The organism is Apilactobacillus micheneri, assembly GCF_002993975.1.
Classification (GTDB): domain Bacteria; phylum Bacillota; class Bacilli; order Lactobacillales; family Lactobacillaceae; genus Apilactobacillus; species Apilactobacillus micheneri.
Genome location: NZ_POSO01000004.1, coordinates 1 through 57,671, shown reverse-complemented (window position 1 = coordinate 57,671; position 57,671 = coordinate 1). Strand labels below are relative to the sequence as shown.

The following is a 57,671-nucleotide window of genomic DNA, read 5'->3' as shown; positions in this document are numbered from 1 at the left end:
TCGATATAGAAACAATAATGAAGAAGTTAATGCTGCTTGTGTTGAAGCAAAAAATCATTTTGATAATGACTTCGACTATGAAAAAAGCTTAAAAATTATTTCTTCTGCAATAGAAAATGTTGATTCAGGGGCTTTCAATCGCATAAAGAAAGAATACTATCAAAATAAGCAAAATGAATCGAAAAAAAATTAAATTGATAAAGAAGTGATGTCTATAAACTAACATTACTTCTTTTTTTCTGTTATAATTATAAGATTGTTTATTTTATTACTTTGAGTAAGTATTATGAAAAGAGGGTCGAATAATAATGATTTATTTTGATAATAGTGCTACAACTAAGCCTGATTTGAGTGTTGTTGATACTTATTCTAAAGTCAGCAAAAATATTTGGGGTAATCCATCTAGTCTTCATCAATTTGGAGAGCAATCTTTTAATCTTTTAGAACAATCTCGTCAGCAGATAGCTAAGATATTAAACGTCTTTCCAGATGAAATCTTTTTCACTGGTGGAGGTACCGAAGGCGATAATTGGGCTATTAAGGGTACAGCAATGGCCAAAAGAAAATATGGTAATCATATTATTACTTCTTCGGTTGAACATCCCGCAGTAATAAATTCTATGAAACAACTAGAAAAGTTAGGCTTTGAAGTGACATATCTACCTGTAGATCAAAATGGAAAAGTAAGCGTTGAAGATGTTAAAGCATCAATCAAGCATTCTACGATTTTAATTTCCATTATGGCTGTTAATAATGAAGTTGGTTCAATTCAACCAATTGAACAAATTGGTGAATTATTAACAAAATATCCTACAATTCAATATCATATTGATGCAGTTCAGGGAATAGGGAAAGGCTTGCATGATATCATATTTAATGATCGTGCCGACTTGATAACTTTTTCTGGCCATAAATTTCATGCACCTCGTGGTGTAGGCTTTATGTATAAGCGTCGTGGTAAAAAAGTTGAGCCACTACTAGCAGGTGGGGGACAAGAAAAGAACTTAAGAAGTAGTACAGAAAATCTTCCTGCAATAGTAGCAATGGCTAGAGCTTTGAGGTTACTAACTGATAATGAAAAAGAAAAAGTTGCAAAGCAAGCAGAAATCAAAAACTTTATTTTCAATTATATTTCTAAATTTGATAATGTTATAACTTTTTCTAAAGATAATGCTGAGTTTGCTCCTCATATCTTGTGTTTTGCAATTAAAGGAGTAAGGGGAGAAACAATTGTTCATGCATTTGAAAGCTATGGTATATTTATATCTACTACTAGTGCGTGCTCATCTAAAAAGCATTTAACTTCTAGCACTTTAACAGCAATGAAGATTCCCGAAGAAGATGCTACTAGTGCGGTTAGAATTTCATTGGATGAAAATAATACAATGGATGAAGCTAAGAAATTTATTCAAATTTTTGATATACTTTATGAAAAGTTTAAGAAAATTAATGCTTAGAAAGGAATGAATCGATGCAATATACTGAGATAATGGTTCGATACGGTGAATTATCTACTAAGGGTAAGAACCGTAAAGATTTTATTAAGCAACTTGGTAAGAATGTTAAACGAGTTTTGCATAATTTTGATCATCTTAAAATTAATGCTAGAAGAGATCGCTTGCATGTAACTTTAAATGGTGAAAATTCTGATAAAGTTATTGATCGTTTAAAAGATGTTTTCGGGATTGAAACTTTTTCTCCTGCTATGAAGGTAGAAAAAGATATAGATGCTGTAAAAAAAGTGGCTTTAGAAATGGTTAAAGACCAATATAAACCCGGTATGACATTTAAAATTGACACTAGACGTCAAGATAAGAATTTCCCATTAGATACTCATGAAATCAATGAAGCACTGGGAAGTGCAATTGTTGATAATATTGATGGAATAAAAGCTAAAATGAATAAACCCGACATTACTATTCGTGCAGAATTTAGAATGAATGGGGTTTTCTTGTCTAGCTTAACAATTCTTGGATCTGGAGGTTTGCCAGTTGGTACTGGTGGACGTGCAACTATGATGTTATCTGGTGGAATTGATTCTCCAGTTGCATCATATTTAGGGATGAAACGTGGTGTTAAACTAGATATGGTTCATTTTTATAGTCCTCCATATACTAGTGAACAAGCTTTAGCCAAAGCCAAACAATTAACTGAAAAATTAACTCGTTTTGGTGGTAATATTCAATTCCTTCAAGTACCATTTACTGAAATCCAAGAAGAGATTAAGGAAAAAGTTCCTGAAGGATATTTAATGACTGTTCAACGTAGAATGATGTTAAGACTAACTGCTGCGTTAACAATTAGTAGACATTGTAAAGGTATTTTTACTGGTGAATCATTAGGCCAAGTAGCTTCTCAGACATTAGAAAGTATGATGGCAATTAATGATGTAACTAATATGCCAGTTTTAAGGCCATTAACTTCATTGGACAAAACTGAAATTATTAGAATTGCTGAAAACATTGATACTTATGAACTATCTATCATGCCATTTGAGGACTGTTGTACTGTATTTACACCACCAGCACCAAGAACTAAACCTAATTTATATCGCACAAGAGAATGTGAGAACATGATTGATGTAAAAGGTCTAATGGAACGTGCTCTAGATAATGTCAAAATTGTTGATATTAAACCAGGAGAAGAATTCTTAAATGCTAATGAAGATGTTTTCTCTGAATTACTATAAATTTATTTTATAATTATTAAATGAATAGGAATGATTTAAAATGGAATTAACATTTTTAGGTAAAAAAGTTAATACTGATGGTGAACCAATTAATGTTGGTAATACATTACCAGACTTTAAAGTTTTAAATTCTAATAATGAAACCGAAACTAATAAAGACGTTTTAGGTAAAATTACTGTAATTAGTTCGGTTCCAGATATTACATCCGATGTATGTAGTTTAGAAACGAAGAAGTTTAATCGTAAGGCTGATGACTTTTCAAATGTAAACTTTTTAACTATTTCTAAAAATACAGTCGATGAACAAAAAGACTGGTGTTCTGCTAAAGGTGTAAAAAATATAGAATTATTATCAGATAAAGATTTATCTTTCGGTAAAGCTACTCATACTTATGTTCCAGATATTGATGCTTTAGCTAGAATGATTTTTGTTCTGGATAAAGATGGTAAGGTAGTTTATCGCCAAGTAGTTCCAGAAATTGGAACACTACCAGACTTCAATGAAGTTTTGAAATCTATTGAAAAATTAAGTAACAATGTTGACGACTAGTCAAAAATTGTCTAATATATAGTTATTGATAAAGAAAGTGTTGAACAAGAGAGTATTTTTAAAATAATGTGAACAGAAAGAAAATTAATTGATGAAAAATTTTCCTTTATTTTAAATTGAAGGTAGCTTGGGAGCTTTCATATTGAACTTAGAATAGATATGAACGGGACCATCGTTAAATGGAATTAAGTGAGAATATTAATTGTTTTAGTATTCTAAATTAGGTGGTACCACGAGCACTTCGTCCTATTGGATGAGGTGCTCTTTTTTTATAATTTGGAGGGAAATTATGTCTAGAGAAACAGAAATGTCAACAAAGTATGATCATAATGCTGTTGAACAAGGTCGTTATAAAACTTGGCTAGACGAAGATGTCTTTAAACCAAGTGGTGATAAAAAAGCAAAACCATATTCAATTGTTTTACCCCCACCAAATGTTACTGGTAAGTTACATTTAGGCCATGCCTGGGATACAACTTTACAAGATATGTTAATCAGACAAAAAAGAATGCTTGGTTATGACACTGTATGGGTTCCAGGAATGGATCATGCTGGAATTGCTACTCAAGCTAAGGTTGAAGCTAAGCTAAGAGAACAGGGTATTACTAGATATGATTTAGGCCGTGAAAAATTTGTCGATAAAGTTTGGGAATGGAAAGATGAATATGCTGCTACTATTAAAGAACAATGGGCAAAAATGGGCCTTTCTTTAGATTACAGTAGAGAACGTTTTACTTTAGATGATGGATTATCCGATGCTGTCAAAAAAGTTTTCGTTGACTTATACAATAAAGGGCTAATTTATCGTGGACAATATATTATTAACTGGGATCCACAAGCACAAACAGCCTTATCAGATATTGAAGTTGTTCATAAAGACGATAAAGGTGCATTTTACCATGTTAAATATCCATTTGCTGATGGAGTAACCTTTGATGGTAAAGATTATATTGAAATTGCTACTACTCGTCCCGAAACTATGTTTGGGGATGTTGCTGTAGCAGTTCATCCTGATGATGAAAGATATAAAGAATTAGTTGGTAAAAAGATTGTAGTCCCATTAGTTAATCGTGAAATTCCAATTATTGCTGATAAATATGTAGATCCTGAATTTGGAACTGGAATGGTTAAGATAACTCCTGCTCATGATCCTAATGACTTTAAAGTTGGTAACCGTCATGATTTAGAACGCATCAATACTATGAATGGTGATGCTACTATGAACGAAAATGCCGGTAAATATAATGGCATGGATCGTTTTGAAGCTAGAAAAGCAATGGTTAATGATCTTGAAGATCAAGGTTATATGATAAATATTGATCCTATCGTCCATGCAGTTGGTCATTCAGAAAGAACTGGTGTGCAAGTTGAATCAAGACTTTCTACTCAATGGTTCGTAAAGATGAAACCATTAGCAGATCGTGCTGTTGAAAATCAATCAACTGATGATAAAGTAAACTTTATTCCAAAACGTTTTGAACATACATTCACTCAATGGATGGATAACATTCATGATTGGGTTATTTCACGTCAACTATGGTGGGGCCATAGAATTCCTGCTTGGTATAACAAACAAAGTGGAGAAATGTATGTTGGAATGGAAGCACCTAAAGATGCCGAAAAATGGGAACAAGATCCTGACGTGCTAGATACTTGGTTCTCATCTGCATTATGGCCATTTTCAACTTTGGGCTGGCCTAATGAAAATTCAGAAGATTTCAAACGTTATTTCCCTACTAATACTTTAGTTACTGGATATGACATTATTTTCTTCTGGGTTTCACGTATGATTTTCCAAAGCTTAACATTCACTAATGAACGTCCATTTAAAGATGTTTTACTTCATGGTTTAATGCGTGATGCACAAGGCCGTAAAATGAGTAAATCATTGGGCAATGGAATTGATCCAATGGAAGTTATTGACAAATATGGTGTTGATGCACTTAGATGGTTCTTAGCTACTGGTAATACTGCTGGACAAGACGTTCGTTTTAGTTATGAAAAAATTGAATCAGCATGGAATTTCATTAATAAAATTTGGAATGCTAGTCGTTATGTAATTATGAATCTTGGTGATATGGATAAGCCTGTATTACCTAATAAAGATCAATGGAATTTAGCTGATCGCTGGATTTTAAGTCGTTTGAATAATGTTGTAACTCAAGTTACAGATTTATTTGAAAAATATAATTTTGGTGAAGCTGGTCGTTCTTTATATGACTTCATTTGGAATGACTTTTGTGATTGGTATATTGAAATGAGTAAGGAAACTCTTAATGGTGAGGATGCGAAAGCTAAAGAAAATACAAGAAATATTTTAGCCTATGTATTAGATAAGATTCTAAAATTAATGCACCCAATGATGCCATTTGTTACTGAAAAGATTTGGTTAACTATGCCTCATGAAGGAAAATCTATTGTGGTTGCACCATACCCAGTTGAACACAAAGAATTTAATGATGCTCAAGCTGAAAAGAATATGTCTGCATTAATTGAACTAATTAAGGTTGTAAGAAATATTCGTGCCAAAGCTAATGCTCCAATGTCATCATCCATTGATTTGTTGATTAAAACTGATAATGATGATTTGAAGGATATCTTTAACACTAACAGACACTATATTGATCGTTTCTGTCATCCAAAGGAATTTAGTGTAGGTTCTGATGTTGATGCACCTAAACTTTCAATGACTGGAATTATTACCGATGCTGAAATTAGTATTCCTCTAGCTGAACTCGTTGATTTAGACGAAGAAATTAAACGTATTCAAAAAGATATTGATAATTATACTTTTGAAGTTCAACGTGCTGAGAAAAAACTAGCTAATAAACGCTTTGTTGATAATGCACCAACGCAGGTTGTTGATGCTGAAAAAGGTAAAAAATCAGATAATGAATCTAAATTAGAAGCTGCTAAACAAAGACTAGAAGATATTAAAAATCAAAAATAGTTAAACAATAAAAAGCCGAGCTTAAGCTCGGCTTTTTTAGGAGAAATAATAAAATGAATTATGAAGAATCTTTAAATTTCATTCACGGTAGACAAAAATTTAAAAAACATCCCAATTTAAATACTATAAAACTATTACTGAAAAAATTAAATAATCCACAAGATAAAATTAATGGTATTCATATTGCTGGTACTAATGGTAAAGGATCAACCCTGGCATTCTTGCGCAATATTTTTCAAGCAGAAGGATTAAAAGTTGGATCATTTACATCACCATTTTTAATTCGTTTTAATGAAAGAATTAGTGTGAATGGTGTGGCGATTAGTGATCAAGAAATTATTGAATTAGTTTCAAAGATTAAACCAATTGTTGACGATATGGACAAAAATCTTAAAGATCTTGGACCAACTGAGTTCGAAATTGTAACTGCAATGATGTTTTTATATTTTGCTAATAATCCAGTGGATATTGTATTAGTAGAAGTAGGTCTAGGAGGCTTACTTGATTCTACTAATGTTTTTACTCCTAAAGTATCTGTAATTACTACCATTGGTTATGATCATATGAAGATATTAGGTAATACTATAGGTGAAATTGCTAATCAAAAAGCTGGTATTATTAAAGATAAGGTTGACTGTGTTGTAGGTAAACTACCTAATGATGCTTTCAATGTAATTAATCAAGTTTGTCAAAAACATAAAAGTAAATTATTTGTTCCGGAAAAAGATTATTTCATTTCAAATTGTAAGGAAACATCATGGAAGGAAGATTTTTCTTTTTCCAATGACTTAGTTTCATTGAATAACTTAACGATTAAAATGTTAGGTCAATATCAAATTGATAATGCTGCTTGTGCTATTGAAACTTATATTAGATATAAATCTATTAATAACCAATCAATAGAATATAAGATATTAAAAAAGGGATTAATGGAAACTTTTTGGGCAGGTCGTTTTGAAAAATTAGATGAGAATCCAATAGTAGTAATAGATGGAGCTCATAATGAACCTGCTATTTTAGAGCTATCTAAGTTATTAAAAAATCATTTTTCGAATAATGAGATTTATATTGTGCTTGCAATTTTGTCAGATAAACAGTATCTAAAAATGATTAATACACTGGCTGGCATTAGTAATGTTCATTTAATACTAACTGAATTTTCAGGCCCTGAGAATCGTAAAGCTGCGGATATGAATGATATTTTAAAAGCTGTAAATGCTAAACATCCAGTAAGGTTTGTGCCAAAATGGAAATTGGCAATAATGAAAAGTGTTAATGAGATGTCTAGTAATGACTTACTATTAATTACCGGATCATTATATTTTATATCAGATGTTAGAAAACTTTTTTATTAAATTTTTAAAACATTAATGATAAATAATTTAAAATCGTTTACACTAGGGTATGTTATTATAATTTTAGAAGAGATAATTATGATATAATAATAAGGTGAAAAAAATAATAAGCCAACCAAATGAATTATGAAGGGATGAAAAATTGTGTTTGGATTTGGAACTAAAAACATTGGAATTGATTTAGGAACTGCAAACACAATTGTTTATGTTGATGGTAAACAAATTGTGTTAAGAGAACCTTCAGTTGTCGCTAAAAATACTAAAACTGGAGAAATTGTTGCGGTAGGGCAAGAAGCAAGAGATATGATTGGACGTACTCCAGCTAGTATTTCTGCTATTCGTCCAATGAAAGACGGAGTAATTGCTGATTATGATACTACTGTAACCATGTTAAAATATTATATTAATAAGACTATTGGTCATTCAGCTGGTAAACCATACGTAATGGTTTGTGTACCAAGTGGGATTACTGCTGTTGAAAAACGTGCAGTTATTGATGCTACTAGGGTAGCTGGAGCTAGGGATGCTTATGTAATTGAAGAACCTTTCGCTGCTGCTATTGGTGCTGGACTACCAATTATGGATCCTACTGGTAGTATGGTAGTTGATATTGGTGGTGGAACAACTGATGTTGCTACAATTTCACTTGGTGGAATTGTTTCCAGTCGTTCATTACGAGTAGCTGGAGATCGTTTAAACGATGCAATTGCTACATATATTCGTAAACATTACAATTTGTTAATTGGTGAAAGAACTGCTGAAAAATTGAAATGGGATATTGGTTCGGCTTCACTTGAAGCAGCTAAAGATATTGAAAATGTTACTATTCGTGGCCGTTATTTATTAACTGGTTTACCAAAGAGCATTGAAATTTCAGCTGAAGATGTGGCTAAATCAATCGAAGAACCTATTCAAGAAATTATTAGTACTGTAAAAGAAACCTTGGAAGAAACATCTCCTGAAATTTCAGCTGATGTTATTGATCATGGAATTGTTTTAACTGGTGGTGGAGCTTTACTTAAAAACTTACCACAAGTTATTTCTGAAGCAACTAAAGTACCTGTTTCTATCGCTAAGACCCCGCTTGATTGTGTTGCAATCGGAACTGGTGAATCATTAAAGAATATTGATGTTATGAAGAGAAAATAAATTAATTTAAGTGGGGAGATTTAAAATCTTCCCACTTATTTATTAAGTCCGGAGGAATTAAAGATGCATAAGTTTTTCTCCAATCGTAAATGGGTAATTATAATTGTTTGTATTGTTTTAGCGCTTGGATTTATGACTTTATCGGTTAGCACTAGAAACAATCGTTCAATGCCTCCCTTTATTCAACGATTTGGGAACGATATTGTTGGTATTACAAGTACAGTTGTTGCTTTTCCAGTTAATACTGTGCGTCATGGATCAGAAAATATTAACAACTTAATTAATACTTATAAAGAAAATCAACAATTAAAATCTCAAGTATCAACTGTAGTTTCAACTAAAGTTAAAGATCAAGCATTACAACAAGAAAATGCACAGTTAAAAAGACAACTAAAAATGAACGCTAGTTTAACTGATTATCAAGCAATTACTTCAAATGTATTATCTAGAACACCTTCTGCTTGGCAGAGCCAATTTATTATTAACAAAGGTAGTAGTGCTGGCGTACAAAAAAACATGCCAGTATTAGGCGGTAATGGATTAATTGGAAGAGTTTCAGAAGTTAACACTACTAATAGTAAAGTTGAATTAATTTCAGATAATTCTGATTCTAGTAATAAGTTCTCAGTAGCAATTACCAATAAAGATGGTAAAACTGTTAATGGTTTAATCAATGGTTTTGATAGAAATACTGGCGAACTAATAATGGGACACTTGAATACTGAAATTAAACTTAAAAAGGGTGATAAAGTTTCGACTAATGGTCTTGGAGGCATTACACCTAAGGGACTTTATGTCGGATCAGTAGCTAAGAATACTACTGATGATTATGGAACTTCATCTAAAGTTTATATTAAAACTCCAGCTAGTATGAATGACTTAGAAGTTGTCACCGTAGCTGCTAAGAAAGAATAGGGAGGATATAAATATGCTAAGTCACTCTCCTTTAAAATATATTCTACCAATTGGAATATTTATTGCATTATTTTTTGATGGATCAATTTCCTTAGTATTCAGTCATTTATTATTTAGTAATTACTACTTTATTCCTCAACTAACATTCTTATGGTTATTTTTTGCTATGTTTTTCATACAAAGAATTAATATTAGAATTGAATTGTGGGCGGCACTAGCTGGATTGATATTTGATATGTATTATACTGGTATTATAGGTGTATATTTATTTATATTTCCGCTAGCAATATATATAGGTAAAAAATTATATAAATTACTTTCTGTCGATATTTTTAGTGCAATTTTGATTTATTTTATTGATTTATCAATAATCTATTTGTTATCTTTTTTTGCAAATAAATTACAAAATTTAACTAGTATGTCAGACAGCTTTTTCTTAGTTCATGTCTTGGGACCTACGCTAATAATTAATATTATATTTTTAATTATTTTATACATCCCATGTCAAATTTTATTTGAACGTTTAGATTAAAAATATTGAAAGAGGAGCAATTGATTAATGCAATCGGCTGTGTTAAAGGGAACTCAATCTGGTTATGAAGTAATTTTAGATGAATCTTCAAGCTTAGAACAAATTAATATAGATTTAAAAAATCTTTTAAATAGGTTGAGTGAAAACAATTTAAAAAAATCAGAAAATATTAAATTAAATATTCGTATTGGTAATCGTTTATTTTCTCAAGAGCAAAAAATATTATAATAGATAATATAAATAGTTATCATGGTTTATCAGTTGGACATTTTATTTCCAATGTTTTAACTAAAGAAGATGCAAAAGCTAAATTTAAACAAAAGTATATTGAACCAATGAGCAAAACTATCCGAAATGGGCAAGAGGTAAATGTCGATGGAGATGTATTATTTTTTGGAACTGTTCATGAAGGTGGTAAACTATTTGCATCAGGTAACATTTATAATATGGGTAATGTTAAGGGAATTATTCAGGCAGGATATCCTGATAATGAAGATAAATTAATTATTGGTAATTTACATAACGCTCAACAAGTTAGAGTTGGTGAGCAATATGATATTGTTTCAGATAACCCAATTGATGATGAAGAAAATACGGTTGTTTATGTTAATGATTTACATCTATTGAGTTATGGTAAAATTAATGATTTAAAAGAAATTAATCCAAAGTTTTTTAATCGGATTGGAGGTATTATTTAATGGGAAAAGCCATTGTAATTACATCAGGAAAAGGTGGAGTTGGTAAAACTACCTCTAGTGCTAATATTGGAATTGCTTTAGCAATGATGGGTAAAAGAGTTTGTTTAATTGATTTAGATATTGGTTTAAGAAACTTAGATGTTGTTTTAGGTCTAGACAATCGAGTTATGTACGATATTGTTGATGTTGCTGATGGAAGAGCTAAATTAGTTCAAGCATTAGTAAAAGACAAAAGATTTGATGATTTGTTATATCTTTTACCGGCTGCACAAAATACTGATAAAAATGCTGTCAATCAAGAACAAGTTAAAGATATTGTTGATGAGTTGAAGCCTGACTTTGATTACGTGTTCATCGATTGCCCTGCAGGAATTGAACAAGGATTTATTAATGCTGTTTCTGGAGCTGATGGAGCAATTGTGGTAACAACTCCTGAAATATCTGCCGTTAGAGATGCTGATCGTGTTATTGGTTTGTTAGAACAACATCCATTAAAAGAATCACCTAAATTAATTATAAACAGAATTAGAACCTCTTTGATGCAAGATGATAGTTATATGGATATTGATGAAATAACTACTCATTTAGGCATCGATTTATTGGGTGTGATTCTTGATGATGATAAAGTTATCAGTACTTCTAATATTGGTAAATCCATTGTTATGGATCCAGAAAATCCAACTGCACAGGGCTATCGCAATGTTGCAAGAAGATTAGAAGGAGAAACAGTTCCTCTTATGAACATTCATAATTCAGCTAAAAAAGAGGGCTTTTGGAGCAAACTGACCCATCTATTTAGTCATAAAAAATAAATTAAATTTGATTTAATCATTAAATTAAGTTATTCTTATTTTTATAAATTAAAAAAATTATGATCAGAAGCACGTTAAATGATAATTTATAGAGAGTCTATTTGTGGTGAAATTAGACAATTATTATTAACGTTTCACGTCTGTAAATTGTTATTCTGAAGTTATTAAGAATAGACCGGTTTTAATCCGTTATCTTTTGAGTTTTATACTCAACAAGCTACTTTATGCGAGTAAAGTAGAAAATTAGGTGGAACCGCGTTTGAACGTCCTTTTAGTGAATTAACTAAGAGGACGTTTTTTTATTTAAGGAGGTCGATATTAAATGCATTATATATTTGAAATACTACCATCATTATTTTCTGGAGTATTAACAACTTTAGAAATATTTGGGTTAACTTTATTAATTTCAATTCCATTGGGAATTTTAGTTTCATTAGCTTTAACAGGTAAAAGTTTTATAAAATCTATTTTCGAATTTTATGTATGGATAATGAGGGGGACACCTCTATTATTGCAATTGATTTTTATCTTTTATGGTTTACCCATCATAGGAATTGTTTTTCCACGTTTTGAAGCAGCATTAATTGCATTTTCTCTAAATTATGCCGCATATTTTGCTGAAATATTTCGTGGTGGTTTTCAATCAATCCCTCAAAATCAATTTGAGAGTGCCAAAATGTTACGTTTATCTAACTGGCAAACACTACGAAAAATTATTATTCCACAAGTTTTTAAAATCGTTTTACCATCAATTGGAAATGAAGTTATTAATTTAGTTAAGGATTCTTCCTTAGTATATGTAATTGGAATTGGTGATTTATTGCAAGCCGGTAATATCGCTACTGCGAGAGATGTCACTTTATTACCATTGATTTTAGTAGCAGTGTTTTATTTGATTTTAACGGCATTATTAACTTTAATTTTACGAAAATTAGAAAAACGTTTTAATTACTGGAAATAGGAGGCGATTTTAATGTTTCAAATAGAAAATCTAAATAAAAGTTTTCAAAATAAACAAATAATTAAAAACATGAATTTGTCTGTAGATAGCAACGAAATTCTTGGAATAGTGGGACCTTCAGGAGCAGGTAAAACTACACTATTAAGATGTATCACGGGATTAGAATCATTTGATTCAGGTGATTTTTACATTGATGGTAAGAAGTTTGATCCTAGTGATAGTTCTGAATCTTTGATAGGAGTTGTTTTCCAAGACTATGGATTATTTCCTAATTTAACGGTTATTGATAATATAACTTTAGCTCCTCAATTAGTTTTAAAGAAATCAAAAGAAGAAGCAGAAAATGAAGCTCAAAAATTAATTGATCAATTAAATTTAAGTGGTAAGGAAGAATTATATCCATATCAATTATCTGGAGGGCAAAAGCAACGTGTAGCAATTGTTAGGACTTTAGCTATGCATCCTAAAATTATTTGTTACGACGAACCGACTTCTGCCTTGGATCCCAAATTAAGTGAGGAAGTTGGAAATATTATTTTGAACTTAAAAAATAAAAACATTACACAGTTAGTTGTAACTCATGATATCCAATTTGCTAATCAAATTTCTGACAAAATAAAAGAAGTAAAACCAATTTAAGAGGTGAATGACTTATGAACAAGAAAGTTTATAGCATTCTAATATTGCTGTTATCTTTTTTATGTGTGATGACTCTAACTGGATGTCAGTCTTTAACGCAAAGAGCCAATACGCAAGATAATTGGAGTAAAATAAAAAAAGATAAGAAAGTTACAATTGGACTTGATGTGACCTTTGTACCAATGGGATATGAAAATAAAAATGGTCAAATTACAGGATTTGACGTTGATTTAGCTAAAGCAGTTTTCAAAAAATATGATATTAAACCAATCTTTCAACAAATTGATTGGTCAATGAATGTTACTGAATTGCGCAATGGAACTATTGATTTAATTTGGAATGGATTTTCTGCAACTCCAGAAAGAAAGAAAAATGTTGCATTTACTAAACCATACTTATCCAATGAGCAAGAACTAGTTACTTTAAAGTCTTCACATATTAATAATTTCAATGATATGCATAATAAAATATTAGGTGCTCAAAGTGGATCTTCTGGATTAAATGATATAAATAATAATCCTAAAGTTTTAAAAGATAAAATTAAAAATAATTATCCAATTTTATATAACTCATTTACTAATGCTTTTATTGATCTAACTCATGGTAGAATTGATGGTTTATTAATAGATAGTAACTATGCTAATTACTATATTGCTCATCAATCTGATCCATCAATGTATAAAGTATCAACGGGTAAATTCCCCAATGAAGAATTTTCTGTTGGATTGCGTAAGGGCGATAAAACAATGAAGAATAAAATCAATGCTGGTCTTAGTGAACTAGCCAAGACTGGTGAATTGAAAAAAATTTGTCATAAATGGTTTGGTGAGAAATATAAATCCCCATTATTAAACTTAGAAAAACAATCACAACAAAAGGAAGGTTAAATATTGCAAAAATATATTTCAAATGGAGTTAGTTTGAATACTATTCATGATGATAAATTTAAAACAATCACAATTACTTGTGATTTAATCGAACCTTTGAATATCAATAATTTTGAAAAAAGGGCATTATTGGCAGAACTTTTTGAAACTAACAATGCAGATTATCCAACACAAACAAAACTTGCTCGTCAATTATCTAAAATGTATGGGGCTAGTTTTGGTACTAATTTATTGAGATATGGAAACTTATCGGTTATTAGAATAAATTTAAGCATCCCTAATCCTGAATTTATTCCGGGGAATTCTTCATCATTGTTAAAAGATGCTATTCAATTTTTAAATTCAATTTTGATGCACCCATTAATATCTAATAATGCTTTTGATAATGATACCTTTAATTTACAAAAATCAAATATGCAAAAATATATTTCTTCAGTTGCTGATGATAAACAATATTATGCATCAATTAAGCTTAAGAAATCTTATTATCAAGATGATATTAATCGAGGTAAATTTTTATTTGGGGATGTTGATCAATACGATAAAATTAATTCTTCTGACGAATATAAATACTACCAAGATGTTATAAAAGATAATAACATTAGAATTTCTGCGCTAGGTAAATTTGATGATGATAAGTTAATTTCATATATTAATGAAATTAATTTATCTGATCGTGATGAAATTTATAAAATAGATTGTTTTAAGCATAATGATAATGCAATTGAATACATTACTGAAAATACAAATGCTACACAAAGTAATCTTAATATGGCATATAATTTGCCTATTTATTATGATTCTAATGATTTTTTTGCAGCATTGCTGTTTAATGCTATTTTTGGTGGTAGTGCTCAATCCAAATTATTTAAAAATGTTAGAGAAAAATATAGTATGGCATATTATGCAAATAGTATGTTTAATTCTTTGAATGGAGTCATTATGGTGAACTCCGGAATTGATGCCAATAATGCTGAAAAAGTGCAGTCCATTATCAATGAACAATTGGTTTCTATTCAAAACAAAGAGATCAATCTTGATATTTTAAACAGTATTAAATCTGAGATGATCACTGCTAAAAGATCTATTTTGGATAATCCTAGACAAAGTTTAGAACAATCATTTGTTAATTCGTTATTAAATAAAAAATGGAATTTTGAAAAATGGCGTAAAAATATTGAATCAATTAATGTTGATCAAATTGCGAATGTTGCTAAAAAAGTTCAGTTACAAACTGTTTTTTTATTGAAGGGAGATAATAAATAAAAATGATAGAACTTAAATATCCTCAATATAATGAAACTGTTTATAAAGAACAATTAGAAAATGGGCTAACAGTGGTTATTGAACCGAAAAAAGGTTTTCAGAAAACCTATGCTTCTTTAACTATAAAATATGGTTCAATTGATAATACTTTTATTAGTTATGATAATGAAAAAAAAGAGATGCCGGCTGGAATTGCACATTTTTTAGAACATAAAATGTTTGATAAAGACGGCTATGATGCAATGGATGTTTTTTCCAAGTATGGGGCTAGTTCTAATGCATTTACTAGCTTTAATCGTACTAGTTATTTATTTTCTTGTACTAACTATGTTAATGAAAATTTGAATACTTTACTTGATTTTGTTCAAATTCCTTATTTTAATGAAAAAAAAGTTAATAAAGAAAAAGAAATTATCGCTCAAGAAATCAAGATGTATAACAATGATCCTAATGCTGCATTATATTTCAATACAATTCAAAATATGTATCCTGATAGTCATCTTAATGTTGACATTGCTGGAACTGTAGAGTCTATTAATAAAATCACTGCTGATGATTTATATACTGCTCACAAGACTTTTTATCAGCCAGCTAATATGCAATTAAACATTGTTGGAAATGTTGATCCTGATGAAGTAATTAAAATCATTAAAGAAAATCAAGATAACAAGACTTTTTTACCTGCGAAAGATATTGAAAGAATTCAAGTTCCTTCTAAAAAAATTAATAACTCGAATCGAAGACAAATGGATGTTTTTAACCCTAAAGTTGCTGTTGGAATTAAGGGAGATTCAGCATTAGGCAAAAATATTAAGTATGAGCTTTCAATTTCATTACTATTAGAAATATTATTTTCTGAGGATTCTGATAATTATGCTTATTTGTATAATCATGGCATTATTGATGACTCCTTTGGATTTGATTTTGATTGCAATAGAAACTTTAATTTTTCCATTATTGCTGGAGATACTGAATATCCAAAAGAATTTATAAATAACATCAAAGATATTTTGATGAACGCAATTAATAATTTAGATAATTATACTGATGATTTAGAGTTAATTAAACGTGAAGAAATTGGTCAACACATTTTGATTATGAATTCTATTGAAGCTACAGCTAACAATTTAGGGGATAGTGATAATAATTTTATAAATTTATATGATGAAATTAGGCTAATTAATGATATTACTATCAATGATTTAAAGGAATATGGTGCTAAGTTGTTATTAGGCGATAATATTATTTCTAATATAATTATTCCATATTCTAATAAATAATTATTTTAATTCCTAAATTTTCATTATGTTGTGATATACTAAAATTATGAAAAATATATTTAAGTGGAGTAATTTCTATGGCAAAAGACGAAAATAAAGAAGTAGAAATCGGTAAATCACTACATGATGCACGTGTTGCAAAAGGTATGTCATTAGAAGATGTACAAAAGATTACCAAAATTCAGGCTCACTATTTGGAAGCAATTGAAAATGAAGATTTTTCAGAACTACCAGGTGATTTTTATGTTAGAGCTTTCATTAAACAGTATGCAGATACTGTAGGTATCGATGGAATGGAACTGCTCAATGAACATGATGATAGCTTACCTGATACTCAAACCGAAGAATATAGTCAAAAAGTATCAGAAGATACTTTATCAAAACGATCTGAGCGTCAAAATAAAGAAGAAAAAATTAATTCTTTTAGAAAATTTGTTCCAATTGTTGGCGTTGTTATTGTTGTATTAATTGTTATTTTTGTTATTTGGGGAGTTGTTGCTAAAACCAATAAATCTGCAGATACAAATATTAATAGTAACAATAGTTCTGTTTCAGTTAGTGGTTCTTTTGAAAAATCTGAATCATCAAATGCTGATAATAATAAAAAACAAGACAAAAAGCCTGCTCCTAAGAAAAATATCAATAAAACCTCTATTAAAAAGGTTAATGCAACTGAATATGAAGTTAGTGGTAGTAAGGAAAATACTATTACATTAGATGCAAGTAATCGTGCTTGGTCATCTATTTCAACTAATGGTAAGTCACTATTTTCAGGTTCACAAGAATCTGGTAATAAGAAATCTGTTAAATTACCTAGTGGAACTAAAGATGTTTCTATGTCATTAGGAAATGTGCCATCAACTAAGATTTTAATTAACAATAAGTTGTTAAATCTTGATAAGAGTGTGCCTATGACTACTGTTTTAAATATAAAATTTAAATAAAAAATGGGGCTTAATAGCCCTTTTTTTAATCTGAAATATCAAAAAAGGAGTATTATATTTTGAATTTACCTAATAAATTAACATTGATTAGAATTATTATGATTCCCATTTTTATTTTATTATTGGCATTTCCTTTGAATTTAGGAACTACTATTTTATTTGGTACAACGGTTCCTATCGTTAGAATTATTGGTGCTATTATATTTGCATTAGCATGTATCACTGATTTCTTAGATGGGCAAATTGCTCGTAGACAAAAGCTAGTTACAAATTTTGGAAAGTTTGCTGATCCATTAGCTGATAAAATGATTGTAATGTCTGCTTTCATTATTTTGGTATCATATGGTTTAGTTCCCTCATGGGTAGCTGCAATCATTGTATGCCGTGAATTAGCAGTTACTGGACTAAGATTAATAGCCGTTGAAAATGATGGTGAAGTGATTGCTGCAGCCTGGCCTGGAAAAATTAAGACTGCAAGTCAAATGATTTCAATTATCTTGTTACTAATGAATGATTTCATTACATTACCATTTAATATTGGATTAGGAACAATTATACTGTATATTTGTTTATTCTTTACAGTTTATTCAGGGATTGAATACTTTGTAAGAAGCAAAGATTTATTTTCTGATTCTTTTTAAATAAGTATAGTTTTTTACGTATTTAATATTGAAAGGTCGAAATAATAATGAATATTGATTATTCAATCATTAAAAGTCTTATTAAAGATAATATATCGATTACAGCCGCTGAAAGTTTAACTGCAGGCATGTTTCAATCCATTTTAGGAAACGTTTCAGGAGTATCTGCCATTTTTCCTGGTGGATTTGTTACTTATTCTAATGCTGCCAAAGAGTTATTATTAGATATTCCAAACGATATTATTAATAAAAATGGAGTTGTGTCTGATAAAACTGCAATTTGGATGGCTAAGCAATCTAAGACAAAAATGCATACTAACATTGGAGTTTCTTTCACAGGGGTAGCAGGTCCTGATTCCTTAGAAAATAATCCTGCGGGAACCGTTTTTATAGGAATAGATTTTTTAGACCAATTACCTTATGCTCAAGAGTTTCACTTTGATGGAAATCGTAATGATGTAAGGGTTAAATCTGTGAATGCTGCCCTGAAAATGATTGCAGATGAGTATAATAAATAGCGCGAACATTTGTTCCTTTTTTACTTGCTTTTTTTAGTATAGATTAGTATAGTATAAATATTGAATATTTAGGAATGAAGTATTTTTTAAGGAGGTCATTGAATGGCTGATGAACGTAAAGCCGCTCTAGATGGTGCTTTAAAACGAATTGAAAAAGAATTCGGTAAAGGATCCATTATGAGAATGGGAGATCGTGGAGACACTAGAATTTCAACAATTCCAACTGGTTCACTTGCATTAGATAATGCACTTGGAGTGGGTGGATTCCCTCGTGGAAGAATTGTGGAAATTTATGGCCCAGAAAGTTCCGGTAAAACAACACTTGCATTACAAGCAGTCGCTGAAGTTCAAAAACAAGGTGGGACTGCAGCATATATTGATGCTGAAAACGCTCTAGATCCAGTTTATGCTAATAATTTAGGTGTTAATATTGATGATTTATTATTATCACAACCTGATACTGGTGAACAAGGACTTCAAATTTGTGATGCTTTAGTTTCTAGTGGTGCCGTTGATATAGTAGTAGTTGATTCTGTTGCTGCATTAGTACCACGTGCAGAAATTGAAGGTGAAATGGGTGATGCCCATGTTGGACTACAAGCTCGTTTAATGTCACAAGCCCTTAGAAAATTATCTGGATCTATTAATAAGACTAAAACTATTGCTCTATTTATTAATCAAATTAGAGAAAAAGTTGGAGTTATGTTTGGTAATCCTGAAACTACTCCTGGTGGACGTGCTCTAAAATTCTATTCAACTATTCGATTAGACATTAGAAGAGCAGAACAAATTAAGAATGGTACTGATGTTATAGGTAATCGTACCAAGATTAAAGTTGCTAAAAATAAGGTAGCTCCTCCATTTAAACGTGTTGAAGTTGATATTATGTATGGTAAAGGTATTTCTCAAACCGGTGAATTGGTAGACATGGCTGTTGATCAAGATATTATTAATAAGTCTGGTTCTTGGTATTCATATGGTGATGAACGTATCGGACAAGGTAGAGAAAATGCTAAGCAATACTTGGTCGATAATCCTGATAAAATGAGTGAAATTAATAAAAAAGTTCGTGTTGCTTATGGCATGGATGAAGATGACTCAAAAGAAGAACCTGATGATACTAAATCAGAAGATAATAAGCAAAAAGAGAGTAAATAATCAATAAAAATAGAGTTATTTAGTTATAATGCTAAATAACTCTATTTTTTCGCTTAATATCGATGTTTATTAAAGTAGATATATTGACACTTTTATCAGTAAAATTTAAAATATAGTAGTACTTAAATAATTTAATTACACTTAAAATATAATTTAATTCATTTTTTGATGGTTTGGAGGTGTAACTTAATTTTATGAATTATATATTAATTGATATAATCCTCGTAATCATCGCTGTTGTTTTAGGTGCTTTTGTTGGTATGTTTTTACACAAAAACATAGTTGAAAAGAAATTGGCTATTGCTCACAAAAGTGCTAAAGACATCTTAGATAATGCTAAACGACAAGCAAAAACATCTTCTAAAGAAAAAATTCTTGAAGCTAAAGAGAAGAGCAATCAGTATCGTTCTAATATTGAAAAAGAAATTAAACAAAGACGTCTAGAAGTACAGAGACAAGAAAATCGTTTAATTCAACGAGAAGATGCTTTAGATAGAAAAGATGATGCTTTCGATAAAAGGGAAGATTCTCTTAATAGAAGAGATGAAAAACTTAACGCTAATCAAAAGAAGTTGGAACAAAAACAGCAGGAAGCCGATAGATTGGTTGAACAACGCCAAACTGAATTGGAAAAAATATCCGCACTTTCTCAAGACGAAGCTAAGGACTTGATTATTAAAGAAACTAGTGATCAATTAGCAGATGAAAGGGCTAAAATGGTTAAAGATAGTTATAATGAAGCCCAAAAAGAATCAAGTAATAACGCTAAGAATCTTGTGATTGAAGCAATACAACAAAGTGCTGCTGATATTGTTTCCGAAACTACTGTTTCAGTGGTTACTTTACCAAGTGATGATATGAAAGGTCGTATTATCGGTAGAGAAGGTCGCAATATTCGTACATTTGAAACCCTCACTGGGATTGATTTAGTCATTGATGATACTCCAGAAGCTGTTGTATTGAGTGGATTTGATCCAATTAGACGTGAAGTTGCTAAAATGGCATTGGAAAAATTGATTAAAGACGGTCGCATTCATCCAGCTCGTATTGAGGAAATGGTTGATAAAAGTCGTCGTGAACTTGACGAAAAAATTCAAGAAATCGGTGAAGAAACTGTCTTTGACTTAGGAATTCATTCTATGAATCCTGAAATGATTGGAATGATTGGTAAATTACAATTCAAAATTTACTATGGCAGAAATGTATTGAGTCATTCAATCGAAGTCGCAAAATTATCTGGTGTATTAGCATCTGAACTAGGCGAAGACGTTGTTTTAGCAAAACGCGCAGGATTATTACACGAAATAGGTCGTTCTGTTAATAATGAAACTGAAGGTTCTCATATTGATATTGGAATTGATCTGGCTAAGAAATATCATGAAAGTCCCGCTATTATTGATTCAATTGCCAGTGATGATGAAAGTAGAAAACCTAAGTATATTATTTCAGAATTAGTAAGTATTGCTAATAAAATTGCAATTTCTAGACCGGGAGCTAAAAGCAAGTCTTTGGAAAGTTTCGTTCATCGTCTTGAAAGTCTTGAAAAAATTGGTGATAGTTTCGATCAAGTTAAAAAGAGCTATGCTATTCAAGCAGGTCGAGAAATTCGCATAATTGTTAAACCAGATAAACTATCTGATACTCAAGCAATTGTTTTAGCAAGAGACATTAAGAATAAAATTGAATCTGATATGGAGTACCCAGGACATATTAAGGTAACCATCATTAGAGAAGTAAGATCAATTGAATATGCAAAATAAAAAAGGCCATTTGGCCTTTTTTATTTTTATTAAATCGGTGTAAAATTAATTACATATATATAAATGAATTGAGGATAAATATGAAAATTTTATTTCTTGGTGATGTTGTTGGAAATATCGGAATGAAAATGATAAAACAATATCTACCAATCTTAAAAAGAGATTATAAACCACAATTAACAATTGTTAATGGAGAAAATGCTACATCCTTTGGTCGTGGAATTAATCGCAAGGTTTATAAAGATATTATGGATTCTGGAGCTGATGTAATTACTCTAGGTAATCATGCATGGAATAATGAGGAAATATTTGATTTTATAGATGAAACTAAAAAATTAGTTCGTCCTTTAAACTTTCCGGGTAAAGATGTTCCAGGAAATGGTTATACTATTATTAACGTCAATGGCAAAAAAGTTGCTGTAATTAATTTACAAGGACGTATTTTTATGGATCCGATTGATGATCCATTTAGAATGATTGACGAATTAGTCAATAAATTAAGTTCAAAAGTTGATAATATATTTGTTGATTTTCACGCTGAAACAACCAGCGAAAAGCAAGTTATGGCTATGTATTTAGACGGCAGAATTAGTGCAATGGTAGGTACTCACACTCATGTTCAAACTAATGATAATCGTATTTTGAAAAAGGGAACTGCCTTTATGACTGATGCAGGTATGTGTGGACCCACAGATGGTGTTTTAGGGATGAAATATGAAAATATTATCCATCGCTTTTTAACACAACGTCCCACTAGATTTGAAGTCGAAGAAAACGGCGGTGGAATTGTTTCTGGTTGTATTATTGATATTGATAATCATAGTATGAAGGCTAAATCTATAAAGAAAATATTAATTAGTCCAGATCATCCTTATCAAGGATAGGATTTTTAGTAAGGAAGGTATCTAATGGTAAAATCGGCGAAATTAACACCAATGATGGAACAATATCAAAAAGTTAAAGATCAATATAAAGATGCTTTTTTATTTTATCGTTTGGGTGACTTTTATGAAATGTTTAATGATGATGCAGTAAAAGGAGCACAAATATTGGAACTAACATTAACGGCTAGAAATAAAAATTCTAGTAATCCAATACCAATGTGTGGAATTCCTCATAAAGCGGTTGAATCTTACATCAATACTTTAGTAGATAAGGGTTATAAAGTAGCCATTTGTGAACAAATGGAAGATCCAAGAGTTGCCAAGGGAATGGTTAAACGAGCAGTTACACAATTATTAACCCCTGGAACAAAAACTGAAACTGGTGCTGAAAATGCCAAAAATAATAATTATTTAACTGCTTTAGAGTACGACAAAGATAGTAAAAAGTATGGCTTTGCTTATGCTGAACTTTCTACTGGTGAATTAAAAACGAGTGTTTTAAGTAATGTTGATACTTTAATTAATGAAGTTATGAGTTTACAAACTAAAGAAATTATTGTTGATGATAATGTTTCAGAAGATGATATTAATACTTTTAATAAATTAGGAATTTTAGTGTCATATCAATCTGACATTGATATTGAAGATGATATGAATAATTTAACCAATAATTTGATTAATAGTTTAGAAAAAAAGACAGCTGAACTTTTAATCACTTATATTATCAAAACTCAAAAGCGTAGTTTATCTCATATGAAGGCGGCTGAATCTTATCGTCCTACTGAATTTTTAAAATTAGATCATAACTCGCAGTATAATTTAGAGTTGAATAAAAATATTCGTACCAATAAAAAATCAGGTAGTTTATTATGGCTTTTAGATGAAACTAAAACTGCAATGGGTGGTCGTAAACTGAAAACATGGTTAGATCGTCCATTAATAGTTAAAAAGCAAATTATTCAACGTCAAAATGCGGTTCAAGAATTACTAGATCATTATTATGAACGCAATGAAATTAGTGATATTTTGGTTAAAGTTTATGACTTAGAAAGATTAGCTGGAAAAGTGTCTTTTGGTTCTGTGAATGGTCGTGACTTGATTCAATTACAGTCTTCTTTGGAACAAATTCCTAAGTTAAGGTATGAAATAGCATCAATGGACGCTACTTCTTTTAATGGTATTTATGATGCCTTAGATCCGGTGGATGATGTTGCACAAATGATTAATGATTCTATTATTGATGAACCACCAATTTCAGTTACTGATGGTGATTTGATTAAAGATGGATATAATAAAACTTTAGATGATTATCGTGATGCAATGAATAATGGTAAAAAATGGATAGCTGAGCTTGAAAACAAAGAGCGCAATGCAACAGGTATCAGTAACCTTAAAATTGGATATAACCATGTTTTTGGCTATTATATTGAAGTTTCTAAGGCTAATTTAAATAAGTTACCAGAGGATCGTTATGAGAGAAAGCAAACTTTAACTAATGCTGAAAGATTTTCTACACCAGAATTAAAAGAAAAAGAAAAATTAATTATTGAAGCGCAAGAAAAATCTAAAACATTAGAATATACGATATTTAGTAAAGTACGTGAAAACGTAAAAAAATCAATTAAAAGATTACAAAAATTAGCAACTGCAGTGTCAACCCTTGATGTGTTACAAAGTTTTGCAGTTATATCTGAAAATTATCGTTTAGTTAAGCCATCTTTAAATGATAATCATGATTTAGAAATTATTGATGGCAGACATCCAGTAGTTGAGAAAGTTATGGGGCATCAATCATATGTGCCAAATAACGTAAAAATGGATCCTGATACTAATGTATTATTAATTACAGGTCCTAATATGTCTGGTAAAAGTACTTATATGCGTCAATTAGCATTAGCAGTTATCATGACTCAGATAGGATGCTTTGTTGCTGCTAAATCAGCTCAAATGCCAATTTTTGATAAAATATTCACTAGAATTGGCGCAGCTGATGATTTAATTTCTGGTGAAAGTACATTCATGGTGGAAATGAAAGAATCTAACGAGGCAATTCAAAATGCAACTGAAAATAGCCTGATTTTATTTGATGAAATTGGTCGTGGAACTGCTACCTATGATGGAATGGCCTTAGCTCAATCAATAATTGAATATGTTCATAATAATATTCATGCCAAAACTCTATTTTCTACTCATTATCATGAGTTAACTGAACTAGAAACGACTTTACATCATTTAACCAATGTTCATGTTGGAGCTGTTGAAAAAAATGGTGAACTTGTATTTTTGCATAAAGTCAAAAAAGGTGCTGCTGATAAATCTTATGGAATTCATGTTGCTAAATTGGCAGGTTTACCTGATAAACTGTTATCACGTGCAGATAATATTTTGGAAACACTTGAAAATAAAGATGATGATAATGAGAAAGTGATGAACATTCAGACCTCACCAGTTGCAAAAGATGAAACTAAAAATGATGAAGAAGAACATCAATTATCATTATTTAATGATGACAATCCTAAAAATAAGAAACAAAATGTTGCAGATATTAAAATTATTAATGAAATTAAGCGTATGGATTTAATGTCTAAAACACCAATGGAAATTATGAACGCTGTTTATAAGTGGAAACAAAAAATTGAAAAATAGTGAATGGAGGGGATTATTTGTCAAAAATTCATGAATTAACACCGGTTTTAGCTGATCAGATTGCTGCTGGTGAAGTTGTTGAAAGACCTGCTTCAGTAATTAAAGAATTAGTGGAAAATTCTATTGATGCCAAAAGCACGCAGATTGATATTAACGTTAAGGATGCTGGGTTAAATAGTATGCAAGTTGTTGATGATGGTATCGGAATTGAAAACGATGATATTAAATTGGCTTTTAAGCGTCACGCCACCAGTAAGATTAATAATCCTCAAGACTTATTTAAAGTTCATTCATTAGGTTTTCGAGGTGAAGCATTGCCTTCTATTGCATCTGTTTCGGATGTGCAATTAAAAACTTCTACCGGGGATGAAGGTACTAAACTTCATATTAGAGGAAGCAAGATTGAATCTATTATGCCTTCTGAATCTAGAAGAGGGACATCAATCACAGTTAGTGATCTATTTTATAACACTCCAGCAAGATTAAAATATATGAAGTCCTTACAAACTGAATTAGCTAAGATTACTGATATTGTTGATAGGTTAGCAATTGGGCATCCCAATATTGCCTTTTCACTTGTGCATAATAATCGAGAACTAATTCGTACTTCGGGTCGTAATAATCTCCAACAAGTAATTGGCGATATTTATGGTGCTAGAAATTTAAAACGAATTATTAAAATCAATAATCAAGATGATGACTTTAAGATTAATGGTTATATTAGTTTGCCAGAATTAACTAGGGCATCTAGAAACTATGTCACCATTATTTTAAATGGCAGGTATGTGAAAAATTATAATATTTTTAAAGCCTTAACCGATGGATACGGATCTAAATTAATGGTTGGACGTTATCCAATTGTCACTTTAAATATCAATTTAGACCCAACTTTAATTGATGTTAATGTTCATCCAACCAAACAAACGGTGCGTATCAGTAAAGAAGAACAATTATGCAATTTAATTTCTAAAACTGTTTATGATGCTATTTTTCCACAAAATTTAATTCCAGATGCGATGAATCGTGATCGATCAGTTAAACCACATTATGAAACTAGTCAAATTCAAATGGATTTAAATAAAGCATCGACTCACCATCCAGTAAGTAGTCTTGAAAAGTTTAAAGATAATAACAAAAGTTATGATTTGGACGACACAATTGACGAATCGGTGAAATCAGATGTTGAAGCTAGTAATGTAGAAAACTCGATTATTATTAAAAATAAGTCTGATTTAATTAGTTCTTCAGTAATTAACTTTAAAGAAAAATATGATAATGAATCAGATGCTTTACCATTTGGAGAAACTAAATCTGAATTAAATTCTGATGAATCTAATTTGGATGATGTTGAAGTAACTCGTTTTCCTAATTTACGTTATATTGGTCAATTACACGGAACTTATTTAATTGCTGAGTCAGATAATGGAATGTACATTTTAGATCAGCATGCTGCTCAAGAAAGAATTAATTATGAAAAGTTTAGAACTGAAATTGGGGATGTTTCAGATGATCAACAAAACTTGTTAGTGCCAATAGTTCTTGATTATCCAGCATCAGATGCAATTATTATTAAACAAAAAATTGATGTTTTGCACAGTGTTGGAATTAATATTGAAATTTTTGGTAAAAATAGCTTTGTGGTCAAACAACATCCAACTTGGATTAAGGGTTCTGATGAAGAAGAAACAATTCGATCAATGATTGATTGGGTTATTGAAAATAAAAAGATATCAGTTGCATCATTTCGTGCTAAAACTGCGATTATGATGAGTTGTAAACGTGCAATTAAAGCTAACCATCACCTTGATCGTAAGCAAGCAATTAATTTAATTGATAATTTATCAAAAGTTCAGAATCCATTTAATTGCCCTCATGGTAGACCAGTATTAGTTTCATTTTCTAACGCTGATATGGAAAGGATGTTTAAACGTATTCAAGATCCACATAAAAGCGAATAATTATTTAAAAGGATGTAAAAAATATGTATGAATATTTAAAGGGAATCATAGCAGATGTAAAACCCGGATATGTTGTTATTGATGTTTCAGGAGTAGGGTATTTAGTGCATACTTCTGATCCTTATCGCTATTCTTCTGATGAAGAAAAAATAGTTAAGATTTTTATTTATCAAGCAGTAAGTGATTCATCACAGACTTTATATGGATTTTATACTAGAGAAGAGAAAAGTATTTTTGAAAAATTACTAAGTGTTTCTGGTATTGGACCTAAGAATGCACTAGCAATTTTAGCTGGCAATGATCCTAAGTCTTTAGTGAAAGCAATTAATGAAGAAAACGTTACTTATTTAACTAAATTTCCTGGTGTTGGGAAGAAAACAGCTAAACAAATTATTTTAGACTTAAAAGGAAAGATTGACGATCTTGCACCATCGTTATTTGATGATGTGGATGAAGCTAAATCAAATGATACTAATGATTCAAATAATCAAGAATTAAGCGATGCATTACAGGCATTAGAAGCTTTAGGATATACACATCGTGATGTTGAAAAAGTTAAGAAGAAGTTGTCTAATGAAAAATCCATGACCACTGATGAATACCTAAGTAGCGGACTAAAATTATTAACCCAATACTAAAAGGAGGAATACTAATATGGACGATAATCGAATTGTTTCTGGTGACAGTGCCAGTGATAATGAAGAATCAGTTGAAAAATCTCTACGCCCACAACATTTATCAGAATATATTGGTCAAGATGATTTAAAATCAGAATTATCTGTTTATATTAAAGCGGCTAAACAAAGAGAAGAGTCATTAGATCATGTTTTACTTTATGGGCCTCCTGGATTAGGTAAGACGACTTTAGCAATGATTATTGCTAATGAAATGGATGTTGGTATTAAGACCACTAGTGGTCCTGCAATTGAAAAACCAGGTGATTTAGTAGCTTTACTGAATGAATTACAACCAGGTGATATTTTATTTATTGATGAAATTCATCGATTACCTAAAATGGTTGAAGAAATGCTATATTCTGCAATGGAAGACTTTTATGTTGATATTGTTGTTGGTCAAGGACCAACGGCACATCCAGTTCATTTTCCATTACCACCATTTACTTTAGTTGGTGCTACAACTAGAGCAGGAATTTTATCAGCACCATTTCGTGATCGTTTTGGCATTGTAGAGCATATGAAATATTATGAAACTAAAGATTTAGAAGAGATTGTAAAACGTTCGGCTGATATTTTTAACGCTGAAATTGTTGCAAAAGGAGCTCATGAAATTGCTCGTCGTTCTAGAGGAACTCCTAGAATTGCTAATCGTTTACTAAAAAGAGTACGTGACTTTGCACAGGTATCTGATAAAGAAAATATTGATGTGGAAATTGTTGATCATTCTTTGAATATGCTAGGTGTTGATGACGAGGGACTAGATAGCACTGATATAAAATTATTGAAAACAATGATTGTATATTACAATGGTGGACCGGTAGGATTAAATACATTGGCTGCTAATATTGGTGAAGAAACTGATACAATTGCTGAAATGTATGAACCATATTTGTTACAAATTGGTTATTTAAAAAGGACAGCTCGTGGAAGAATGGTTACCGAAGCTGCATACAAACATTTAGATTATCCAATTAATAATAATTAATTTATGGTAGACTATTAATAGTAGTTCTGATAACCTATTATATAGAGATGTTATGAATTGAAAGAGTAGGTGAAAATAATGGGTAATTTCGCAGGATTTGGAATTATGATCGTCCTTTTTGCTGTTATGTATTTCTTGATTATTAGACCACAAAAGAAACAACAACAAAAGCATGCCGAAACTTTAAAGCAATTACAAAAGGGTGATCATGTTGTTACAATTGGTCGCCTTCATGGTGTAGTTGATGATATTGATACTGAAAATAAGACTATTACATTAGATTGTGATGGTATTTACTTAGTATTTGATATGAACGCAGTTGCCAAGGTAACTGAACGTGTTGGTGAAGCAACTTCAAATGATGATAAAAGTTCAGAAAGTAAAACTGAAGAAAAATCAGAAAAAGAAGATTAATTCAAAAAGCAATTTTCAAGATAATGAAAGTTGCTTTTTTTATTTCTAATAATTTTATTTAAACATTTTAAGCGTGTGATATAATTATTAGATATATTAAGATAAGAAATAGATTGAAGGTCATTAGTTATAGTTATGCAAAAAATTTTAAAAGCATTTAATTTATCAACCGAAAAGAAAATTATTAAAGCCATTTGTGATTTTGATACGATTATCATTCATCGTCATCAAAGACCAGATCCAGATGCTTATGGATCTCAAATGGGATTAGCAAATATTATTAAAACATCTTTTCCTAACAAAAAAGTTTATTGTGTGGGTAAACAATACCATGGTTTTGACTGGTTAGGTAAGACTGATAATATTGACGATGATGTCTACAAAAATGCATTAGTAATTGTTTGTGACACTGCTAATCAACCTCGTGTTGATGATTCTCGTTATACTAAGGGTAAAATGATGATTAAAATTGATCATCATCCTAACGATGATCAGTTTGGTGATATTATGTGGGTTAAACCGGAAGCATCAAGTACTTCTGAGCTTATTTATGATTTATATGATGCTTCTAAGAAACTAAAAATTAATGATGAAGCTGGCCGACTATTGTATGCAGGAATTGTTGGAGATACTGGCCGATTTAAATATCCTTCAACGTCTGCTAATACTTTTAGGGTAGCTTCTGAATTAGCAAAATTAAATTTTTCTACAACTGAAGTTAATAATATCGAATCTGAAATTGATATCCCATTAGCACGTTTGTCAGCTTATGTATACGAAAATTTAAATATTAAAGATAGTGGAGCAGCTTACTTAATATTAAGTGATAAAGTCCTAGAACCATTTAATTTAGGGGATGAGAGTACTTCTGCGGTTGTTCCATTACCTGGAAATATTAAACAGGTTAGTTCATGGGCAATTTTTGTTCAACAAAAAGATGGTAGTTATCGCATTAGACTACGTTCTAAGGGACCATCAATTAATGAACTAGCTAAGAAATTTGGTGGCGGAGGTCATCCATTAGCAAGTGGAGCTGTTGCTAAAGATGATGAGGAAATTAAGCAGGTCATCGAACAATTAGATACGTTAGTTGCTGATTATAAAGGAGATAAATAATGACAACTACTTTTAAGCAATACAATTTTAAGCCATTTATTATGAATGCCTTAGATGAATTAAATTTTAAAGAACCAACAAAAATACAAGAAAATATAATTCCCGAAATTATGAAAGGGAGAAGTGTAATTGGTCAATCTGCTACTGGTAGTGGTAAGACCCATGCCTTTTTATTGCCTATTTTTGAAGAAGTTAATCCTGATGAAAACAGTGTTCAAGCAGTAATTACTACGCCAAGTCGTGAATTGGCTTATCAAATTTATGAAAATGCTAAGCAATTAGCTAAACATAGTGATCAAGTTATTCATTTGGCCAATTATGTTGGTGGTACTGATAAAAAACGTCAGATTGAAAAATTAAAAAATGAACAACCACAAATTGTAATCGGGACTCCAGGAAGAGTTGCAGATTTAATTAAAAGTCAACATTTAGATGTTCATACAGCTAAAAACTTAGTGATTGATGAAGCTGATATGACAATGGATTTAGGTTTCTTAAATGAGGTTGATACCATTGCTGCTAGTTTTGGTAAAGATGTTCAAATGATGGTATTTTCAGCTACTATTCCACAAAAGTTACGTACATTTTTGAAAAAGTATATGACTAATCCATATATTGAAAATATTCCAAATGCTTCTGTAATTAATCCTAATATTGATAATTTATTGATATCGACCAAAGGTGAAAATCGTAATGATTTAATTTATAAGTTAATTACGATGGGTGAACCATATTTAGTATTGATTTTTGCCAATACTAAAAAAAGAGTTGAAGAGCTATATGAATATTTACGTAATCAAGGATTAAAAGTTGGAATGGTATCGGGTGCTTTGACTCCTCGTGAACGTAAGCGTATGATGAAACAAATTCAAAATCTTGATTTCCAATTTGTAGTGGCTACGGATTTAGCTGCTCGTGGTATTGATATTGAAGGGGTATCTGATGTGATCAATGATGACATTCCCGAAGATTTAGAATACTTTATTCATCGTGTTGGTAGAACTGGTAGAAACAATATGTCTGGAACTGCTATCACTTTGTATGATCCAGATGAAGAGGATGAAATTGATGCTTTAGAAAAAATGGGGATTTCATTTAAACCTAAGGCTATCAAGGGTGGTCGTATTGTAGATACTTATGATCGCAACCGTCGTAAATCTCATCGTCGTGGTCATGATAAACTTCAACCAAACATGATTGGTATGATTAAGAAGAAAAAACGTAATATTAAACCTGGTTATAAACGTAAGATTAAGAATGAATTAAAACGTAATGATGAAATGAATCGTCGAGTTGAACAACGAGAAGAAGGTCGTCGCAAACGTAAGTCAAGAAAGAATAGTTCTCAACGCTATAGATAATTATTGACACCATTTTTAACAAATTTTATAATCGTATATGAGAATGACGAAGAGAATATATTTATATTAAATAACTATTTAAGAGACATCTTGGCTGGTGCGAAAGGTGAGTTATTTTTATAAATGCTGTCTTTTTATGATGAATTGAATCGCTACTCAGCGTTATTGAGAATAAAGAGGTAAACGAAAACATCGTTGCAAGTAAAGTGGTACCGCGTGTAAGCGTCTTTACTGCAACGGTGTTTTTGTGCTTTTTGGAGGAAAATTATGAAAAACTTAAGTAGTAGTCAAATTAGAGCTATGTATTTGGACTTTTTTAAGCAACATGGTCATACTATTGAACCTAGTGCTTCATTAGTACCTAAAGATGATCCATCCTTGTTATGGATTAATTCCGGTGTTGCTACTATGAAAAAATATTTTGATGGTAGTGTGGTTCCTAAAAATCATCGTTTGACTAGTTCACAAAAGAGTATTAGAACTAATGACATTGAAAATGTTGGTAAAACTGCTCGTCATCATACCTTATTTGAAATGCTAGGTAATTTCTCAGTGGGTGATTATTTTAAAAAAGAAGCCATTACTTGGGCTTTTGAATTATTAACTTCATCAGATTGGTTTGGCTGGGATAAAGACAAATTATATATGACTGTTTATCCTAAGGATACTGATGCTAAAAAATACTGGGAAGCTGCTGGAGTTGCTCCAGATCATTTAATTGATATGGATGATAATTTTTGGGATATTGGTCAAGGACCTTCAGGCCCTGATACTGAAGTCTTTTATGATCGTGGACCTGAACATGATGATTTAAAACCAGATGACCCAGAAAACTATCCTGGTGGTGAAAATGAACGCTACCTGGAAGTATGGAATATTGTATTTTCACAATTTAACCATAAACCTGATGATACTTATGAACCTCTACCAAGAAAAAACATTGATACTGGGATGGGGTTAGAACGTGTAACTTCTATTTTTCAAAATGCACCAACTAACTTTGAAACTGATTTATTTTTACCAATTATTCATAAAACTGAAGAATTTAGTAATAATAAAAAATATGGTGTGAATGATCAAGATGATGTGGACTTCAAGATTATTGCTGACCATGCACGTGCGATTACATTTGCTATCGGCGATGGTGCACTTCCATCTAATGTTGGTCGTGGCTATGTTATTAGAAGATTAATTAGAAGAGCAATTGTTTCAGGACATCGATTAGGAATTGAAAAAGATTTCTTATACAAATTAGTACCAATTGTTGGTGAAATAATGAAATCTTATTATCCAGAAGTATTAGAACAAAAGGATTACTTGGCAAAAGTTATTCATTCTGAAGAAAAACGATTTAATGAAACATTATCTGATGGTTTAGACTTATTAAATAATCTTTTAGATGGATTAAAAGAATCTGACGATAAGGTTGTTAGTGGAAAAGATGCATTTAAGCTTTATGATACTTATGGATTCCCATTAGAAATGACCAGAGAATATCTAAATGATGAAGGCTATTCTGTTGACGAAGATGGCTTTAAATCTGAAATGCAAAAGCAAAAAGATCGAGCACGTAATGCACGTGGAGATAAGAAATCAATGGGTGTACAACGTGACTTATTAATTGAAATTAAGACACCAAGTAAGTACGTTGGATATGATCAACTAAGTGTTCCTGATGCTAAATTGCTTGACATTATCGTTAATGAAAAATTAGTTGATTCAGTTGATAAAGGAATTGCTGAATTTATTTTTGATAAAACTCCATTTTATGCTGAAATGGGTGGACAAGTTGCTGATCAAGGTATAATTAAAGATGCCAATGGTGATATTTGTGCTAAGGTAACTGATGTGCAAAATGCGCCTAATGGTCAGAATTTACACACTGTTGAAGTTCTAAAACCTATGAACAAAAATAATAGTTATTCATTAGATGTTGATCGTCATTTCCACAGTAAAGTTGAGAAAAATCATACTGCCACTCACTTGTTAGACCAATCATTAAGAAATATCTTAGGTGATCATACTCAACAAGCTGGATCTTTAGTTGAACCTAATTATCTAAGATTTGATTTTACTCATTTTGGTTCAGTTACTGAAGATGATTTAAATAAAGTTGAAGAACTAGTTAATGAACAAATCTTTAAGGAATTACCTGTTAATACTGTTGAAACTGACCAAGAAAATGGTAAAAAAATGGGAGCAATTGCCTTATTTGATAATAAATATGGCGATAAAGTAAGAGTTGTTAGTGCTGGTGATTTTTCTGTAGAATTTTGTGGTGGAAATCATGTTAAAAATACTAATGAATTGGGCTTATTTAAGATTACTTCTGAATCTGGAGTTGGTGCTGGAGTAAGAAGAATTGAAGCCGTTACTTCTGGTGATGCGTTTAAATATTTGAACAATGAAGAAAATATTTTGAAACAAATTGCTATTAATACTAAGACCAATAAACTTGAAGAAGTTCCAAATAGAATAAATCAACTACAAGAAGAAATTAAAGAATTGCAACAAAAACAAGAAACTTTAGAAACTAAAATTGCCAACCAACAAGCAGATTCTGTATTTGAAAATGTACAAAATGCTGGCAATCTAAAGGTAATTACAGGTGTATTAAAAGTTTCCGGTATGGGTCAATTAAGACAGTTAGCTGATACTTGGCGTAATAAAAATCTCTCAGATGTGTTAGTATTAGGTACAAGCATTAAGGGTAAAGCTAATTTAATTGTTGCCGTTAGTGATGATCAGGTTAAAGCTGGTATCAAAGCTGGAGATTTGATTAAAGCTATTTCTAGTGAAATTAATGGTGGCGGTGGTGGCCGTCCTAATTTAGCACAAGCCGGTGGATCTAATCCAGAAGGACTTGCTAAGGCTATGGATGCTGCCATTGAATGGTTACAAAAATTATAATATTTTATAATTAATGTTTTATTGAAATTATGTTATCTTACATCATAGATATAGAGGTGTTTTGGAATGAGTGCTTCAGATAAAACAATGTATTTTGATTTAAATAATAATACTCCTAAGGATGTTCATGATACTTTATTGTTAGTATATAAATCTTTGGAAGAAAAGGGGTATGATCCATATAATCAAATTGTAGGATATCTTATCTCAGGAGATCCTGCATATATTCCTCGTTTTAATGATGCAAGGAATCTAATTCGTCGTTATGAAAGAGACGAAATTATTGAAGAATTAGTTCGTTTCTATTTGGTTAAGAATAACAGTGAGGATAAATAGTTTATGAGATTAATGGGAATGGACGTTGGTTCTAGAACCGTTGGAATTTCTGTTAGTGATTTATTGGGATGGACAGCTCAAGGAGTTGAAATTATTCCGATTAAAGAAGAAGAAGAGGAATTTGGTTTAGATCGCGTTGATCAATTAGTTGAAAAATACGGTGTACAAGGATTTGTGCTCGGATTACCAAAAAATATGAATAACACTTCCGGACCTAGAGTCGATGCATCAAAGCACTATGGTGAACTGTTAAAAGAAAAGTTTGGTTTACCAGTTGATTTTGAAGATGAACGATTGACGACTGTTGAAGCAGAACGGATGTTAATTGAGAAAGCTGATACTTCTAGAAAAGGTCGTAAAAAGGTCATTGATAAGATTGCTTCTGAATTAATTTTGCAAACTTATTTAGATCGTAAAGGTAAACTAACAAATATATAGAGAGAAGGCTTATTAATGAATAACGAAGAACAAACACAACAAATTACAATGGTTGACGAAAATGGAAATGAAGAATTATATGATGTTTTATTCACTTTCCAATCAGAAGATTATGGAAAATCATATATTTTACTTTATCCAGTTGGTAAATCAGATGACGATGAAGTAAACATTGAAGCTTATGTATTACCAGATGATGATGATCCTACTGATCCTCAAGGTGGAGATTTAAAAACTATTGATTCTGATGAAGAATGGGATATGGTTGAATCTGTCTTGAACACATTTTTAGCTAAAGATGATGACAAAAAAGAATAATTATTATTCATTAAAAGGGTGTCTTATAGGACGCTCTTTTTTTATGCATAACTGTTTTAAATTTATTTTTATGCTAAAATAGTGATTGAATAATCAGGAGGTTTGTGTAACATGACTAGTGCAAATCAGCGCTTTAAAGCAAAAATAGACAATAAAACATATACATTTGTAGGTAAAAGTTCAGTTGAACATATGAAAACAGTTACCGAATTAATGAATGAACAATTAAATCAATTAAAAGAATTATCACCTGATATAGATAAGGCTGATGCTGCAATATTATTGGCATTTAACGCTTTTTCGGAGCAGGTAAAATTGCAAAATAAGATTAATCAATTAGAAAAAAAGGACTATAAAGAATAATGTTATTTACAATTATTATATCTTTAATACTTATTTTTAGTATTTACAGTGGATATAAAAAAGGATTAGCACAAGAAATAATCAGAATTATTGGATTCTTAGCTACTTTATTATTATCATTGCTTTATTCAAGAAATTTGAGTGATATTTTATTTTCCCATACTAATATTATTAGTAATCATCTCTTATGTAATAGTATTAGTTTTTTAATATTATTTATTATTCTTTCTGTGGTTGTGAGATTTATTATGAGAATAATAAACCATGTAACTTCTATTCCAGTTATTCATGAATTAAATTCCTTTGGTGGAGCTCTTATTAGTTTTATAATTTCATATTTTATGATTTTTTTAATCTTAAATATTATACTAGTTCTGCCCGATAATAATATAAAGAAGCAATATTATGATTCTAAAGTAGCTACTTTTGTTGTTAATAGAACACCATTGTTATCACATGATTTATATAAGAAATGGTTAAGATAAGGAGGTATTATGCCAATATGGATACTAAAGTTTTTGATACTTTAGAATACAATAAAATAAAAAATAAAATTTATGAGTATTTAACTACTAAAAATGGTAAAAATGAATTATCTTCGTTGGTTCCAACTAACAACGATAAGTCTATTAATCTTTGGTTGGATGAAACTGACGATGGAATGCATGTTTTACGTTTAGATAAAGAAATATCGATTCCTAAATTGGATGATATAACTCCATATATGAAGAGATTAAAAATTGATGCTACTTTAAATGGCAGTGAACTATCTAAAATTAATAAAGTTTTAAAATCTGCTAATGCTTTAGTATCTTTTTTTGACAAAATGTATGAAGACCATGTTTCTTTTAAAAGACTTTATGATATTGTTGATGAATTTCAAACTATACCCACTATTTCAAAACAATTATCCTTTTCAATTGATGATGAAGGAAACATATTAAGCTCTGCATCGAAAGAATTAAATGGCATTCGTAAAAGAATTGATAAAGTAAAAACAGACATTCGTAATATTATGAATGGGTACACCAAAAAACAAGCTAAATATTTAACTGAGCCAATAGTAACTATTCGTGAAGATCGCATGGTTATTCCGGTTAAATCTGAATATAAAAATAAGTTTGGTGGAATAGTTCATGATCGTAGTTCTTCCGGACAAACTTTATACGTAGAGCCTAGTTCTGTAATTGGATTAAATAATGAACTTAGACAAAATCAAATTGCTGAAAGACAAGAAGAAAGACGCATCTTAATTGAATTATCTGACTTAATTAGACCATATCAATGGGAAATAATTAATAACTCTAAAATTTTAGGTCATTTAGATTTAATAAATGCTAAAGCTAAGTATGCTCGTAAGATGAAAGCAACTAAGCCTTTAGTCTCTACAGACAATAGGGTTAATTTAAAACAAGCTAGACATCCACTAATTGATCAAGATAAAGTGGTTGCTAATGATTTAAAAATTGGTGAATATAACCGTGCAATTGTTATTACTGGACCTAATACTGGTGGTAAGACTATTACTATTAAGACGTTAGGTATTTTACAATTAATGGGACAGTCTGGTTTATTCGTTACTGCTAATGAAGAATCAACAATTGGTGTTTTTGATAATGTTTTTGCTGACATAGGTGACGAACAGTCTATTGAACAAAATTTAAGTACTTTTTCATCACATATGGATAACATTGTCGATATTTTAAATAATCTTACTAGTAAAAGCTTGGTTTTACTTGATGAATTAGGTGCAGGTACTGATCCTAAAGAAGGTGCGGCACTTGCTATTTCTATCTTAGATAAAATTGGTGAAGTTAATTCTGAAGTTGTTGCAACTACTCATTATCCCGAATTAAAAGTTTATGCTTATAATCGTGTAAAAACTACTAATGCTTCAATGGAATTTGATGTTGATACTTTGCAACCAACATATCATTTATTAATGGGAATTCCTGGTCAAAGTAATGGGCTTAATATTGCAGAGCGCTTGGGATTATCAGATCAGATTATTAATGAAGCTCGTTCATTAACTGATCAAGATAGTCAAGATTTAAACAATATGATTGTTGAACTAACTGATCAAACTAAACAAGCTCGAGAAAATGCTGAATATTTGAGAACACAGCTAGCTGATGCCACTAAATTGCATGCAGAATTGAGCGATAAATTTAGTAAGTATCAAAATCAAAAAGAACGTCTTGTTACTGAAGCTAAAGAAAAGGCTAATGAAATTGCTAAAAAGGCTAAAAATAAAGCTGATCATATTATTGCAGAATTACACAAAAAACAAGATCAGATTGGTAAAGTTTCAGTTAAAGAAAATGAATTAATTAACGCTAAGGGTGAATTAAATTCATTGAGACAGGATATTAGTTTATCTAATAATAAAGTATTAAAGAAAGAAAAAGCTAAGCATGATTTTCACAAAGGTGACGACGTACTAGTTAAATCTTATGGCCAACGTGGAGTATTAATGAGTAAAATGGGTAACCATAGTTGGGAAGTACAGCTTGGTATTTTAAAGATGAAAATTGATGATACTGATTTGGAAAAGGTTAAACCCGAAAAAGAAAACAATTTTACTACGCGTGTAAAAAGGTCTGGTTCATCTGGATTATCGACTACCCTTGACTTAAGAGGTCACCGTTATGAAAATGCAATGCATGAAGTAGATCAATATCTGGATTCAGCTGTATTAGCTGGCTATCCTTCCATTACTATTATTCATGGTAAAGGAACTGGAGCCTTACGTAAGGGTGTAACTAATTTATTAAAACGTGATCGCAGAGTTTCTGACTTTGGATATTCTGCGCCTAATGCTGGTGGAGATGGATCTACGGTTGTTAAGCTAAGATAATATATCGTATAAGACATATTATTTGCAATCTTATATTAAAATGCTAAACTTACTTTTAGTAAATACGAAGGAGGTTATTAATATGGTTTCCGAAACTACAGATAAGACTTTTGAAAAAGATACTTCTGATGGGGTTACTTTAACTGATTTTTGGGCAACTTGGTGTGGTCCTTGCCGTATGCAATCACCTGTTGTTGAACAATTGTCAGAAGATATGGGGGATAAAGTTACCTTTAATAAAATGGATGTTGACCAAAATCCTGAAACCCCTCAAAAGTTTGGGATTATGAGTATACCTACTTTACTAGTTAAAAAAGATGGCAAAGTTGTTGATAGCATCGTTGGCTATCACAGCAAAGAACAATTAGCTAAAATTTTAAATCAATATCTATAATTAACAAAAAAGACAACTTGTTTTATTACAAGTTGCCTTTTTTTAGTTTGAATATAAATCAAAATTTGAAATATCATCAGAATCATTAGTAGGACTTTTTGGATCCATATGTACTCTAATTGTTACTTTACCATTTTTTTCTTCCTTGGGATTCATTTCAGCTTCTGCAATAACGCCCATTTGTTGTTGTGCAATTTGAGCTAAAATGCCCGCTTCAAACATAAAATCAGCATCAGCTGAAGATTCAAGTCTAGCTTTCACTATTTCTCCACTTAAAGTCCATTTTATTTCATGTTTATTTTCTGAAATAATTGATAGCTCGCCTAAGCCGGATTGCTTAAAAAATAAACTAACATCTAAAGCATCTCTAAGTGGAAATCTTCGTGCAATTTTTTTCCCAGCCCAATAAAGGATACTATGATCATCAGTACCTAATAAATCTTTTATCAATATATCTCTTAATAATTCTTGTCCCCAATATTGACTAGTAGATTTATTACCCATGATTTTTTTATAAAGATTATTATTCATACTTACTAACCTCAATTCCTTTTGTCATTTTTCATTATATTATAATTTATCATTGATTTGTATATTTTATCCAAGAAAATTTGGAATGTGTTACTAAATATCGTTGCTAGGTTGCTCAAAACTTCCAAAAGGATGATAATATATATTTAAACACTTTTTGAAAGAAGGTTAAGTAATTGGATAAACGTGCAATTGGTTTTATGGATTCAGGTGTTGGGGGACTCACTGTGGCTAAGGAGGCTATTAAACAATTTCCCAATGAGAATATTATTTACTTTGGGGATGAAGCTAGATTGCCATATGGTGAAAAAAGTCCTGAAGAAATAAAAAAATTCGCTCAACAAATTTCCGATTTCTTGATTGATAAGGGAATTAAGATTTTAGTTATTGCATGTAACACCGCTACTGCTCATGCACTATCCTTATTAAAAGATACCTTAGACATTCCAGTTATAGGTGTAATTTATCCTGGTAGTTTAGCTGCAGTTAATATTTCTAAAGAAAAGCGTATAGGTGTAATTGCTACTAATGGAACCATAAAAAGTAAAGCTTATGAAAAAACTATTAGTTCGATTAATAATGATGTTAAAATTTTTAGCCTAGGTTGTCCTAGATTTATTCCAATGGTTGAAGATGGACATTATAAGAGTCAAGAAGATCAGAAATTAGTAACCCAAGATTTAATGCCTATTATAAAAGATAATGTTGATACTTTAGTAATGGGATGTACCCATTATCCAATTATGCGTAAATTAATTCAAAATGCTGTAGGTGCTGATGTTAGATTAGTTGATCCAGGAATTGCTGTAATTAAAGATATTAAGCAAACAATTGATGAATTAAACTTAAAAAATAGTTTATCGCATACTAGAACATTAAACTTTTATACCACTGGTTCTGTTGAAAAATTCCGCTTCGTAGCAGAAGAATGGTTAGACCGAGATATTGATATTAAAAAAGTTTCTTTGAAAACATTGGAGGAATATTAATGTTAAATACGATTGTAATTGCTACTAATAATGAAAATAAAGCTATTGAATTTAGAAATATGTTTGCATCTAAAAATATTAATTTTAAGACCTTAAAAGACTTTCCAGAAATAGGCGCTATTAAGGAAGATGGTAATTCTTTTGAAGAAAATGCTACTATTAAGGCACAAGCTGTTCATAGGATGACAAATTTGCCAGTTCTTGCTGATGATTCGGGATTACAAGTTCATGTTATTAATGATGAACCTGGCATTTATTCAGCTAGATATGCCGGTGATCATGATGATTCTGCTAACAATAAAAAATTACTAAACAAATTATCAGGTAAAAAGAATCGAAGTGCTAATTTTAAGACTTGCCTGGTTTTAATTAAACATGATGGTAAAAAATTAGTTGTTAATGGGGAATTGAATGGTACTATTTTAGAAGAATCCAGGGGAGACAATGGTTTTGGATATGATCCATTATTCTATGTACCTAGTATGGAAAAGACGTTGGCGCAAATGAATAGAACAGAAAAAAATAAGATTAGTCATCGTGGTAACGCAATGAAAAAGTTGTTCAATGAATTTGACAATTGGTGGCTCAACTAAATGTTAACTAATTGTAAAATTTTTACGAAAATGCTATTCTAAAAGCATAGTATAAATAAGGGGGAGGAATTGTATGACAATAGGAGCTCTAGCTGGTTTAATTGCTGCAATTGCATTTTTAATATTAGCTGTAAGTGCTGCGTTTGTTTTAATTAAACTTTCAAAAACCGTTGATGAGGTTAATAAGAATATTAACTCAATTTCTCAAGATGTTAATGTTTTGTCTAAGCAAACTGAAGAAATTATGATCAGTTCTAATTCTATGATTAAAGATTTAAATGAAAAAGTTAATACATTAGATCCTGTATATCAAGCTGCTGCTGATGTTGGTCAAAGTGTTTCTGATTTGAATAGTGCTACTCAAAGCTTAACAAAGAAATTTCAAGAGAGAAACAAACCTTCTTTTCTTGAAAAGCTAGCAGGTATAGGCTTTAAAGTATTTAGAAAATAAGGAGAGTGTTTTTTATGAAAAAAGCAGGATTATTTTTTATGGGACTAACTGCTGGAGCTGCGGCAGCTGCTTATGTTGCTTATCGTAAATTAGATGACGACAAAGCCAAAAAATTAGTAGATACTACTAAAGATGCAGCTAATAGTTTGAAAGATCGTGCATTAGACTATGCGTTTTATGCTATGGATTCAGTAGATGATGCTAAACAATCATTACAATCTAAGACTTCAGATGCTACATCTAAAATTAAAGATGCTGCAGGCAAGGCTAATGATAACGTAATGAATAAGGCTCAATACTACTATGATGAAGGTAGTACTCAATTTCATAAAGCTGCTAATAATTTAAGAGAAAAATCTAAGGATGTTAATAATAAAAATAATGATGATAACGAAGACGTTGTCGTAGATCCTGATTTTTTAAAAAAAGATAGTGACAAGTAATTGAACAAAAAAGACTTAGAATTAATTAAAATGATTAATCCTAAGTCTTTTTTGCTTACTTGTTATTTTTATTTTAATCTGCTATATTTATACAATAAATGAAAGCGCTATAAAACTTTCTATTATTTGTTTAGAAAGGATTAAAATATGAATAAGCAAAATATAACTATTTATGATGTTGCTAGGGAATCTAAAGTTTCAATGGCAACAGTTTCAAGAGTTTTAAATGGTAATTCTAATGTTAGACCTGCCACGAAAAATAAGGTAATGAATGTAATTAATAAGATGGAATATCGTCCTAATGCTGTCGCTAGAGGATTAGCTAGCAAAAAGACTACAACTGTAGGAGTTATTATTCCTGATGTTACTGATGAATATTTTGCATCTTTAGCCAGAGGTATAGATGACATCGCTTCTATGTATAAATATAATATTATTTTAGCCAACTCAGACGATGATTCATCTAAACAAGTTAAAGTTTTGAATAATCTATTGAGCAAGCAAGTTGATGGTATTATTTTTATGGGAAACGAGATTAATGATAAATTACGCCAAGAATTTAAAAATTCTAATGTTCCTATAGTACTAGCTGGATCTGTAGATGAAAGTAATTCTGTTCCCAGCGTCAATATTGATTATATTTCTGCTGTTAAAACTGAGACTAGTAAATTAATTAACAATGGTAATAAGAAAATTGCTTTTATTTCTGGTTCTTTAAATCAGCCAATTAATTTAGATTATCGATTAGTGGGATATAAAAAGGCCCTACAAGAAAAGAATTATGTATTTGATAAGTCATTGGTATTTTCGACAAATGGTAATTATCAATCCAGTTATAATTTAGTTAATAGTATTTTATCTAAAAATATAACAGCAGCAGTTGTTACTAATGACGAATTGGCTGCAGGTTTACTAAATGGTTTAACGGATCTGAATATTAAAGTACCAGATGACTTTGAAATATTTACTAGCAACGACACCAAAATATCAAGATTGGTAAGACCTCAATTGTCATCAATAACTCATCCGTTATATGATGTTGGAGCTGTTGCGATGAGATTACTTACTAAAATAATGAATAATGAAGATGTTGATAAAAAACAAGTGCTATTAAATTATGATATTGTTGAAAGACAATCAACAAAATAGTAATGTACTTGATTATTAATATTCGCATTGATATAATTAATATGTTTGTAAAATGAAGAATTTGAATTAAACGAGAGGAGTGCTGAGATCATGTCAGGACATTCAAAATGGCATAACATACAAGGTCGTAAAGGTGCCCAAGATAAAAAACGTGGTAAGATTTTCCAAAAGATTTCACGTGATTTATACCAAGCAGCTAAAGCAGGGGGTGCAGAAGTAGATGGTAACCCTCAATTACGTTTAGTTATTGATAAGGCACATGCTGCTAACATGCCTAAAGATAATATCCAACGTGCACTAGATAAAGCAACTGGTGTTGGTGGAGCTAATTATGAAGAAATAACTTATGAAGGATACGGACCAGCTGGTACAGCCGTTATGGTTTCTTGTTTAACAGACAATAAAAACCGTACTGCTGCAGCTATTCGTTCTGCATTCACTCATCATGGTGGATCTCTAGGTTCTAATGGTTCTGTTTCATATATGTTTGATCGTAAGGGTTACATTGTAATTTTACGTGATGGCTTAGATGTTGATGAAGATGATATGTTAATGGATGCATTGGATGCTGGTGCAGATGATATGAAGGCTAGCGATGAAAAATTTGAAATTTTTGTTACTCCTTCAGATTTAAATGCTGTTCGTGATGAATTGCAAAAGAAATATACACTAGATACTGCCGAAGTAACAATGTTCCCACAAACTGTTACTGAAGTTCCTAGTGATAAAGCATCACAATATACTGGCTTAATTGATGAATTAGATGAAAATGACGATGTTCAAGACGTCTATGAAGCTGCTAAGTTACCAGAAGATGCTGAATAATTAAATAATGATTTAAGATGTGTAGTTATTCTACACATCTTTTTTTTATAAAAAATACATACACTTTTTTGCGAATATATTAGTGGAGGATATTTATATGAAAATGAAGGAGTACTTTAATGATTTAATTAATCATGCCATTGATATTAAAGCAAGTGATATTTATATATTTCCAGCAGGTGATAATTTTAATATTAAAATGCACACGAATGTAAGAATATTAGAACATTCAGTAATAGATAGTTCTTTTTCTAAAACTTTGCTTAATTATTGTAAATATATATCGAATATGGCTATTAGTGAAAATAGAAGGCCACAAATAGGTTCATTTGTATATAAATTAGATAGTCAAAAATATTATTTAAGATTTTCATCGGTTAGTAATTTTAGTAATAAAGAATCGATGGTAATTAGAATTATTTATAGTATAGAAGACTCTGATTTGAGTTATGCAGATTATAATAATTTGATATCTCTAAAGAAAAGATTCTACAAAGGAGGAATGATTTTGTTTGCAGGTCCTACTGGTTCTGGAAAAACAACATCGGCTTATAAATTAGCTAAAAGCATTAGTCCTAAAAAAATTATAATGACGATTGAAGATCCAGTAGAAATAATTGAAGATGAATTTTTACAATTACAAGTAAATGATTCTGCTAATATGGGATATGATGAGCTGATTAAAGTTGGGCTACGGCATCGACCAGATATATTTATTATTGGCGAAATAAGAGATACTAGAACTGCTAATGCTGCAATAAGAGCCGCACTTTCTGGCCATTTAGTAATCAGTACTATTCATGCCAATAATAAAAATGGGGTAATTAATCGTTTAAAACAATTAAATGTTGATTCATCGGACATAAATCATGCCATTAATACAGTTGTTTACCAGAAATTAGTAAATGATAAAGATGGAAATATGACTGCATATATGGATATAAATGAGGAGTAGTAAATTTTGTTTAATACAAGACTAAAAGGACCAGAACAGCAGCTATTGTTTAAAACGCTTAGTGAACTATTAGATTCAGGATTTAACCTTAAGGAATCATTAATTTTCATAAAACAAACAACAATTAAGGAAAATATTATTGATGATGTTTTATCAAAATTGGAACAAGGATATCACTTTAGTTATAGTATTAGAAAATATATAGATGGTGAATTTTATAATCAAATATATATTAGTGAAAAGAATGGTAACTTGATTAGCTGCTTAAAAGAAATAAATAAATATATTTCTATTAAAAATAAACAAAACAAAAAAATACAAGAAGTTTTAATGTATCCGTTATTTTTAATATTGATGCTTTTAATGGCATTAATTGGTATCAATAAAGTCATTGTTCCACAGATAGGAGCAATCGGTAGTGTTGAAAAATATGATTTAAGTTATTTATATTTTTTTATATTATTAATATTTATGTTCTTATTGCTAATTTTTATTTATTACAAAAGTTTATCCTTTTTAAAAAGAAAAGAATTTTTAATTAAAATACCTTTTATTGGGAAAATATATCAGTATTATATGGGATATTATTTGTCATATAATTTATATTTAATGTTAAGCAATGGTATTGATATTAAAAATATATTATTTATAATGAATAGCTTCGACAAATCAACAATTATTTATTCATTAAGTAATGAAATAAAAAAAGAACTAGAAAATGGGATGAATTATACAAAACTTATACAAAAATATAATTTTATCCCTAAAGAATTTATTTTATTTTTGTCACAAGGTAATTCTAAGGGAAAAATAATTAACAATTTATTTATGTTTTCAAGACTTCAATTTGAAGACATGATTAATAAAAGTAATCGTTTGATTAACTTAGTTCAACCAATTTTATTTTTATTAATTGGTATCGGAATTATATTAGGATATTTATCAATTTTGATGCCCATTTATAACTCATTAAGGGGAATATAAACATGAAAATATGTAAAAAAAGATCTGGATTTACTTTAATTGAAATGACCATTGTATTATTCATTATTTCATTATTAATTTTAATAATTGTACCTAATTTAAATGGTCAAAGAAAAAAGGCTGAATCTATTCATAACAATGCAATGATATCTTTGGTTCAAAGTCAAATCGATGCTTATCTGATTGATAAGGGTGATGCTAATGTTACGTATCAATCTTTGAAGGAAAATGATTATTTGAATTCATCACAAATTTCACGAGCAGAAAAACAGGGCATTAATATTGATAATAATAAAGCAATTAAAAAAGAGTAAGTTTGGATTTACTAATATCGAAATGATTATTGTATTAATGATTACTTCTTTGTTTATAGGTATTACACTTTTTATTTATCCTAATATTAAAAATTATCAGCGTAATGATGAACAAAAATTTTGGAATTCTTTTAAATATCAATGGGATAGTATTGTTATGTCTACAAAAATTAACAAAAATGAAAAATCTAAAATAACAAGTACAATTATCGTAAATAAAAATAATGTTCATTTTATTTATTGGAATGGTGTTAATAAATCTCTTAATATCCCGAATACTATGAGCATTTATGGTAATTCTTATATAATTGATATTAAAAGTGGTGGGTATGTTGCTCCTGCAACTTACCGTTGGCATTCTAATCTGTTAAAGAATGATTATATACAAACTTTTCAGCTTGGATGGGGTGTATATCATATTGAATAAAAATTTAGATGGGTTTGTGATTATAGATAGTTTAATAGCAATTATTTTAATTACTTTAGGTATATTATTTTATATTGAATGTGATCAATCTATTAATAATGGTATAAAACATGCTGAAAATCATTTAATCGAAAGTAGAAAAAAATATGAGAATAACCTTAAATAGAAGAGGTTTTACAGTAATAGAAAGTATTATTGGTTTATTAATTTTAAGCTTAATTGCTATGATAATTAATACCACAAATTTGTATATTAATAATTCTGATAGACACCAAAGAAGTGAGATTATTAATTATCACGTTTTTTTAAGCACAATTGAATCTAAAAAGTTAAATTTAAGAGTTGTTAAAATAGATGATAATAATATAACCTTAATTAATCCATCAAATCATAAAGAATATAGGATTCAAACCTATAAAAATATGTTAAGACTTTCTGGCAATAAAAGTGGACATGTACCAATCTTAGAAAATATTGCTTCAACATATTTTAGTATTCATAAAAATCATCTGTTTATTAAGTTGAAATTTATTAATCATCAAGAATTTGAAAGTGAGACTTCTATTGAAAAAAGTTAAACATAATGGTTCTGCTACAATGATTGCATTAATATTCTTAATAGTTTTATCAATTATTTTATCAATTAAATTTTTAAATTATAATGCTGAAATAACTACAATTAATGAATTAATAAAAAATTATTAATATAAGTAATTATTTGTTTATCTTGAATTAATTAATAATAATCTGGTAATATTAAACTTGTATTAAATCTTTTAAGGGAGTGAGAATACTGGCTGAGAAAGATACAGAAACTTTGTTTAATGTATTGGACAAATCTACTGAAATATTGAAAAAAGAATTAGATGTGTCATATTTAGATGCCTTTATCGAAAATGGTGATAATATGATAAATAATAATACTGTTCATGTTGAAGATGATAAGCCTAATGAAGATATAGTTTCTAAATTAGAAAAGCTGTATAATAAAGTAGATTATAATTCTATAGATGCTGAGTCAATTAGAAAGGCTATTCAGATGGCTATGATTAAAGCAACTAAAGAAGATGCTGTTCAAGCAAATCATCAAATAACTCCTGATACAATTGCCTCAATTATGGGATATTTAATTATTAGACTATATAAAAATAAGTCTAATTTAAGTGTGCTTGATTTAGCTGTTGGAACTGGTAATTTATTAAGTACCGTTATTAATCAGTTATCAGATGCACTTAAAACAAATATACATGGTGTCGGTGTCGATAATGATGATTCTATGTTGGCTATTGCTAGTTTAAACTTTCAAATGCAAAATAAGATTGACGATGTTGAGTTAATTCATCAAGATGCAGTTGATAATTTATTGGTGGATGATTCAGACTTAGTTATTTCTGATTTACCGGTTGGTTATTACCCAATTGATGAAAATACTAAGAATTATAAAACTAGATCTAATGATGGTCATTCATATGCACATCATTTGTTGATTGAACAAGGGATGAACCATGTTAAGCCAGGTGGATTTGGTGTTTTCTTAGTACCAAGTAATCTTTTTAATACTCCTGCAGCTAAGGAATTATTAAAATGGAACCAAGATAATGCATATATGCAAGGGTTATTAAACTTACCTAAAGAATTATTTACTAATGTTAAAGCTCAAAAAGCTATTTTAATTTTACAAAAACATGGTAATGATGCTAAACAAGTTGATAAAATAATGTTAGGGGAATTTCCTTCTTTCAAAAATCCATCAGCTTTCCAAAAATATTTAGCTGAAATTGTTGAATGGGAAGAAAATAACTTACTAAAATAAAACAAATTAAGGAGAACTATTATGGGAAAGTCTATTGCTATTAATGCTGGAAGCTCCACATTAAAATTCAAATTATTTGAAATGCCTTCTGAAAAACTAATTTCAAGTGGTGCCATTGATCGTATTGGTTTAACTAAATCTGATGTTGCTATTAAATATGGTGATGGTAAGAAATTCCATAAAACTATGGATATTGAAAATCATGAAGAAGCTATTAAATTAGTTTTAGATAAACTACTAAGTTTAGATATCATTGATGATTACAATGAAATTACAGGTGTAGGTCATCGTGTTGTTGCTGGTGGTGAATTCTTTACTGATTCTGTTGTTATTACTGATGATGTTTTGAAAAAACTTGAAGAATTATCAGAATTAGCACCATTACATGAACCTGCAAATATTTTAGGTATTAAGGCATTCAAGAAGATTTTGCCTAATGTAATTAGTGTTGCTGTTTTTGATACTTCATTCCATACTTCAATGCCAGAAGAAAATTACATGTATGCTTTACCATATAAATACTATCGTGAACATAAAGCTCGTAAATATGGAGCACATGGTACTAGCTACCGTTATGTTTCAAGTCGTGCTGCTGATATGCTTGGTAAACCACTAAAAGATTTAAAATTAGTTGTAATGCATTTAGGTGCTGGTGCCTCTATTTGTGCTATTGATCATGGAAAGTCACTTGATACATCAATGGGCTTTACTCCAGTAACTGGTGTTATGATGGCAACTCGTTCTGGCGATGTTGATCCTTCATTACTTGCATATATTATGGAAAAAGAAGGCATTACTGATGTTAATGAAATGATTAACATTCTAAACAAGAAGTCTGGATTGTTAGGTGTTTCTGAAGTATCAGCTGATATGCGTGATTTGGAAGCTGTAAAAGCTGACAATCATCAAGCTGAATTAGCTCGTAATATGTACATGAATCGTATTATTAGATATGTTGGTCAATATGTTGCTGAAATGAATGGTGTAGATGCTATTGTATTTACTGCCGGTGTTGGTGAAAATGATATTGGCATTAGACAAGAAGTAGCCGACAAATTAAGTTACTTTGGTGTTGGTGTTGATCCAGAAAAGAACCATATTCGTGCTGTAGAAAGAGATATTAGTTCTGATGATTCATCAATTAAGACTTTATTGATTCCAACTAATGAAGAATTAATGATTGTTAAAGATATTGAAAGACTACGTAAATAATTAATAAAAAGGAACTCATTTTGAGTTCTTTTTTTTATTTCATTGATAGATGAATAAAATTCATTTAAATGTCAAAATCATGAATAAATGTTGACAAAGCAATATTTATAAAGTAAATTTTTCTTTAAATTACTTTTACTACAGTATCTTATAAATAATTATTATGTATAATTAAATTAGTAAAGGGAGTGCATAGACTTATGAAAGATACGCCCAACAAAGATAATGAACAATTATCTAAGGGATTAAAGAATCGTCATGTTCAGTTAATAGCTCTTGGAGGAACAATTGGAACAGGACTATTTTTAGGTGCTGGTGAATCAATTCAGTTTGCAGGTCCATCAATTGTTCTTGCTTATTTGATAGCCGGAGTAGCTGGATTCTTCATTATGAGATCTCTTGGAGAATTATTATTATCTGATGTTAATTGTCATTCATATATTGAATTTATTGATAAATATTTAGGTAAAAAAATAGGCTTCGTTGCAGGATGGACTTATTGGGCCTGTTGGATTTCAATTGCGATGGCCGAAATTACTGCTGCTGGTTTGTATGTGCATTTTTGGTTTCCAGGAATACCACAATGGGTAACAGGTTTATTTTTACTTATTGTATTATTTTTGGCTAACTCAATTAATGTTTCTGCTTTTGGCGAAACTGAATTTTGGTTTGCTTTAATAAAAGTAGTTGCAATCTTAGCCTTAATAGCTACAGGTGTAGTTTTAGTCATAATGAATTACAAAACACCAGTAGGACATGCTAGTTTAAGCAACTTATTTGGAAACTCAATGTTTTCACATGGCCTTAGTGGTTTTCTTTTAAGCTTTCAAATGGTTATATTTAGTTTTGCAGGAATCGAAATGATTGGAATGACTGCTTCTGAAACTAATGATCCAGAAAAAGTAATCCCTAAAGCAATTAATGAAGTCCCATCTAGAATACTAATTTTCTATATTGGTTCATTAATAGCTTTAATGTGTATTTATCCATGGAATCATATTAATGCTGCTTCTAGTCCTTTTGTACAAGTATTTCAAAATATAGGGGTTGGTTCTGCCGCCGCAATTATTAATTTTGTTGTACTGACAGCTGCTGTTTCAGCATGTAATTCTGCTATTTTTACAACAGGAAGAATGATTTATTCATTAACATATGGATCTAAAAAGCCTTTAGGAAAGCAATTAGGATCTTTAAATAAACATCAAATTCCTTCTAAAGGTATTTTATTTTCTATTGTAATAATTACACTTTCATTAATTTTAAATGCTTATATGCCTGATGGTGTATTTCAACTAGTTTCTAGTATTGCTACTACATGTTTCTTATTTATTTGGGGATTGATTGTTTTAGCCCATTTAAAATATCGTAAAGTAGTTTCAAGTAAAAATGAAACTAACAAATTAACTTTTAAGATGCCATTTTTCCCTTATTCTAATTATTTTGTTTTAGGATTCTTGGTTTTTGTAGCAATTGTAATGTTATTTAGAATGAATACTTTATTTGCTCTGATTGGTTCAATCGTTTGGATTATAACATTATACATTATAAAATCATTAACAGATGAAGTTCATCAAAAAGATAATTCCAATTTTGGAGTTATCTTTTTATTTTGCAATTTATATTTTTACGTTTATTGTTGTAATATATAGTTAGTTAATATTGAAAGGGAGTAATTATATTCAGTACTTTATTTCTGATACGCATTTTTTTGATAAACATATGTTAGGTATTGATGACTTTGCTCCAAGACCTTTTTTCTTTGTTGATGATATGAATAATAAAATTATTGATAATTGGAATAGTAAAGTTCAAATTAATGATACGGTATACCATTTAGGTGATATTGCTGTACATCACATAAAGCCAGCAAAGAAAGCCTATGAAGCAATTTTTAATGTTTTGAAAAAATTGCATGGTAATTTAATTTTAATTAAAGGTAATCATGATAGTCGTGATTTATTTAAGTTCTTAAGTAATCATAACTATTACATTAATGGAAAACTTAAATTTGAATTTCATGATGTTGGTGTATTAATAAAGATGAACCATTGTCAGTACTACATGACTCATTATCCAATGATGATGGGTAAGGTTGAAAAAATTATTAATCTTCATGGCCATATTCATCATTATTCGGTGCCAATTAAAGATGATTTGAACGTAGGTGTAGATTCTCCAGAATTAGACTATTTAAAATCAAAACCATCTTTTGGTGCTCCATTATCTGAATCTGAAGTACAGGAGATGGTTTTGGGTAAGAGTATTGACTTTGCGAAAAGACATTGATTAGGAGGTAAGTGAATTGTTAGATAAAATTGCTATTTTGCATACAAACGATTTACATTCTCATTTTGAAAATTGGCCTAAAATTGTTAGATATTTGGCCTCAGAAAAACATAAGCTAGAAAATCAGGGCTATTTTGTTATAACTGTTGATTTAGGGGATGCAGTGGATCGTGCTCATCCGTTAACAGAAGCAACTGATGGCAAAGCGAATATAGATTTATTAAATCAAGTTCATTACGATGCTGCCACTATTGGAAATAATGAAGGATTAACTAATAGTAAAGATGAATTAAACCATCTATATGACGATGCTAACTTTGATGTAGTTTTGGATAACTTGTTTGATCTAAAAACTGGTAAACAACCAACTTGGGCAAAAAGAAAAAAGATTATTAAAAGTAAAAATGGTACTAAAGTAAAATTACTAGGGTTAACGGCTCCTTATCATTCTACTTATGAGTTAGAAGGATGGAATCCTGTTGATGATCAAAAAATTATTCCTGATCTTATAAAAAATGATAATGACAATTATGACGTGATGGTCTTGCTATCACACTTAGGTGTTACTCAGGATCGTTTAATTGCTAGTAAGTTCCCACAATTTGATATTATTATTGGCAGTCATACACATCATTTATTTAAGAATGGTGAATATGATAATAAATCATTATTAGCTGCAGCTGGTAAATATGGTCATTATGTTGGAGAAATTAAGTTATCCGTATCAGATGGTAAGATTACTGATAAGGTTGCTTCAGTGGTTAAAACATCAAATTTACCAGAACAAGCTGATGATGAACATTATATCCAAGGATTAGAAGAACGTGGTGAAAATATATTAGCACAATCGAAAGTAGCAGATATTCCTTATAGCATGCATACATCATTAAGAGGTGAACCTTCTATTATGAAAGAAGGTCTCGAAGCTATGAAAGAGAAAGCTCAAACAGACGTTGCAATTATGAATGATGGGTTATTTCTAGATGATTTACCTAAAGGAATAGTTGATAAAAATCAATTGCATAAAATCCTTCCTCACTCTATGCATGTAATGAAGACCACCTTAAAGGGTTATGATTTATGGCGTATGATGATGGAAATGGAAAAAATCGTAAATTTTTAATTCAATTTGAACAAAAAGGAATGGGATTTCGTGGTAAATACTTTGGTGAATTAAATTATTCCGGTATTGATGTTGATATGAAGACCCGTAAAGTTTTTTATAATGGTAAAATTATTAAAGATAATGATAGTTATGACATTGCCTTATTGGATCATTATTCATTTATTCCATTTTTCCCAACTATTGCTATTGTAGGTGATAATCATATTTTATATGATCAAACATTAAGGGATGTATTTGCCACTTATTTATCAAAAAAATATCCTTTAAACAAAAAAGATTAGGAGAGTTTTATTTGGATCGTAAGACTATTGAAGAAACAGTAGAAGAAAATAGATCATCTAAAAAGCCATTGGCAAAAATATCACAAGAAAATGATGATAGACTGCTCATTAATGGACATGATTATGAAATAATTAAGAATGTTGAAAATTGTTTTGATTTAGAAATCTTTAAACAACAATATAATCCAATTTTCAGTAAATATAATTATATTGTAGGTGATTATGCTTATGGGGTTCTAAGATTAAAGGGTTTTCTTAAAGATGATGCTAAAGTACCCCCACAATATCAATATAGCTCAATTGAAGACTACATTTATGAGTATGCTAATGTAGGTGCTAAGTATTTTGTTATTAATAATTTAGAAGCTAAAAATAACTTTAGAAATAGTCATTTCAGTAAAAAGCGTCGCAATCCTCGTAGAAAACGTAAAAATAGAAATCATAATTTTGAAGAGAAAGTAACTAAGCATAAAAAGCCTATTAACAAGCGTAAACATATGCGTATTACTAAAAGTGATGGTAAGGGTAAGCGTCATTTTACAATTAAACAGGGAGATTAGTTATGAAAAAATATAATGGATACTTTATTGATTTAGATGGGACGATTTATGCAGGTAGTAAAAGAATTCCTGCTGCAAAAAGATTTATTGAAAGATTACAAAATAAGGATATTTCTTTTATGTTTGTTACTAATAACACTACTAAAATGCCTATTGATGTTGTTAAAAACTTATCTGATAATCACGACATTCATGTAAGAGAAGATAATGTTTATACTGCTGGATTAGCAACTGCTGATTATATGGACAAAATTGCTGGAAAGAAACGCAAAGTTTATGTAGTGGGGGAAAAAGGTTTAATCACTGCTTTAGAAAATAATGGATTTGAAATTGTATATGATGAACAACCAGATTATGTAGTAGTTGGTTTGGATTCTAATACTGACTACGATAAATTAAGTAAAGCTGTATTGTACATTAGAGCAGGTGCTAAATTTATTGGTACAAATCCTGATAGTAACATTCCAAATGAAAAGGGGATGCTTCCAGGTGCTGGTTCTTTAGTTGATTTGGTTAGGTATGCAACACAAGTTGATCCAATATTTATTGGTAAACCTGAAAGCATTATTTTAGAAAACGCATTAGATAAAATTAAATTAAATAAAGATGAGGTCGTAATGGTTGGCGATAATTATATGACTGACATTTCTGCAGGAATTAATTTTGGCATTGATACTTTATTAGTTTATTCAGGACTATCAACTAAAAATCAAGTTTCTAAGATGAATATAAAACCAACTAACGAAATTGATTCATTGGATGATTGGATAGTTTAGAATGTTTAAATTTAACTGTATTAATATATTAAGTATTACTCTTATTCTTTTATCTGTAATAAGTTTAGGTATATTTATAATTATAAATATACCTTTTTTATACTATTCGTCGATATTAATGTTTCACATTGATATTAATTCCCATAAAACAATAAATGAGCTAATGAATAATTATTATAATATTGTTACTTATTTACAATCTCCTTTTATAGATCATTTAAATGCTAGTTTTCTTATAGATAGAAGAGGAATTCATCATTTTTATAATGTAAAGCAATTAGTTATTTTTAATAACTTATTTATGTTTTTTTCTTTGCCAATCTCATTAAAAGTTTATTATAAATATGCAATTAAAAAATTTATTAGTTTATGGATCAATTTTTTGAAATTAACTATTTATATATCTATTTTTATGTTTGTTTTAATTATTCTTGATTTTAATGACATTTTTATAAAATTTCATCAAATATTTTTTAACAATAATGATTGGATATTTAATATTAAACAAAATCCTATTATTTTAGCTTTTCCTGACAGATACTTTTTTGTATGTTCATTAGGATTATTTTTTATATTCTTGTTTTTATGTTCTTTTATTTTAAGCAAGGGTAAAAAAGAACTCCAATAAAAAAGAGCGGAATATTATTCCACTCTTTTTATTTTTGTTTTTTCTCTTTTATAAAAGCTACTATTCCAGGTATTAAAGTAATTAATATAATTCCAATGACTACTACTGAAAAATGTTCTTGAACAAATGGAATGTTACCAAAAAAGTGACCAGCACCACAACAAAGTAGTACCCAAACTATACATGCTGATAAATTATACTTTATAAATTTATTATATTTATAACCACTTGTAGCAGCAATAAAGGGGGCTAATGTTCTAATGATTGGCATAAATCTAGCTATGAATATTGCTAATATACCATATTTATCAAAAAAAGATTTTGCCTTATCTATTTGTTCCGGTTTTATAACTTTTGCTACCCATTTTTGTTTTGTTATCTTATAACCTATTTTATCTCCTAAATAGAAGTTTAAAGTATCACCTAAAAATGATGCTAATAGGAATACAACTATAAATATCCAAGTATTTAAATGATATTGAGGATTTGCTGAAATAGCTGATGCTGCAAATAGTAAAGAATCGCCTGGTAAAAATGGCATAATAACTACTCCTGTTTCTACGAATATAACAGCAAAAAGTATAATATATGTCCAATTACCAAAATAAGTAACCAAATTGATTATATGATTATCTATATGGAGTATAAAATCTATTAAAGTATTCATATTTTTCTCCTTAATTTAAATGTATAGAGTAATTTTACCAAATTTATAAGAATAAATGCATAATAATAAAATAAATTATGAAAAAAGACTTATCATTTATCCAATTTTATTTTATTATATTATATGTTTGTTAAATAAATAATTATTTGGAGGAATTTACTATTAATTATCCGCAGTTGAATTTAGATGAAGAAAATGGTCCTTTAGCTATTATAAAGACTAATTATGGTGATATTGAAATTAGATTATTTCCTGAACAAGCACCAATGGCAGTTGAAAACTTTACTAAACTTGCTGAAGTAGGTTATTATGATCAAATTAATTTTCACAGAGTTATTAAAGACTTTATGATTCAATCTGGTGATCCAACTGATACAGGTGCTGGTGGTGAAAGCATTTGGAATCAACCATTTGATGATGAATTTTCTGACGATTTATATAATTTTAGAGGTGCATTATCAATGGCTAATGCCGGTCCTAATACTAATGGTAGTCAATTTTTTATTGTTCAAAATAAACATTTAGCAGACAATTTAATAGAACCTATGAAAAAGTCTAAGTTTGCTAGTGAAGTTATTGATGCATATAAAAATAATGGTGGAACTCCATGGCTAGATTTTAGACATACAGTTTTCGGTCAAACAATTAAGGGAATTGATGTAGTTGATAAAATAGCGGATGTTGAAGTTGATAATAATGATCGCCCAGTTTCAGAAGTTTTAATAAATAAAATAGAAATATATAAATAGTTATTGACTATATTTTGTTTTATTGGTATTATTATTTTTGTTGTCATTTACGACATGCTTTTATATTTTATTTATTAAAAAATGTTGACTTTAAATTTAGCTTTTGATATTATCTTAGTTGCTTAATTTTAAATTTGTTAAACATTAATTCAAAATTAATTATAAAAAGTTGTTGACTTTCATTTTTTAAAATGGCATAATAATTAATGTTGCGTTGTTGATATGACAAAGAGTAACAAATTAATTCAAAAATTTAATTATAAAAAGTTGTTGACATTAAGTTGATGACCTGATATAATTAAAGAGCTGCTTGTTGAAAGCAGTTAACTGATAAGTAGATCTTTGAAAACTGAACAAGATTGATAATCGATGATGTGTAAGGATTCTTATGATTTAGATCATAAGAAATTAAACATTGCGAAGTCAATTCGCTTATAAAAAACAATTAATTTGATGAGCTAGTTAAAAGCTTTTCATCTATAAGATGAGAGTTTGATCCTGGCTCAGGACGAACGCTGGCGGCGTGCCTAATACATGCAAGTCGAACGAGT

Annotated in this window: 63 protein-coding genes, 1 rRNA gene and 1 other annotated feature (1 of these 65 running past the window's edge); of the genes, 62 read left to right on the top strand and 2 right to left on the bottom strand. The window is 29.9% G+C overall.

Annotation, left to right across the window (positions count from 1 at the left end):
* The 38 genes from C7N41_RS06280 to trxA form a co-directional block, all read left to right on the top strand.
* Positions 1-193, top strand: partial view of a septation ring formation regulator EzrA gene (locus tag C7N41_RS06280; RefSeq protein WP_105964845.1) — the end only. It extends 1,526 nt beyond the left edge of the window; 193 of the gene's 1,719 nt are visible here — the last part of the coding sequence; its start codon lies off the left edge, out of view; its stop codon occupies positions 191-193.
* A 115-nt stretch (positions 194-308) separates the two neighbouring features.
* Positions 309-1,457, top strand: coding sequence for a cysteine desulfurase family protein (locus C7N41_RS06275; RefSeq protein WP_105964844.1), 1,149 nt, complete (start codon positions 309-311; stop codon positions 1,455-1,457).
* A gap of 14 nt (positions 1,458-1,471) precedes the next feature.
* On the top strand, positions 1,472-2,689 hold the full coding sequence (gene thiI / locus C7N41_RS06270; protein WP_105964843.1) for a tRNA uracil 4-sulfurtransferase ThiI: 1,218 nt from the start codon (positions 1,472-1,474) through the stop codon (positions 2,687-2,689).
* 40 nt (positions 2,690-2,729) lie between these two features.
* The gene (gene tpx / locus C7N41_RS06265; protein ID WP_105964842.1) at positions 2,730-3,239 is read left to right on the top strand and encodes a thiol peroxidase; all 510 of its coding nucleotides are present in this window, start codon (positions 2,730-2,732) and stop codon (positions 3,237-3,239) included.
* Positions 3,240-3,270: 31 nt separating this feature from the next.
* Positions 3,271-3,491 (top strand) — a binding site (T-box leader).
* A 37-nt stretch (positions 3,492-3,528) separates the two neighbouring features.
* Complete coding sequence (locus C7N41_RS06260) at positions 3,529-6,189, top strand: valine--tRNA ligase (protein ID WP_105964841.1); 2,661 nt, start codon at positions 3,529-3,531, stop codon at positions 6,187-6,189.
* A 53-nt stretch (positions 6,190-6,242) separates the two neighbouring features.
* Positions 6,243-7,544 (top strand): bifunctional folylpolyglutamate synthase/dihydrofolate synthase, encoded by a 1,302-nt coding sequence (locus C7N41_RS06255; protein WP_105964840.1) that lies wholly within the window; start codon positions 6,243-6,245, stop codon positions 7,542-7,544.
* Positions 7,545-7,688: 144 nt separating this feature from the next.
* Positions 7,689-8,693, top strand: a complete 1,005-nt coding sequence (locus tag C7N41_RS06250; protein ID WP_105964839.1) for a rod shape-determining protein — start codon at positions 7,689-7,691, stop codon at positions 8,691-8,693.
* A gap of 63 nt (positions 8,694-8,756) precedes the next feature.
* Complete coding sequence (gene mreC, locus C7N41_RS06245; protein WP_105964838.1) at positions 8,757-9,608, top strand: rod shape-determining protein MreC; 852 nt, start codon at positions 8,757-8,759, stop codon at positions 9,606-9,608.
* A 13-nt stretch (positions 9,609-9,621) separates the two neighbouring features.
* A complete protein-coding gene (gene mreD, locus C7N41_RS06240) occupies positions 9,622-10,140 on the top strand; it encodes a rod shape-determining protein MreD (protein WP_105964837.1) in 519 nt (172 codons plus the stop codon).
* Between the two features lie 27 nt (positions 10,141-10,167).
* Positions 10,168-10,368 carry a hypothetical protein gene (locus C7N41_RS07805; RefSeq protein WP_225362880.1) on the top strand — a complete coding sequence of 67 codons (201 nt, stop codon included), beginning with the start codon at positions 10,168-10,170 and terminating at the stop codon, positions 10,366-10,368.
* Between the two features lie 107 nt (positions 10,369-10,475).
* Positions 10,476-10,838, top strand: a complete 363-nt coding sequence (locus C7N41_RS07800) for a septum site-determining protein MinC (protein ID WP_225362879.1) — start codon at positions 10,476-10,478, stop codon at positions 10,836-10,838.
* Complete coding sequence (minD, locus tag C7N41_RS06230) at positions 10,838-11,650, top strand: septum site-determining protein MinD (RefSeq protein WP_105964836.1); 813 nt, start codon at positions 10,838-10,840, stop codon at positions 11,648-11,650. The genes C7N41_RS07800 and minD overlap by 1 nt, the downstream gene beginning before the upstream one ends.
* 322 nt (positions 11,651-11,972) lie before the next feature.
* Positions 11,973-12,611: an amino acid ABC transporter permease gene (locus tag C7N41_RS06225; protein ID WP_105964835.1), complete on the top strand. Its 639-nt coding sequence runs from the start codon at positions 11,973-11,975 to the stop codon at positions 12,609-12,611.
* Between the two features lie 12 nt (positions 12,612-12,623).
* Entirely contained in the window at positions 12,624-13,250 is a 627-nt protein-coding gene (locus C7N41_RS06220; protein WP_105964834.1) for an amino acid ABC transporter ATP-binding protein, read from the top strand.
* A 14-nt stretch (positions 13,251-13,264) separates the two neighbouring features.
* Positions 13,265-14,137, top strand: coding sequence for an amino acid ABC transporter substrate-binding protein (locus C7N41_RS06215; RefSeq protein ID WP_105964833.1), 873 nt, complete (start codon positions 13,265-13,267; stop codon positions 14,135-14,137).
* A 3-nt stretch (positions 14,138-14,140) separates the two neighbouring features.
* Positions 14,141-15,403, top strand: coding sequence for an EF-P 5-aminopentanol modification-associated protein YfmF (gene yfmF, locus C7N41_RS06210; protein WP_105964832.1), 1,263 nt, complete (start codon positions 14,141-14,143; stop codon positions 15,401-15,403).
* A 2-nt stretch (positions 15,404-15,405) separates the two neighbouring features.
* The gene (gene yfmH, locus C7N41_RS06205; protein ID WP_105964831.1) at positions 15,406-16,683 is read left to right on the top strand and encodes an EF-P 5-aminopentanol modification-associated protein YfmH; all 1,278 of its coding nucleotides are present in this window, start codon (positions 15,406-15,408) and stop codon (positions 16,681-16,683) included.
* A gap of 77 nt (positions 16,684-16,760) precedes the next feature.
* Positions 16,761-17,627, top strand: a complete 867-nt coding sequence (locus tag C7N41_RS06200; protein ID WP_105964830.1) for a helix-turn-helix domain-containing protein — start codon at positions 16,761-16,763, stop codon at positions 17,625-17,627.
* A 59-nt stretch (positions 17,628-17,686) separates the two neighbouring features.
* Positions 17,687-18,268, top strand: coding sequence for a CDP-diacylglycerol--glycerol-3-phosphate 3-phosphatidyltransferase (gene pgsA / locus C7N41_RS06195; RefSeq protein WP_105964829.1), 582 nt, complete (start codon positions 17,687-17,689; stop codon positions 18,266-18,268).
* A 47-nt stretch (positions 18,269-18,315) separates the two neighbouring features.
* Entirely contained in the window at positions 18,316-18,786 is a 471-nt protein-coding gene (locus C7N41_RS06190) for a nicotinamide-nucleotide amidohydrolase family protein (RefSeq protein ID WP_105964828.1), read from the top strand.
* A gap of 102 nt (positions 18,787-18,888) precedes the next feature.
* Entirely contained in the window at positions 18,889-19,944 is a 1,056-nt protein-coding gene (gene recA, locus C7N41_RS06185) for a recombinase RecA (protein ID WP_105964827.1), read from the top strand.
* 194 nt (positions 19,945-20,138) lie between these two features.
* Complete coding sequence (rny, locus tag C7N41_RS06180) at positions 20,139-21,704, top strand: ribonuclease Y (protein WP_105964826.1); 1,566 nt, start codon at positions 20,139-20,141, stop codon at positions 21,702-21,704.
* An 80-nt stretch (positions 21,705-21,784) separates the two neighbouring features.
* Positions 21,785-22,588 carry a TIGR00282 family metallophosphoesterase gene (locus C7N41_RS06175; RefSeq protein WP_105964825.1) on the top strand — a complete coding sequence of 268 codons (804 nt, stop codon included), beginning with the start codon at positions 21,785-21,787 and terminating at the stop codon, positions 22,586-22,588.
* 24 nt (positions 22,589-22,612) lie between these two features.
* A complete protein-coding gene (mutS, locus tag C7N41_RS06170) occupies positions 22,613-25,234 on the top strand; it encodes a DNA mismatch repair protein MutS (RefSeq protein ID WP_105964824.1) in 2,622 nt (873 codons plus the stop codon).
* A gap of 17 nt (positions 25,235-25,251) precedes the next feature.
* Positions 25,252-27,192 carry a DNA mismatch repair endonuclease MutL gene (gene mutL / locus C7N41_RS06165; RefSeq protein WP_105964823.1) on the top strand — a complete coding sequence of 647 codons (1,941 nt, stop codon included), beginning with the start codon at positions 25,252-25,254 and terminating at the stop codon, positions 27,190-27,192.
* A 23-nt stretch (positions 27,193-27,215) separates the two neighbouring features.
* Entirely contained in the window at positions 27,216-27,830 is a 615-nt protein-coding gene (gene ruvA / locus C7N41_RS06160; protein WP_105964822.1) for a Holliday junction branch migration protein RuvA, read from the top strand.
* A 16-nt stretch (positions 27,831-27,846) separates the two neighbouring features.
* A complete protein-coding gene (gene ruvB / locus C7N41_RS06155) occupies positions 27,847-28,854 on the top strand; it encodes a Holliday junction branch migration DNA helicase RuvB (RefSeq protein WP_105964821.1) in 1,008 nt (335 codons plus the stop codon).
* A 78-nt stretch (positions 28,855-28,932) separates the two neighbouring features.
* Positions 28,933-29,268 carry a preprotein translocase subunit YajC gene (gene yajC / locus C7N41_RS06150; protein ID WP_105964820.1) on the top strand — a complete coding sequence of 112 codons (336 nt, stop codon included), beginning with the start codon at positions 28,933-28,935 and terminating at the stop codon, positions 29,266-29,268.
* Between the two features lie 135 nt (positions 29,269-29,403).
* Positions 29,404-30,384, top strand: a complete 981-nt coding sequence (locus C7N41_RS06145) for a DHH family phosphoesterase (protein WP_105964819.1) — start codon at positions 29,404-29,406, stop codon at positions 30,382-30,384.
* On the top strand, positions 30,384-31,745 hold the full coding sequence (locus tag C7N41_RS06140; protein ID WP_105964818.1) for a DEAD/DEAH box helicase: 1,362 nt from the start codon (positions 30,384-30,386) through the stop codon (positions 31,743-31,745). Before C7N41_RS06145 ends, C7N41_RS06140 begins: the two co-directional genes overlap by 1 nt.
* 267 nt (positions 31,746-32,012) lie before the next feature.
* Positions 32,013-34,655, top strand: coding sequence for an alanine--tRNA ligase (alaS, locus tag C7N41_RS06135; RefSeq protein WP_105964817.1), 2,643 nt, complete (start codon positions 32,013-32,015; stop codon positions 34,653-34,655).
* 66 nt (positions 34,656-34,721) lie between these two features.
* Positions 34,722-34,991 carry an IreB family regulatory phosphoprotein gene (locus C7N41_RS06130; protein WP_105964816.1) on the top strand — a complete coding sequence of 90 codons (270 nt, stop codon included), beginning with the start codon at positions 34,722-34,724 and terminating at the stop codon, positions 34,989-34,991.
* A gap of 3 nt (positions 34,992-34,994) precedes the next feature.
* Complete coding sequence (ruvX, locus tag C7N41_RS06125) at positions 34,995-35,429, top strand: Holliday junction resolvase RuvX (protein WP_105964815.1); 435 nt, start codon at positions 34,995-34,997, stop codon at positions 35,427-35,429.
* A 15-nt stretch (positions 35,430-35,444) separates the two neighbouring features.
* Entirely contained in the window at positions 35,445-35,747 is a 303-nt protein-coding gene (locus C7N41_RS06120) for a DUF1292 domain-containing protein (RefSeq protein ID WP_105964814.1), read from the top strand.
* A 111-nt stretch (positions 35,748-35,858) separates the two neighbouring features.
* The gene (locus C7N41_RS06115; RefSeq protein ID WP_105964813.1) at positions 35,859-36,110 is read left to right on the top strand and encodes a cell division protein ZapA; all 252 of its coding nucleotides are present in this window, start codon (positions 35,859-35,861) and stop codon (positions 36,108-36,110) included.
* Positions 36,110-36,595: a CvpA family protein gene (locus C7N41_RS06110; protein ID WP_105964812.1), complete on the top strand. Its 486-nt coding sequence runs from the start codon at positions 36,110-36,112 to the stop codon at positions 36,593-36,595. Before C7N41_RS06115 ends, C7N41_RS06110 begins: the two co-directional genes overlap by 1 nt.
* A gap of 17 nt (positions 36,596-36,612) precedes the next feature.
* Complete coding sequence (locus C7N41_RS06105; protein ID WP_105964811.1) at positions 36,613-38,967, top strand: endonuclease MutS2; 2,355 nt, start codon at positions 36,613-36,615, stop codon at positions 38,965-38,967.
* A gap of 82 nt (positions 38,968-39,049) precedes the next feature.
* Entirely contained in the window at positions 39,050-39,361 is a 312-nt protein-coding gene (gene trxA, locus C7N41_RS06100) for a thioredoxin (protein WP_105964810.1), read from the top strand.
* 42 nt (positions 39,362-39,403) lie between these two features.
* On the opposite strand, the gene C7N41_RS06095 is transcribed toward trxA, so the two are convergent.
* A complete protein-coding gene (locus tag C7N41_RS06095; protein WP_105964809.1) occupies positions 39,404-39,892 on the bottom strand; it encodes a YslB family protein in 489 nt (162 codons plus the stop codon).
* A gap of 176 nt (positions 39,893-40,068) precedes the next feature.
* On the opposite strand from C7N41_RS06095, the gene racE reads away from it, so the two are divergent.
* From racE to C7N41_RS07980, 22 genes are all read left to right on the top strand, one after another.
* Positions 40,069-40,881, top strand: a complete 813-nt coding sequence (gene racE / locus C7N41_RS06090; RefSeq protein WP_105964808.1) for a glutamate racemase — start codon at positions 40,069-40,071, stop codon at positions 40,879-40,881.
* The gene (locus C7N41_RS06085; protein ID WP_105964807.1) at positions 40,881-41,474 is read left to right on the top strand and encodes an XTP/dITP diphosphatase; all 594 of its coding nucleotides are present in this window, start codon (positions 40,881-40,883) and stop codon (positions 41,472-41,474) included. The genes racE and C7N41_RS06085 overlap by 1 nt, the downstream gene beginning before the upstream one ends.
* A 73-nt stretch (positions 41,475-41,547) precedes the next feature.
* A complete protein-coding gene (locus C7N41_RS06080; RefSeq protein ID WP_105964806.1) occupies positions 41,548-41,925 on the top strand; it encodes a DUF948 domain-containing protein in 378 nt (125 codons plus the stop codon).
* Positions 41,926-41,939: 14 nt separating this feature from the next.
* Positions 41,940-42,368, top strand: a complete 429-nt coding sequence (locus C7N41_RS06075; RefSeq protein ID WP_105964805.1) for a hypothetical protein — start codon at positions 41,940-41,942, stop codon at positions 42,366-42,368.
* Positions 42,369-42,515: 147 nt separating this feature from the next.
* Complete coding sequence (gene ccpA / locus C7N41_RS06070; RefSeq protein WP_105964804.1) at positions 42,516-43,517, top strand: catabolite control protein A; 1,002 nt, start codon at positions 42,516-42,518, stop codon at positions 43,515-43,517.
* Positions 43,518-43,607: 90 nt separating this feature from the next.
* The gene (locus C7N41_RS06065; RefSeq protein ID WP_105964803.1) at positions 43,608-44,342 is read left to right on the top strand and encodes a YebC/PmpR family DNA-binding transcriptional regulator; all 735 of its coding nucleotides are present in this window, start codon (positions 43,608-43,610) and stop codon (positions 44,340-44,342) included.
* Between the two features lie 97 nt (positions 44,343-44,439).
* The gene (gene comGA, locus C7N41_RS06060; protein WP_105964802.1) at positions 44,440-45,297 is read left to right on the top strand and encodes a competence type IV pilus ATPase ComGA; all 858 of its coding nucleotides are present in this window, start codon (positions 44,440-44,442) and stop codon (positions 45,295-45,297) included.
* A gap of 6 nt (positions 45,298-45,303) precedes the next feature.
* Complete coding sequence (locus C7N41_RS06055; protein ID WP_105964801.1) at positions 45,304-46,281, top strand: type II secretion system F family protein; 978 nt, start codon at positions 45,304-45,306, stop codon at positions 46,279-46,281.
* Between the two features lie 2 nt (positions 46,282-46,283).
* On the top strand, positions 46,284-46,595 hold the full coding sequence (gene comGC / locus C7N41_RS06050) for a competence type IV pilus major pilin ComGC (protein ID WP_105964800.1): 312 nt from the start codon (positions 46,284-46,286) through the stop codon (positions 46,593-46,595).
* A complete protein-coding gene (locus C7N41_RS06045) occupies positions 46,564-47,022 on the top strand; it encodes a hypothetical protein (RefSeq protein ID WP_105964799.1) in 459 nt (152 codons plus the stop codon). Before comGC ends, C7N41_RS06045 begins: the two co-directional genes overlap by 32 nt.
* On the top strand, positions 47,015-47,188 hold the full coding sequence (locus C7N41_RS07700) for a hypothetical protein (RefSeq protein WP_157944373.1): 174 nt from the start codon (positions 47,015-47,017) through the stop codon (positions 47,186-47,188). Before C7N41_RS06045 ends, C7N41_RS07700 begins: the two co-directional genes overlap by 8 nt.
* Entirely contained in the window at positions 47,169-47,600 is a 432-nt protein-coding gene (locus C7N41_RS06040; RefSeq protein ID WP_105964798.1) for a ComGF family competence protein, read from the top strand. The genes C7N41_RS07700 and C7N41_RS06040 overlap by 20 nt, the downstream gene beginning before the upstream one ends.
* Positions 47,587-47,727 (top strand): hypothetical protein, encoded by a 141-nt coding sequence (locus tag C7N41_RS07695; protein ID WP_157944981.1) that lies wholly within the window; start codon positions 47,587-47,589, stop codon positions 47,725-47,727. Before C7N41_RS06040 ends, C7N41_RS07695 begins: the two co-directional genes overlap by 14 nt.
* A gap of 112 nt (positions 47,728-47,839) precedes the next feature.
* A complete protein-coding gene (locus C7N41_RS06035) occupies positions 47,840-48,835 on the top strand; it encodes a class I SAM-dependent methyltransferase (protein ID WP_174674033.1) in 996 nt (331 codons plus the stop codon).
* A gap of 21 nt (positions 48,836-48,856) precedes the next feature.
* The gene (locus C7N41_RS06030; RefSeq protein ID WP_105964797.1) at positions 48,857-50,047 is read left to right on the top strand and encodes an acetate/propionate family kinase; all 1,191 of its coding nucleotides are present in this window, start codon (positions 48,857-48,859) and stop codon (positions 50,045-50,047) included.
* Positions 50,048-50,247: 200 nt separating this feature from the next.
* Entirely contained in the window at positions 50,248-51,696 is a 1,449-nt protein-coding gene (locus C7N41_RS06025) for an amino acid permease (protein WP_105964796.1), read from the top strand.
* 28 nt (positions 51,697-51,724) lie between these two features.
* The gene (locus C7N41_RS06020) at positions 51,725-52,333 is read left to right on the top strand and encodes a metallophosphoesterase family protein (protein ID WP_105964990.1); all 609 of its coding nucleotides are present in this window, start codon (positions 51,725-51,727) and stop codon (positions 52,331-52,333) included.
* Positions 52,334-52,349: 16 nt separating this feature from the next.
* Positions 52,350-53,456, top strand: coding sequence for a bifunctional metallophosphatase/5'-nucleotidase (locus tag C7N41_RS06015; protein WP_318530573.1), 1,107 nt, complete (start codon positions 52,350-52,352; stop codon positions 53,454-53,456).
* Positions 53,414-53,740, top strand: a complete 327-nt coding sequence (locus tag C7N41_RS07920; protein WP_318530572.1) for a hypothetical protein — start codon at positions 53,414-53,416, stop codon at positions 53,738-53,740. The genes C7N41_RS06015 and C7N41_RS07920 overlap by 43 nt, the downstream gene beginning before the upstream one ends.
* Before the next feature lie 11 nt (positions 53,741-53,751).
* On the top strand, positions 53,752-54,300 hold the full coding sequence (locus C7N41_RS06010; protein WP_157944980.1) for a YutD family protein: 549 nt from the start codon (positions 53,752-53,754) through the stop codon (positions 54,298-54,300).
* 2 nt (positions 54,301-54,302) lie between these two features.
* Positions 54,303-55,076, top strand: a complete 774-nt coding sequence (locus tag C7N41_RS06005) for a TIGR01457 family HAD-type hydrolase (RefSeq protein ID WP_105964794.1) — start codon at positions 54,303-54,305, stop codon at positions 55,074-55,076.
* A gap of 1 nt (position 55,077) precedes the next feature.
* On the top strand, positions 55,078-55,704 hold the full coding sequence (locus C7N41_RS07980) for a TIGR01906 family membrane protein (protein WP_105964793.1): 627 nt from the start codon (positions 55,078-55,080) through the stop codon (positions 55,702-55,704).
* A gap of 28 nt (positions 55,705-55,732) precedes the next feature.
* Here C7N41_RS07980 and C7N41_RS05995 read toward each other — a convergent pair whose 3' ends face one another.
* Entirely contained in the window at positions 55,733-56,371 is a 639-nt protein-coding gene (locus C7N41_RS05995) for a VTT domain-containing protein (RefSeq protein WP_105964792.1), read from the bottom strand.
* A gap of 161 nt (positions 56,372-56,532) precedes the next feature.
* Here C7N41_RS05995 and C7N41_RS05990 point away from each other — a divergent pair, with 161 nt between their 5' ends.
* Together C7N41_RS05990 and C7N41_RS05985 are read left to right on the top strand one after the other, a co-directional pair.
* A complete protein-coding gene (locus C7N41_RS05990; RefSeq protein WP_105964989.1) occupies positions 56,533-57,120 on the top strand; it encodes a peptidylprolyl isomerase in 588 nt (195 codons plus the stop codon).
* A 480-nt stretch (positions 57,121-57,600) separates the two neighbouring features.
* Positions 57,601-57,671 (top strand): 16S ribosomal RNA (locus C7N41_RS05985); the annotation flags it as partial.

Bases quoted from the DNA above. Each gene is read 5' to 3' on its own strand.
- C7N41_RS06115 (WP_105964813.1), top strand. From the start codon at position 35,859: ATGACTAGTGCAAATCAGCGCTTTAAAGCAAAAATAGACAATAAAACA.
- C7N41_RS06255 (WP_105964840.1), top strand. From the start codon at position 6,243: ATGAATTATGAAGAATCTTTAAATTTCATTCACGGTAGACAAAAATTT.
- C7N41_RS06120 (WP_105964814.1), top strand. From the start codon at position 35,445: ATGAATAACGAAGAACAAACACAACAAATTACAATGGTTGACGAAAAT.
- C7N41_RS05995 (WP_105964792.1), bottom strand. From the start codon at position 56,371: ATGAATACTTTAATAGATTTTATACTCCATATAGATAATCATATAATC.
- tpx (WP_105964842.1), top strand. From the start codon at position 2,730: ATGGAATTAACATTTTTAGGTAAAAAAGTTAATACTGATGGTGAACCA.
- C7N41_RS06275 (WP_105964844.1), top strand. From the start codon at position 309: ATGATTTATTTTGATAATAGTGCTACAACTAAGCCTGATTTGAGTGTT.
- C7N41_RS06095 (WP_105964809.1), bottom strand. From the start codon at position 39,892: ATGAATAATAATCTTTATAAAAAAATCATGGGTAATAAATCTACTAGT.
- C7N41_RS06145 (WP_105964819.1), top strand. From the start codon at position 29,404: ATGCAAAAAATTTTAAAAGCATTTAATTTATCAACCGAAAAGAAAATT.
- C7N41_RS07920 (WP_318530572.1), top strand. From the start codon at position 53,414: ATGGCGTATGATGATGGAAATGGAAAAAATCGTAAATTTTTAATTCAA.
- C7N41_RS06190 (WP_105964828.1), top strand. From the start codon at position 18,316: ATGAATATTGATTATTCAATCATTAAAAGTCTTATTAAAGATAATATA.
- C7N41_RS06225 (WP_105964835.1), top strand. From the start codon at position 11,973: ATGCATTATATATTTGAAATACTACCATCATTATTTTCTGGAGTATTA.
- C7N41_RS06025 (WP_105964796.1), top strand. From the start codon at position 50,248: ATGAAAGATACGCCCAACAAAGATAATGAACAATTATCTAAGGGATTA.
- rny (WP_105964826.1), top strand. From the start codon at position 20,139: ATGAATTATATATTAATTGATATAATCCTCGTAATCATCGCTGTTGTT.
- alaS (WP_105964817.1), top strand. From the start codon at position 32,013: ATGAAAAACTTAAGTAGTAGTCAAATTAGAGCTATGTATTTGGACTTT.
- C7N41_RS06005 (WP_105964794.1), top strand. From the start codon at position 54,303: ATGAAAAAATATAATGGATACTTTATTGATTTAGATGGGACGATTTAT.
- C7N41_RS07980 (WP_105964793.1), top strand. From the start codon at position 55,078: ATGTTTAAATTTAACTGTATTAATATATTAAGTATTACTCTTATTCTT.
- C7N41_RS06260 (WP_105964841.1), top strand. From the start codon at position 3,529: ATGTCTAGAGAAACAGAAATGTCAACAAAGTATGATCATAATGCTGTT.
- C7N41_RS06030 (WP_105964797.1), top strand. From the start codon at position 48,857: ATGGGAAAGTCTATTGCTATTAATGCTGGAAGCTCCACATTAAAATTC.
- C7N41_RS06080 (WP_105964806.1), top strand. From the start codon at position 41,548: ATGACAATAGGAGCTCTAGCTGGTTTAATTGCTGCAATTGCATTTTTA.
- yajC (WP_105964820.1), top strand. From the start codon at position 28,933: ATGGGTAATTTCGCAGGATTTGGAATTATGATCGTCCTTTTTGCTGTT.
- C7N41_RS06105 (WP_105964811.1), top strand. From the start codon at position 36,613: ATGGATACTAAAGTTTTTGATACTTTAGAATACAATAAAATAAAAAAT.
- thiI (WP_105964843.1), top strand. From the start codon at position 1,472: ATGCAATATACTGAGATAATGGTTCGATACGGTGAATTATCTACTAAG.
- C7N41_RS07805 (WP_225362880.1), top strand. From the start codon at position 10,168: ATGCAATCGGCTGTGTTAAAGGGAACTCAATCTGGTTATGAAGTAATT.
- ruvX (WP_105964815.1), top strand. From the start codon at position 34,995: ATGAGATTAATGGGAATGGACGTTGGTTCTAGAACCGTTGGAATTTCT.
- ruvA (WP_105964822.1), top strand. From the start codon at position 27,216: ATGTATGAATATTTAAAGGGAATCATAGCAGATGTAAAACCCGGATAT.
- C7N41_RS06085 (WP_105964807.1), top strand. From the start codon at position 40,881: ATGTTAAATACGATTGTAATTGCTACTAATAATGAAAATAAAGCTATT.
- C7N41_RS06040 (WP_105964798.1), top strand. From the start codon at position 47,169: ATGAGAATAACCTTAAATAGAAGAGGTTTTACAGTAATAGAAAGTATT.
- C7N41_RS06220 (WP_105964834.1), top strand. From the start codon at position 12,624: ATGTTTCAAATAGAAAATCTAAATAAAAGTTTTCAAAATAAACAAATA.
- recA (WP_105964827.1), top strand. From the start codon at position 18,889: ATGGCTGATGAACGTAAAGCCGCTCTAGATGGTGCTTTAAAACGAATT.
- yfmH (WP_105964831.1), top strand. From the start codon at position 15,406: ATGATAGAACTTAAATATCCTCAATATAATGAAACTGTTTATAAAGAA.
- C7N41_RS06215 (WP_105964833.1), top strand. From the start codon at position 13,265: ATGAACAAGAAAGTTTATAGCATTCTAATATTGCTGTTATCTTTTTTA.
- mutS (WP_105964824.1), top strand. From the start codon at position 22,613: ATGGTAAAATCGGCGAAATTAACACCAATGATGGAACAATATCAAAAA.
- C7N41_RS06200 (WP_105964830.1), top strand. From the start codon at position 16,761: ATGGCAAAAGACGAAAATAAAGAAGTAGAAATCGGTAAATCACTACAT.
- C7N41_RS06075 (WP_105964805.1), top strand. From the start codon at position 41,940: ATGAAAAAAGCAGGATTATTTTTTATGGGACTAACTGCTGGAGCTGCG.
- C7N41_RS06065 (WP_105964803.1), top strand. From the start codon at position 43,608: ATGTCAGGACATTCAAAATGGCATAACATACAAGGTCGTAAAGGTGCC.
- ruvB (WP_105964821.1), top strand. From the start codon at position 27,847: ATGGACGATAATCGAATTGTTTCTGGTGACAGTGCCAGTGATAATGAA.
- C7N41_RS06110 (WP_105964812.1), top strand. From the start codon at position 36,110: ATGTTATTTACAATTATTATATCTTTAATACTTATTTTTAGTATTTAC.
- C7N41_RS06130 (WP_105964816.1), top strand. From the start codon at position 34,722: ATGAGTGCTTCAGATAAAACAATGTATTTTGATTTAAATAATAATACT.
- trxA (WP_105964810.1), top strand. From the start codon at position 39,050: ATGGTTTCCGAAACTACAGATAAGACTTTTGAAAAAGATACTTCTGAT.
- C7N41_RS06175 (WP_105964825.1), top strand. From the start codon at position 21,785: ATGAAAATTTTATTTCTTGGTGATGTTGTTGGAAATATCGGAATGAAA.
- minD (WP_105964836.1), top strand. From the start codon at position 10,838: ATGGGAAAAGCCATTGTAATTACATCAGGAAAAGGTGGAGTTGGTAAA.
- C7N41_RS07800 (WP_225362879.1), top strand. From the start codon at position 10,476: ATGAGCAAAACTATCCGAAATGGGCAAGAGGTAAATGTCGATGGAGAT.
- comGA (WP_105964802.1), top strand. From the start codon at position 44,440: ATGAAAATGAAGGAGTACTTTAATGATTTAATTAATCATGCCATTGAT.
- ccpA (WP_105964804.1), top strand. From the start codon at position 42,516: ATGAATAAGCAAAATATAACTATTTATGATGTTGCTAGGGAATCTAAA.
- comGC (WP_105964800.1), top strand. From the start codon at position 46,284: ATGAAAATATGTAAAAAAAGATCTGGATTTACTTTAATTGAAATGACC.
- mreD (WP_105964837.1), top strand. From the start codon at position 9,622: ATGCTAAGTCACTCTCCTTTAAAATATATTCTACCAATTGGAATATTT.
- mreC (WP_105964838.1), top strand. From the start codon at position 8,757: ATGCATAAGTTTTTCTCCAATCGTAAATGGGTAATTATAATTGTTTGT.
- C7N41_RS06140 (WP_105964818.1), top strand. From the start codon at position 30,384: ATGACAACTACTTTTAAGCAATACAATTTTAAGCCATTTATTATGAAT.